Here is a 57671-nt window from a genome sequence, read left to right as displayed (position 1 = left end):
CAGCGTCACGCGAAACCGAGAAACTGGTTGCCGACCTGCAATCCGCTTTCCCGCAGTTGCCTTTAACTCGCGTAGTCGTGTCGGAGGCCGGCGCTTCGGTGTACTCCGCCTCTGAACTGGCCGCACAAGAATTCCCGGATATGGACGTCAGCCTGCGCGGTGCTGTTTCCATCGCCCGCCGCCTGCAAGATCCGCTGGCCGAGCTGGTCAAGATCGACCCCAAATCCATTGGTGTTGGCCAATACCAGCACGACGTGAACCAGCGCGAACTGGCTCGCAGCCTGGACGCCGTGGTCGAGGATTGTGTGAACGCCGTGGGTGTGGACGTCAACACCGCCTCTGCTCCCCTGCTGGCGCGCGTTTCCGGCCTGAACAACACGCTGGCCAAAAACATCGTCACTTGGCGTGACGAAAACGGTGCCTTCCAAAGCCGCAAGCAGTTGCGTGAGGTGCCGCGCTTTGGTGAAAAAGCCTTTGAACAGGCAGCGGGCTTTTTGCGTATTCCCGGTGCAGCCAACCCTCTGGATGCCTCGGCAGTTCACCCCGAAGCCTACCCGGTTGCCGCCCGCATTCTGGAGCGCCTGCAAACCGAAGCCAGCGATGTCATGGGTAAATCCGGCGCACTGAAAGGCTTGTCGCCTTCCGACTTCACGGATGAGCGCTTTGGTTTGCCCACCGTGCGTGATATTTTTAATGAAATTGAAAAGCCCGGTCGCGACCCTCGCCCTGAATTCACCACCGCCAAGTTCCAGGAAGGCATCAACTCCCTGAACGATTTGACGCCCGGCATGATTCTGGAAGGCGTGGTCACCAATGTGGCCAACTTTGGTGCCTTTGTGGACGTGGGTGTGCACCAGGACGGTCTGGTGCATATCTCGGCCCTGTCCGAGACTTTTGTCAAAGATCCGCGTGATGTGGTTCGCGTTGGGCAGACCGTTAAGGTTAAAGTCCAGGAAGTGGATGTAGCTCGTAAGCGTATCGGCTTGACCATGCGCCTGAACGACGACAGCGGCCCTGTGCGTGGTTCCAGCAACACCAGCAACGCACCCCAGCGCCGTTCCGGAAACAATCGCCCCAACCGGCAAGCTGAACCGGCACCGACAGGTGCTATGGCAGCCGCCTTTAGCAAACTTCGGAGATAAGCCATGACTGAGACCGAGCGCCTTTCCCAACTGACGCGTCTGCTCAATCTGCTGACCGGATTTGATCAGAAGGAACAGGATATTGCAGCCATCAGCCAGTCCGTGCTGACAGCCAGCGCCAGCCCGACAGCGATGGGTGAGGCGTATGGCAAGCACGCCCAGAACTTGATGGAACACGATCCGGATGGTGCTCTGATCCTGGCCATCAGCTACGAGCTGGACGACTATCTGGCTCTGGCCGATACCGTGGACGAACTGTGGGAAGAGATTCTGGCTGCCTTTGAAAGCCAGGATCTGCCCGCCTTTCCCTACGACGACATGCCTTTTCAGGACGTGGACGGCTTTTTCCAATGGGCGAACGAGCAGTTGCAGGAGTTTCACCCCTCCTACTGCCTGCTGGAATTTGCCCAAAGCTATGACGAGGAATTTCAGCTGATCGTGGTCAAACGCGAGAACCTGGAAGAAATTCTAAGTCTGTGTGAAAAACTGGATATTCCCGCTCAAGCAGCCGAATAAGGCCAGTAATCCCGGCCCAAACACACCAAGCCCTGCGTGAGCATTCATGCAGGGCTTGATGCTTTTGGCCCGCCTGAATGCCAAGCAGCTCAAAGCGCATTAGACTAGTCCCACCATCAACATCAGCAAGCGAGCCTCTTGTGCTCGCTTGGCTGCTTGGCCCAAACACGAACACCCACTTTGCCGGGACCGGCGCAAAGTCAGTTCCCGCGCGGCAAGGTCCAGAAGGAAAAACATGGAGAAAAAACACTGGTCGCAGGTCGAACTCCTGCACGAAACCGTATCCAATCCCAATATTCACGTACGCGGCACACACAGCTATTACAGCCATGCCTGGACAGACAGTTTTGAAGAAAGCGTAGTGCGTTACCTGTACGGGGACGAATACAGCCGCAAGGCCTGGACCTCGCAATGGCCGGTAGACCAGCTGCATATTGGCGACTACGTGTGCATCGGTGCCGAGGCTGTCATTCTGATGGGCGGCAATCACACACATCGCATGGACTGGTTCAGCCTGTACCCCTTCGTGGACAAGATTACGGAGGCTTACGTCGGTAAAGGCGACACCCATATTCACGATGGTGCCTGGATCGGCATGCGAGCCATGATCATGCCCGGCGTGGTCATTGGTGAAGGCGCCGTAATTGCCTCGGGTGCACTGGTCACCAAGAATGTGGCCCCGTATACGATTGTGGCAGGCAACCCGGCTGTGCCGGTGCGCAAGCGCTTTGAAGACGCAGCGATTGACCGGCTATTGGCCTTGAAGATTTACGACTGGCCGGAAGAGAAGTTCACGGCGTTGCGAGATGTGATCTGCGCAGAAGATATTGCAGCATTGGAGCAGGCCAGCCAGGACTGGGATCAGAAGTCCAAAGCCTAAGAGCGACTGGCCCAGGCTCAAGTCCAGGTCTTAAGTCCAAGTCTTAAGTCCAAATCCAGATTTCGGGCTCAGAATTCAGAGTTCACGTTCGGATCAGATCTGGTTTGGTTTGACCTGACCTGACCTGATTTCAAGAATGAATTCAAGGCCAAAGCCGATTACACGAGCAGGGTCAAGCCAAGCTCCAGCTTGATCTTCTGCACACGCTCGGTACAAGGAATAAAGAACAGCTCCAAAAGTGAGATAAGTCTCTCTTTTGGAGCTGCTCATTTTCAAGCAATCTCCAAGCTGAAGCGCTGCTGCTCAAAGAAGCTTGCGGCCTCCACTGCGGCATCAATCCTGAATAGCAGATCAATCCCACAGTAGACGAACCACTTAGTCGCGCATCGAATCCAAAGCGGCTGCAACGGCATCACGCAGATCTGCCGATACTCGTGCCACTTCTTCACCGGCACAATGGATTTGCAACTCCTGACCGTCCTGCTTGGCAACTTCGGCAAAAGCCGCAGTCTGCAGTGCCTTGATCGCCACACCAGCCTGTTTTGGGTCTGCGTAAGAGCGAGACAGAAACAGCTCTTGTCCGGCAGCATCTTGCAGGCGAAAACGGAAGGTGCCGTCTTCGTCGCGGAAGTTCACAAAACGAGCTTTACGAGCCTTGGCTTCAGTCTTGCTAACTGCCACGCTCAAGGGGTCACGCAGGCCCACGGCCGCCTTCAATTCATGGATGAAGGGGGTAGCGTAGGCACGAGCCTTGCGCGCGCCAACTTGCAGCAAATCCTCAATATCCTGGGGACGAGCCATCAAGGCTTCGTAGCGATCGCGCATGGGCGCAATCATGGCTTCCAGCAACTGATGCAAGGCATCCTTGGCCTCGCCCCAGGCCATGCCGTCGATCAACTGCTGACGGAAGGCTTGGGTCTGCTCGGGTGTCGCAAATGCCTTGTACAAGGCCGTCAGGTGCGAATCATCGGGATCTTTAGACTCGCCGGGACCTTTGGAGTCCGTCACGATGCGGGCAATGGCCGCCTTCAGTGCCTTGGCACCACCCTCGAACAGAGGAATCGTGTTGTCGTAGCTCTTGGACATCTTGCGGCCATCCAGACCGGGCAAGAGGGCCACGTCCTCTTCCACCTGTACTTCAGGCAATACAAACAGCTCCTTGCCACGGCCATACAGGTGGTTGAAGCTCTTGGCGATATCGCGTGCCATTTCCAGGTGCTGCACCTGATCCCGGCCCACGGGTACCTTGTGGGCATTGAACATCAGGATGTCAGCCGCCATCAGTACGGGGTAGCTGAACAGGCCCATGGTGACGCCATCATCAGGCTCTACACCCGCCGCTTCATTCTTGTCGACAGAAGCCTTGTAAGCGTGTGCACGGTTCATCAAGCCCTTGCCGGTTACGCAACCCAGCATCCAGGACAGCTCCGGAATTTCCGGAATATCGGATTGACGGTAGAACGTTACTTTTTCCACATCCAGGCCGCAGGCCAGCCAGGTAGCAGCAATCGCACGGCGCGAAATGGCTACGCGCTCCGGATCGTCACATTTGATCAGGGCGTGGTAGTCCGCCATGAAGAAAAATGCGTCGACATCGGCTTGCTGGCTAGCACGGATAGCAGGACGAATCGCCCCGGCATAATTACCCAAGTGTGGAATACCGGTCGTTGTAACGCCGGTCAGTACTCGTGTCGTCATGATAAAAAATACGCTTATAAAACTACGTGTCAGGGTTCAGGAATCAGACGCGTGGCCAGTGGCCGCGCCCAGCATCCTACAAAATAACTGCCTGGCGCCGTTCTGACTCCAGGTACTCCCGCGATTGCATTTCCATCAAACGCGAGACAGTACGGTGGAACTCATTGGCCATAGGGCCATCCACATACAATTCTTCTTCAGGCACCGCTGCGGACATGATGAACTTCACCTTGTGATCGTAAAAAACGTCGACCAGCCAGGTGAAGCGTCGCGCCGCAGAGGCATCACGCGCTGTCATGCGAGGCACATCAGACAAAATCACGGTCTGGAAGCGGTTCGCCAGTTCCAGATAGTCGTTTTGCGAACGTGGGCTGACGCACAGGGTCTCGAAATCAAACCAGACGGCTGAACCGGACAAGGCGACCGCTTTTACATCCCGGTTTTCAATACTGAGCACCGGCTCTTGAGGGGCCGTGTCCGACAAGGCCGTGAACATGGATTGCAGTTCTGCGGTGGTCTCCGGACCCAATGGCGTCAGATAGGTTTTCACCTGTTCCAGCGCACGGCGGCGGTAATCCACACCCGTATCCACGTTCATGATGTCCATGTTCTTCTGAATCAGCGCAATGGCGGGCAGAATGCGATCGCGGTGCAGGCCTTCCGGATACAGCGTGGAGGGCTCGTAGTTGGACGTCATCACAAAGGACGTGCCGCGCTCGAACAGACCCAGCAGCAGCTTGTACAAAATCATGGCATCGGCCACATCCGAGACGTGGAACTCGTCAAAACAGATCAGGCGATAACGCTTGGCGATACGTTTGGCGACCTCATCCAAGGGATCACTCATGCCTTTGACCTGATTCAGCTCTTTGTGCACGCCGCGCATGAACTCATGGAAGTGAATCCGAGTTTTGCGCTTGAGCGGCACCGTCAGGTAGAAGGCGTCCATCAGGAAGCTCTTGCCGCGCCCGACCCCACCCCACAGGTACACACCACGCGGCACCTCCGGGCGGGAGAACATACGACGCAAGGCGCTGGAGCGCATTTTGCGAAACTCTACCCACTCGTCGTAATAGCGTTGCAGCCGGTCTATAGCTTGCTCCTGTGCCTGGTCGGCACGGTAGCCTTTTTCCGCTAAAGCCTGATGGTAATACTCGCGAACATTCATATCACTGAAAATAAAAGAACCTGTCCAAGACAGGTAGTGGTCTGCCAGCATGCACTGCGATCCACAGCAGCACCGCTTTTGATGCAGGGTCTGAGCATACTGTGCGGTCAATTATCTCACGCATCGCAGCCGCTACGGACTGCTGTGATCAGCCTTTCGTGACGAAAAAAAGGGCGAGCCCGTGCCCGCCCTTTTCCAACAACACCCTGAAAGTCTATCAGAAGTTCAGAGCGCGTTTGTCCACTGCCAAGGCCGCTTCTTTCAGGGCTTCGGACAGGGTTGGGTGAGCATGGCAAATACGGGCGATATCTTCCGACGCGCCACGGAATTCCATGATTGCAACAGCTTCAGCCACCAGCTCGGAAGCCACAGGGCCCACAAAGTGCACGCCCAGAACTTCGTCCGTCTTGGCATCCGCCAGAACCTTCACAAAGCCGGTCGTGTCACCCAGTGCGCGGGCACGGCCGTTAGCCAGGAAGGGGAAGCTGCCAGCGCGGTAAGCACGGCCTTCGGTCTTCAGTTGCTGTTCGGTCTTGCCAACCCAGGCGATTTCGGGCGAGGTGTAAATAACCCAAGGCACGGTGTCGAAGTTGACGTGGGGTTGCTGACCAGCCAGACGCTCGGCCACAGCCACACCTTCCTCTTCGGCTTTGTGAGCCAGCATAGGACCACGCACCACATCACCCACAGCCCAGATACCTGGCAGGCTGGTGGCGCAATCGTCGTCCACAACCACAAAGCCGCGCTCGTCCAGTTTCAGACCGATGGTGTCTGCACCCAGACCGGCAGTGTTAGGCACACGGCCGATGGACACGATCAGCTTGTCGGCTTCCAGCTTGTGCTCGGCACCAGCGGCGTCCACGTAGTTGATGGTGACCTGTTTGGCGGACTTCTTGATTTCGCCAACTTTCACACCCACATTGATCTTCAGACCTTGCTTGGTGAAAGCCTTCAGGGCTTCCTTGGCAACGTCGCGATCCACCGCGGACAGGAACTCGGGAGCACCTTCCAGAATGGTCACTTCGGCACCCAGGCGACGCCATACGCTACCCAGTTCCAGACCAATCACACCGGCACCGATAACGGCCAGCTTCTTGGGAACCTTGGGCAGACGCAGTGCGCCGTCGTTGGACAGAATTTGCTCTTCGTCGAACTCGGCACCGGGCAAGGCACGAGCCGAGCTACCGGTAGCGATGATGACGTTCTTGGCAACCAGCTCTTCAGCGTTGGCACCGGCCACGTTCACCGACCAGCCGCCGTCAACCTTGGCGCCAAAGGAAGCGGTGCCGTGGAAGAAAGTGACCTTGTTCTTTTTGAACAGGTACAGGATGCCGTCGTTGTTCTGCTTGACGACCACGTCTTTGCGACCGATCAGCTTGTCCAGATTCAGCGATACGCCCTTGACGTCCACACCGTGATCAGCCAGATGCAGATTGGCGTGCTCGAAGTGCTCGGAAGATTGCAGCAAGGCCTTGGAAGGAATGCAACCAACGTTGGTGCAAGTACCGCCAGGAGCGGGTTTGCCTTCAGCGGTGGACCATGCGTCCACGCAAGCGACGCTCATACCCAGTTGAGCAGCACGGATGGCGGCGATGTAGCCACCAGGGCCTGCACCAATCACGACAACATCAAATTGCTTAGCCATAAAAAATCCCATAAATGTGAAAAGGCACGCTGGACCGCCCGGAAGTCAGACGGGAAAGTATCAGGTGGCGAACGCCAACCCCCAGGGCCTTAAACAAAGTCGGCCAAGGCTTAGAAGCAAGCACTTGGCCGTAAACATACTAGACCGAAACTACCGCGTGCTTAGACGTTCAACAGCAGACGCTGTGGATCTTCCAAGGCTTCCTTCATGGCCACCAGACCCAGAACGGCTTCGCGGCCGTCGATGATACGGTGGTCGTAGGACATGGCCAGGTAGTTCATGGGGCGAATCACGATCTGACCGTTTTCCACAACAGCGCGATCCTTGGTGGCGTGGATGCCCAGGATGGCGGACTGAGGTGGGTTGATGATGGGAGTGGACAGCATGGAGCCGAACACACCACCGTTGGAGATCGAGAAGGTACCGCCTGTCATTTCTTCCAGGGTCAGCTTGCCGTCGCGGGCACGGGCACCGAAGTCAGCGATTTGCTTTTCGATGTCAGCGATGGACATTTGATCAGCGTTACGCAGGATAGGCACCACCAGACCACGTGGGCTACCAACGGCCACACCGATGTCGAAGTAACCGTGGTAGATGATGTCTTTGCCATCAACCGAGGCGTTCAGTACGGGGTATTTCTTCAGGGCGGCAACAGCAGCCTTGACGAAGAAGGACATGAAGCCCAGTTTCACGCCGTGCTCTTTCTCGAACTGATCCTTGTACTTCTTGCGCAGATCCAGCACAGCTTGCATGTTGACTTCGTTGAACGTGGTCAGCATGGCGTTTTCGGACTGCGACTGCAGCAGACGCTCGGCGATGCGAGCGCGCAGACGGCTCATGGGCACGCGCTGCTCTGGACGGCCGTCCAGGGACAGGGTTGGAGGGGCAACAGGAGCGGCAGCAGGTTTAGCAGCAGCGGCGTTGGCTTCCAGAGCGTCACCCTTGGTGATGCGACCACCACGGCCGGAACCTTCCACGGAGCTGGCTTCCACACCCTTTTCAGCCAGGATCTTGGCAGCGGCAGGCGAAGCAACCGAAGAGGCGGCGGAGCTGGCAGCAGGAGCGGCAGCGGCTGGGGCAGCAGCAGGAGCGGCTTCTTGTGCAGCGGCGGCAGGAGCGGCAGCGCTGGCCTTGCCTTCGGAGTCAATACGGGCCAGCACGTCGCCGGAGGTAACGGTGCTGCCGTTGGCCTTGACGATTTCGCTCAGCACGCCCGAGGCAGGAGCGGGAACTTCCAGCACAACCTTGTCGGTTTCGACTTCGATCAGGATTTCATCAGCCTGGACCATTTCGCCAGGTTGTTTTTTCCACTCCAGCAAAGTGGCTTCGGAGATGGATTCAGAGAGTTGGGGAACCAGAACGTCGGTAATTGCCATGATTATATTTTCCGTATTTAAAATTTAGGGTGCGTTATTTGGTCAGCATGAAGCCTTTGCGAGCGCCGAAAGCCTGCTCCAGCAGCGCCTTGTGTTGTTCCTGGTGTTTGGCCAGGTAACCAACGGCAGGCGAAGCGGACGCGGCACGGCCGGCGTAACCCAGCTTCTGACCTTCGGTCATGTTCTCGTAGATGTGATGCTGAACGTAGAACCATGCACCTTGGTTTTGAGGTTCGTCCTGAACCCAGATAACTTCCTTGGCGTTGCTGTACTTGGCCAGCTCTGCCTGGAAGGCCTTGTGGGCAAACGGATACAACTGCTCCACACGGATAATGGCAATATCGTTGCGCTCCAGCTCTTTACGGTGGTTCACCAGATCGTAGTAAACCTTGCCCGAGCAAGCCAGAACACGTTTGACAGCGGCTGCATCAATCGCCTGATCGGTCTCGCCGATCACCGGCATGAAGTGACCCTCAGCCAGATCGCTCAGTGGCGAGGTAGCGTCTTTATTACGCAGCAAGGACTTGGGCGTCATGATGACCAAAGGCTTGCGGAAAGGACGGATCATCTGACGACGCAGCACGTGGAAGATCTGGGCGCCGTTGGTGGGCTGAACAACCTGGATATTGTTGTCAGCGCACAGTTGCAAGAAGCGCTCGATACGGGCCGAGGAGTGCTCCGGACCCTGACCTTCGTAGCCGTGTGGCAGCATCAGAGTCAGACCGCAATGACGGCCCCACTTGGCTTCACCCGACGTAATGAACTGGTCGATCACAACCTGGGCGCCGTTGGCGAAGTCGCCGAACTGAGCTTCCCAGATAGTCAAAATGTTGGGCTCTGCCGAAGCGTAACCGTATTCAAATGCCAGCACGGCTTCTTCGGACAGAACCGAGTCAATCACCGTGAAGTTGGCCTGCCCTTCGGAGACGTTCTGCAAAGGAATGTAGGTACCGTCGTTCCAGCGCTCACGTTTTTGATCGTGCAGCACAGCGTGACGGTGGGTAAACGTACCACGGCCCGAGTCCTGGCCGGTAATACGGATGGCGTAGCCGTTGTTCACCAGGGTTGCAAAGGCCAAGTGCTCGCCCATGCCCCAGTCCACCTGAGCTTCGCCACGTGCCATGGCACGACGGTCATTCAGCATGCGGTTGACCAGCGGGTGAACCGTAAAGCCTTCTGGCACGGTGGTCAGTTTTTCACCGATGCGTGTCAGTTCGGACATAGGCAAGGCGGTGTCAGCCTGGTCAGTCCATTTGGCGCCCAGGAAGGCAGACCAGTCGGTGGCGTACTTGTTCTTGTAGTCTGTCAGAACAGGTTCAACCGTGCGCTTGCCATCTTCCATCAGTTGACGGTAAGCCTTGACCAGATCTTCGGGTTCGTTCTCGGACAGAATGCCTTGAGCAACCAGCTTGTCGGCGTACAGTTTGCGCGTACCGTTGTGCTGACCAATCTTCTTGTACATCAGCGGCTGGGTCATCGAGGGAGTGTCTTGCTCGTTGTGGCCCAGTTTGCGGAAGCAAACAATATCAACTACCACGTCGTGCTTGAACTCGCGGCGGAAGTCCAGAGCCAGCTGAGTCACGAACACCACGGCTTCAGGATCGTCGCCATTGACGTGGAACACAGGGGCTTCAATCATCTTGACCACGTCCGTGCAATACAGCGTGGAGCGTGTATCGCGAGGATCAGAGGTGGTGAAACCGATCTGGTTGTTAATAACGATGTGCAGCGTACCACCGGTACCGTAGCCACGGGTCTGGGCCAGGTTCAGTGTTTCCATGACCACACCCTGACCGGCAAAAGCCGCGTCACCGTGAACCAGCACGGGCAGAACCTGGCTGCCGTCTTCGTCGCTACGACGATCCTGACGAGCACGGACCGACCCCTCGACCACTGGGTTAACAATTTCCAGGTGGGATGGGTTAAAGGCCAGAGACAGGTGAACCGGACCGCCACGAGTGGACAGGTCGCTGGAGAAACCGTTGTGGTACTTCACGTCGCCGTCGGTCAAGCCTTCAGCGTGACGGCCTTCAAACTCGGCAAACAGGTCACCGGGCATCTTGCCCATGATGTTGACCAGCATGTTCAGACGACCACGGTGAGCCATACCCACGATGATTTCCTGAACGCCGTTCTCGCCAGCGTGGTTGACCACTTCATCCATACAAGCGATGAAGCTCTCGCCACCTTCCAGGGAGAAGCGTTTCTGACCGACGTATTTGGTGTGCAGGAAGCGCTCCAGGCCTTCGGCCTCGGTCAGCTGCTGCAAGATGTTGCGTTTTTGGTCAACGTTGAAAGAACCTGTGCCATGCACCGACTCCAGGCGCTGCTGAATCCAGCGCTTGACGACCGGGTCGGAGATGTACATGAATTCTGCGCCCACCGAACGGGAGTACGTATCACGCAAGGCCTTGAGCATGTCGCGCAGCGTCATGGTGTCGGCTTTGGTGAAGTAAGTGTTGGTGGCGGAGTAGACCTGGTCCAGATCTGCTTCGGTCAAACCGTAGAAAGCAGGGTCCAGTTCAGGGATGCTGGGGCGTTCGGAGCGCTTCAGGGGATCCAGATCAGCAATGCGTGCACCCAGGGAGCGGTAAGCAGCAATCATGGACTGAATCGACACTTGCTTCATGGCAACTGTCAGGTCCGGTGCTTGGGCGCTGGTCAGGAAGGCATTGGCTTTGGCACGCTGAGCGAAGGACTCGACGATGGGAGCGTGAGCTTGATCGCGGGTGCTGTCGCGGCCGTCAGTCGCAGGCTGGTGCTGCAGCTGGTCGAAGTACTCGCGCCATTGGTCGGCGACGGAGCCTGGATTGTCGAGGTAGGACTCGTAGAGTTCTTCGACGTAAGGAGCATTGCTCCCGAACAAATAAGAGTTACTGAGCAGTTCTTTTTGCGATGACATTATTACGCTTCACCTATCCGAGTGTTTCACTCGTGTTGAGATGCAGGAAAACCTTCCGCGACACGGACCTCGCCGGTTAGCGGATAGCAGGAGCAGAAGGCAACGTAGGACGCCTTATACAAGCCGTATTGATCTAGTATAACGCCGCACACAAAAGGCGCAATTAATGACATCTAAAATGCTTGGCGACTGCGTCATACCGTTGGCATTAACAAACACATCGATCTATCACGAGGGCGAATTCTTACAAAAGAAGCGCTCCAAATCATGATTGACGCCCCTTGGCTGCCCCACATGAAGGAAAAATTCCGATATGCTAATCGGGTGCAGCAAGTACGCGCTTCGCGGGCCCCTTTTCCACCAAACCGAGCCCAGCCTGCCCTTGGTCACCTTGAGGCAGGCAACAAGCGTTGCCATGACATATGCTGCCTATAACAAATCAGCACCTACCTGGTGACTGTATTTCTTATAAATTAGATTCACTTTTACACTAGAAAATCCTATCAGGAGCTTTACCAAAATGGATGCCAACGCCGATCTGGCCAAACTTGCGCTGGACTATCACGCGTATCCCACTCCCGGGAAAATCTCGGTGGTCCCTACCAAGACCCTAGCCAATCAAGATGACCTCTCGCTAGCCTACTCCCCCGGCGTCGCATCTGCTTGCATGGCCATCCACGCCGAAGGCGAAGAAGCCGCCGCCAAGTACACCTCGCGCGCCAACCTGGTTGCCGTGGTTACCAACGGTACCGCCGTGCTGGGTCTGGGCAATATCGGCCCCTTGGCCGCCAAGCCCGTCATGGAAGGCAAAGGCTGCCTGTTCAAGAAATTCGCCGGCATCGACGTGTTCGATATCGAACTGAACGAAACCGATCCGGACAAGCTGGTCGACATCATTGCCGCACTGGAACCCACCCTGGGTGGTGTGAACCTGGAAGACATCAAGGCCCCCGAATGCTTCTACATCGAGAAGAAGCTGCGCGAGCGCATGAGCATTCCCGTGTTCCACGATGACCAGCACGGTACCGCCATCATCTCGTCCTCCGCGGTTCTGAACGGCCTGAAAGTCGTCAACAAGAACATCGCCGACATCAAGCTGGTTTGCTCGGGCGCTGGCGCTGCTGCCATTGCTTGCCTGGACTTGCTGGTTGCCCTGGGCGTGAAGCTGAGCAACATTTTCGTGGCCGACTCGCGCGGCATCATCTGGAAAGGTCGCGACGAGAACATGGAGCCCAACAAGGCTCGCTACGCTCAAGAAACCGACGCCCGCACCCTGGCTGATGCCATGGTTGGCGCTGACGTGTTCCTGGGTTGTTCCGCTCCTGGCGTCCTGTCCGCCGACATGGTCAAGACCATGGCCGACAAGCCCCTGATTCTGGCCCTGGCCAACCCCGAGCCTGAAATCCGTCCTGAAGTAGCCAAGGCTGCCCGCCCTGACTGCATCATCGCCACTGGCCGTTCGGACTACCCGAACCAGGTCAACAACGTGCTGTGCTTCCCCTTCATCTTCCGTGGTGCCCTGGACGTTGGCGCCAGCGTGATCAACGAAGAAATGAAGCTGGCTTGCGTGAAAGCCATTGCCGAGCTGGCCCAGGTCGAGCAAAGCGACGATATGGCCACTGCTTACGGCGGCGAGGATCTGCGTTTTGGTCCTGAGTACATCATCCCCAAACCGTTCGACTCCCGTCTGATTGTTCAGATCGCTCCTGCCGTGGCCCAAGCTGCGATGGACTCCGGCGTTGCCGCCCGTCCTATCGAAGACATGGACGCCTACCGTCAGAAGCTGATCGCCATGACCTACCACACCGGCCCGCTGATGCGTCCGTTGTACATGCAGGCCAAGGCTGCGCCCAAGCGCATCATTTACGCTGATGGCGAAGACGAGCGCGTATTGCGTGCCGTGCAAACCGTCGTGGACGAGAAGCTGGCCCAGCCTATTCTGGTGGGTCGCCCCAGCGTGATCGACATGCGCGTCAAGAAAGCTGGCCTGCGTCTGGAAGCGGGCAAGAACGTGCAAATCGTTGATCCTGAAGACGACGATCGCTTCACCGAGACCTGGACTGCCTACTACAAGCTCAAGGCACGTGAAGGCGTGACTCCAGACATCGCCAAAGCCATGATACGCAAGCACAACTCGCTGATCGGCGTGATGCTGCTGCAACGTGGTGATGCTGACGGCATGATCTGCGGCGTGGCCAGCAACTACGACAGCCAGCTGCACTATGTTGAGCAAGTCATTGGCCTGAAGAAAGAAGCCCAGACTTTCGCCGCCATGAACGTGCTGATGCTGCCTACACAAACTCTGTTTGTGTGCGACACCCACGTCAACGAGAACCCCACTGCCGAACAGATCGCCGACATGACGATCCAGGCCGCTGACGAAGTCAAACGCTTCGGTGTGGTGCCTCGTGTCGCACTCTTGTCGCACTCGAACTTTGGCAGCCGCCAGACCGAGTCGTCCCGCAAGATGGCCAAGGCTCGTCAGATCCTGGCTGAACGCGCTCCCGACCTGGAAGTGGACGGCGAAATGCACGCTGACTCCGCCCTGTCCGAGAAAATCCGCCTGAAAGCCTTCCCCGACAGCACGCTGCGCGGTTCGGCCAACCTGCTGATTACTCCTAACCTGGACGCCGGCAACATCACCTACAACATGCTGAAGATGACAGGCAGCAACGGTGTGGCCATGGGCCCCATCCTGCTGGGTGCGGCTCGCCCCATCCACATCCTGACCACCAGCGCTACGGTGCGTCGCATCATCAACATGACAGCCCTGGCTGTTGTGGATGCACAGCAAGAAGCCCAGCAAAACAGCTAATCCTGTTTAGCTGAATAAAAACCGGATGCAGCGTAAAGCGGCATCCGGTTTTTTATTTCATGATGACTTTGGCACCCAGTTTCGCTGAACAAAGCTGTCGCCTGATCCAACAGAGTATCGGTGCTCAGGATCCAGCTCATTTAGCCACAACGGACACAACACAGCCACGTATCCTCTCTCAGGGTTGGCGGGTGCCCGGAATCTTGTGCAAGTTCACTCCGTCAGCCGCGAAGTGTCCGAACCAGATGAGCAGACATCACACTCCAAGTGCGGCCTATTTTCGCACCCGCCCTGCTCGCACAGACAAAGGCCAACTGATTCGGCGACGCTGATCGGGATCACCCCACTGCTTGCGCAACTCCACTTCCACTGCGCTCAAGGGACTGGCGCCCAGCGCTTTTTCAGCCGCTTTCACAGCCGACCAGGTTCTGATGTATCCCAGGAGCTGCGGCAAACTCCAATCCACCTCCATGGCCAAAGGCGGCAAGCTCAGCTCCTGAAAAGGAAAGGCCAGGCTGCGATACCCCTCTTCCACATGACGGCGCTCCGGTGGCCAGTAAGCGCCGATGGTTTCATAGTAGAAATGCTGCATGACGCTATCCACTGCACCCTCCACATTCAAGACGCCATAGGTGATCAAAGCCAGCAAGGCATCGGGGCGAGCGATACGCTGAACCTCGGCATAGAAAGGCCCCAGATCCAGCCAATGAGCCGCTTGCGCGACGGTGATCAAATCCACGCTGTTATCAGCCAGACCGCTGTTGTCAGCCAAAGCCGTGCGATAGCTCACACCCTCTTGCGGCTGCGCCTGAGCAATCTGATCGGCGCTGCCATCCGTGGCAATCACTTCCTTGAATCGCTTGGCCAGCAACACAGAAAGCTGCCCAGTCCCGCAGGCACAATCCAGCGCCCTATCCTGTGCGGGACTCAGTTCAGCCAACACATCCGCCAGCTTTTGCGGATAACTGGGGCGGTAACTGGCATAGTCGGCTGCAACTTGGGAAAAGTGATCTTTGAACTGGGAGTCTGCCATCGCTTCACCTTTGTCTCTTGATATCAAGCCATATAGTAGTTTGCTAAACGCGGAGTCTGGAAACCAGCGTAAAAAAGAGACTATTTTTAAGCAGGCACATGAGGCATCCCTAGCCACTCGCTCACCGAGTGGCCGACTGACTGACTGACTGACTGACTGACTGACTGACTGACTGACTGACTGACCGACTGACCGACTGACCCAGCTCAAACAGGCCAACGAAGTTTGAACTTGCGATGACCCACACGTTGCGCATGATAGATCCCTGCATGCCCCGAGAACACATAGGCTGCTACACAAGCGATCGCCGCCAAAGGCCCCAGTTCTGCACCAAACAGCTCCATCGCCATCAGTGTGCACGCAATCGGTACATTGGCTGCGCCGGCAAAGACGGCCACAAAGCCCAAGCCCGTCATCATGGAAAAAGGCATGTGCAGCAAGGGAGCCAAAGCATTACCCAGAGTCGCCCCGATGTAGAACAAGGGCGTGACCTCCCCTCCTTTAAAACCGGAGCCTAAAGACAGGACAGTAAACCCCAGCTTGCCCAGAAAATCCCATGGCTGCATAGGCTCGTGGAAAGAGCGCACTATTTCCGGAACACCCAGGCCAATGTACTGGTAGGCATCCAACGCCCAGACAGCTATCGCCACCACCAGCCCGCCCCAGAAGGGTCGCATGGGTGCGTACTTGATGCTCTTTTTCATCCAGGCGGAAAGCTGGTGAGTCAGCATGGCGAACAACATGCCGATCAGGCCGAACAGAACCCCAGCGATCAACACAGCCAGCATGCTCCAGCTGTCTAGTGACACGACGTACTCAACGACGTAATGGGTATGCTGCACGCCCCAGATCAGGCCCACCTGGTCGGCAACAATCGCAGCGATCAGACAAGGAAACAAGGCGTTGTAGCGCATACGGCCTATCGCCAGCACTTCCATGCCAAACACGGCTCCGGCTAAAGGCGTGCCAAAGACAGATGAAAAGCCGGCACTCATACCTGCCATCAACAGAATGCGTCGATCCTCCCGGCCCAGGCGAAACACATGGGTTAGCTGGTCCGACAAGGCGGCACCCATTTGTACGGCGGTGCCCTCTCGGCCTACCGATGCACCGAACAAATGGGAAATCACGGTTCCGCCAAGCACCAAAGGCGCCATGCGCAAAGGCACCACTTTCTTGGGGTCGTGAATTTCCTCGATCAGCAGGTTATTACCTGCACTAACAGACTGCCCTACGCGTTCATACACCCAGCCTACGGCCAAGCCTGCCAGCGGCAGTAGCCAAATCAGCCAGGCATGCTGTATCCGCCAGGAGGTAGCCTGCTCGAGTGAAAAAAGGAAAAAAGCGGAAGCGCTGCCTGCCAGCACGGCAATCAGGCAAGCGAGCACCAACCATTTGCCGTAATAGGCCAGCAGGTTTAGCGAGAGTGAGGTTTTGAGTCTGTTCATGGGTTGTAAGCTCAATGGAATCGGGCTGACCACAAACAGAAGATGTAAACGCAGACGCCTACAGCCCCGACGGTGGTCAGGTCACTGTAGACGTCATCAGCTGCTTCAGAACGAAACGGCGGTTAAAGGAGGAACGTCATCTCCAGGAAGAAATTGTACAACGACTCCTTTAAGCCGCAAATAAACAGAGCAAAATTTTCAAGCCATGGCCGGTGTCATCTGACGGCCCCGGGACAGGCTCAAGCCCCCTATGGTCAGTGCCAGAAAGACTGCGGCAGCTATCCACCAGCCCATGGCACCAGTAATCAAGGCCTGGCCGATCAGGCCTGCCTGAATGACGTAATACACCATGGGTATCAAGGTCTTGCGAACAATCTCGCCCTCACGTCCCAACATGCCGACAACCGCACCGGCAGCCACCACGTTATGGACGCAAATCATATTGCCAGCTGCTCCACCTACCGCCTGCAATGCAACCACGATAGCGGACTGGTCCACACTCAAGCCAATTTGCTGAGCGGTAGAGAACTGGAAGTACGAAAACATCATGTTGCTGACAGTATTGGAGCCCGCAATAAATGCCCCCAGACTGCCCACCCAGGGTGAAACCGTAGGCCATGCCTGCCCAACCGCCGACGCGGCCCCTTGAGCCAGCACCAGCGGCATGCTGGCAATGGAACCGTCAGCCGCTGCCGAGTTGATAAACACCTGCACCATAGGCACGGCCAACAACAAAGCAGGAGCTGCGCTGCCCATGGTACGCAGCGATGCTTTCACACCGACGACATACTGCTGACTGTTCATGCGAAAAATCGCAATGCAGGCCAGTGAGACCAGAATCAAGATGGCCCCTGGCGAGAACAGCAACTGAGCCGACGTAGAAATACCAGTGCCCAAAATACCTTCCACCTTGATTGTGGCCGACGGCCCCGTCAACCAGGCTTTTACGGCAGGAACAGTACGAGTAAAGATCAAAAGTGCAACCACCAGCACATACGGAGAGAAAGCCCGCAATACCGAAAAGCGTTGCTGCGATTCCGTGTTATCCATCGCCACTGTGCCCAGCCAGTGGGACGGCCATTGACTGCGATCCGGGAAATCAAAGGTTTTGCGAGGTGCAAACCAGCCCTTTCGAGCTGCGCTCACCATAATTACCAGTCCGACCATCGAACCCAGCATGGAGGGGAACTCAGGGCCCAGGGTAATGGCAATCAGGTAGTACGGAACGGTAAAGGCCAAACCGGCAAACAAAGCAAACTTCCATGCCCCCAGTCCCTCGGCAAAGGAGCGGCGTTCACCGAAAAAGCGAGTCAACAAACCGCAGAGCAACAGTGGAATCACAAAGCCGGTCATGGCATGAATCAAGGCGACGTTCTCGACGATCTGCTGCAAATACTCAAGCGGCTGCAGGGGCGAAATGGCAGCTGCAACATCAACCTTGTTATCAATACCCGAACGCACTCCAACCAGCATGGGCGTACCAACCGCCCCGAAAGACACAGGCGTGGACTGGATAACCAACACAGCCATCACCGCGGCCATGGCAGGAAAGCCCAGAGCCAGCAGCAAGGGAGCCCCAACAGCGGAAGGCGTACCGAAACCCGACGAGCCCTCGATCAGGGAGCCGAACAACCAGGCAACAATAATGACCTGAATGCGACGATCCGGCGATACATCCATAAAGCCCTGGCGAATCGCACTTAATGCTCCGCCCACCTTGAGCGTATTCAAAAGCAGCACGGCACCAAATACAATGAACAGCAGGGTCAATGCGGTAACAATGCCGTTGATCGTGGCTGCAGCAATAACTTCGGCCTGGCTCCCCCATACAAATAAAGCGAGAATCGCCGTAACCAGATACGCGGCCCCCATCGATAGTTTGGCTGATCGCCCCATCACCACCATCAATAGAAAAACAACCAATAATGGCGTCAGAGCCAACAAGGTGTATAAAAGACTCATCCCGAATTCTCCTTTGTGTGACTGCACATATAGGAGGAAGAGGTTTTGTTGGTGAACAAAATGCGGCTAGGAGCCCGGCCCTGGGCAGCGCAACCACTTCCCGTTTTGTATTTTTGAGCATCATAGCGGTATTACCACCTTTGCATTACCAGCAGAAACCCTGACTAGTTTGGCGCCCCAAGGCCTTAATATGATTAAAAAACCAAGAAAGTGGTAATACCAAATTTAAAGAAGCGTCTTATATGACTATGAATCCCAGCACTCGCCTATCGGACCTGGTTGCTGAAAAAATCCGGCAACTTATACAGGATGAACAGTTGCAACCCGGTGACCGAATCCCGTCCGAGCGTCAATTGGCTGAACGGCTGGATGTGTCGCGTGTACCGATACGGGAGGCCTTGCGCTCGCTAAGCTCTGAAGGCTTGCTGGTTACCCGCCGTGGTGGGGGTACTTATGTTCAAGACAGCGAGTTGATCAACTGGCCAGCCCAGAGCATTGCGCCTCTGGAGGAGCTGATCAATGAAGACCCCTTGTATCGCTATGATGTCCTGGAGGCACGTCGGGCCTTGGAAGCCAGCACAGCCTGGCATGCGGCACAACGCGCAACAGATGCGGACAAAAAGCGCATTGAACAGTGTTTCCAAGTGATGGTTCGACATCAACAAAACCAGGATGCAGACCTGTCGGCACGTGCAGACGCCCAATTTCATCTGGCAATTGCCATGGCTTCTCATAATGTCGTGCTGGTACAACTGATGAATGGCTTGTTCCAGTTAGTGTTCTCTACAGTGAAAGAGAACCGGCGCGCCATGTTCGAGTTCGACAATGCACGGGAAGTGGAAATTTTGACCGAACAGCACGCAGGAGTCATGAAAGCTATTTTGGATGGTGATGCAGAACGGGCTCGCGAGCTGATCGGGCACCACCTGGATCATGTCCAGGCCAAAGTCCGATTTTCTGAAGAGAACAAAGCTCGTGAACAGCGGATTTTCCGCTTCAACAACCACCTGTCTCAGCCTTGAAGCCTAGCCTGTCAGGCATTGGAGCTGCTGCATGTTGACGTGCATATGGTGGTGACAATGCCAACAGCAATGCCAGCGACTCTGGCGATGCGGGCAGTGTTGGTCATCGCTGTGGCTGTAGCCATAACAATACAAAGATAACAGGCAAAAAAAAGTGCACCCAATGGTGCACTTGACCTTCCAGCTACTGCTTCATAACGCTACGGGCTACATGAAGACCCGGGGCACGCCCCAGGGATCGCAGCCCGAAAGCATTAACGTTGAGCAGGTACGTCGCGCTGAGTTGGGCCCACGTACAGCTGACGTGGACGGCCAATCTTGTAATCTGGATCGGACAGCATTTCGTTCCACTGAGCAATCCAGCCTACGGTACGAGCCAGGGCGAAGATAGCGGTGAACAAGGATGTTGGGATACCAATAGCGCGCTGAACGATACCCGAGTAGAAGTCTACGTTGGGGTACAGCTTGCGTTCGACGAAGTATGGATCTTCCAGAGCAATACGCTCCAGTTCCATGGCCAGCTTGAACAGAGGATCGTTCTCCAGGCCCAGGGCTTCCAGAACTTCCTTGCAGGTTTCTTGCATCAGCTTGGCGCGTGGGTCGTAGTTCTTGTAGACACGGTGACCAAAGCCCATCAGGCGCACGCCCGAGTTCTTGTCCTTGACCTTCTCCATGAACTCGCCAACCTTGTCGATGCCGCCGTTGGCTTGCAACTCTTCCAGCATGTTCAGGCACGCTTCGTTTGCACCACCGTGGGCAGGACCCCACAAGCAAGCAACACCCGCAGCGATCGCAGCGAAAGGATTGGTACCCGACGAACCGCACAGACGCACGGTGGAGGTGGAGGCGTTTTGTTCGTGATCTGCATGCAGGATGAAGATACGGTCCAGAGCGCGCTCAACCACTTCGTTGACCTTGTAGTCTTCGCAAGGGGTAGCGAACATCATGCGCAAGAAGTTGCCGGTGTAGGACAAATCATTCTTGGGATAGATGAAAGGCTGTCCCAAAGAATACTTGTACGCCATCGCAACCAGAGTAGGCAGCTTGGCGATCAAGCGGATAGCCGACACATGACGGTGATGAGGATTCGTGATGTCCGTGGAATCATGGTAGAACGCCGACAGGGCACCGACCAGGCCGGTCAGTATTGCCATGGGGTGAGCGTCCGGACGGAAGCCGCGCAGGAAGTGCTGCATCTGTTCCTGAACCATGGTGTGGTTCGTGACCAGGGAGTCAAATTCCTGCTTCTGATCTGCGTTGGGCAACTCGCCGTTCAGGATCAGGTAGCACACATCCATGAAATCGCACTTTTGTGCCAACTGGTCGATCGGGTAACCACGGTACATCAACTGGCCCTTGTCGCCGTCAATGTAGGTGATACCGGATTCGCAAGCCGCCGTTGCCATAAAGCCCGGGTCATAGGTAAACATACCTGTCTGACCGTAGAGCTTACGGATATCGATCACGTCCGGACCTACGGTGCCCTTGTGTACAGGGAACTCAACCGAAGGGCTACCGTCGGAGAAGGATAGCGTGGCTTTTTTATCTGACAATTCCATCACTTTTTTCCTCAATGGTTATAGCTTTCGCATAATGTCTACTAGTCGCTGAATGTCCGGTGTGGCGTACTGCCCTTCTGGCTCGGAGCGAGCCAGAAGGACATCCAGCAAAACTGTATCGTCCATTTCGAACAAGCGGGTCAGGGCCGAGACGTCCTGATCAGTCAGCTCGTTTTCGTATTGATCCAGAAAACGGGTGATCATCAAGTCGTTTTCAAGCAAGCCCCGGCGCGCACGCCAGCGCAGGCGCGCACGCTCCAATTCCGTCAATGTTCTCATCGGTACATACCCACCTTTTTAGATACTGCGACGCACCAGCATTTCTTTGATCTTGCCGATGGCATGCGACGGGTTCAGTCCTTTTGGACAGACGTCCGTGCAATTCATGATCGTGTGGCAGCGGAACAAGCGGTATGGATCTTCCAGATTGTCCAGACGCTCGCCCGTTGCTTCGTCACGCGAGTCGGCAATGAAACGATAGGCTTGCAACAAACCAGCAGGACCGACGAACTTGTCGGGGTTCCACCAGAACGATGGGCAAGAGGTCGAGCAGCAGGCGCACAGAATGCACTCGTACAGACCATCGAGCTCTTCACGGGCTTCGGGCGTTTGCAAACGCTCTTTCTCGGGAGGAGGAGCATCGTTGATCAGGAACGGCTTGACCGAATGGTACTGATCGAAGAAGTGGGTCATGTCCACGATCAGGTCACGGATAACCGGCAGACCTGGCAGTGGGCGCAGAACCACAGGCTCTTTCAAGTCGCGCATATTGGTGGTGCAGGCCAGACCGTTCTTGCCATTGATGTTCATGGCATCGGAACCGCACACACCTTCACGGCAGGAGCGACGCAGCGCCAGGCTGTCGTCCATGTCGTTTTTAATGCGCAGGATCGCATCGAGCAGCATCTTGTCGGTGGGCTCCAGCTCGACTTCGATCTTCTGCATGTAGGGACGCTCGTCCTTGTCAGGATCGTAGCGGTAGATTTCAAATTTGACCTTACGTTTTTGGCTCATGTCAGTATCCTGCTTAGAAAGTCCGGGCCTTGGGCGGAATCGTTTCGGCTGTCAGAGGCTTCATCTGGACAGGCTTGTACTCCAGACGGCTGCCTTCCGAGAACCACAAGGTGTGACGCAGCCAGTTTTCGTCGTCACGTTCTGGGTGGTCGTTCAGGGCATGAGCACCGCGACTTTCAGTACGATTGGCGGCCGACTTCGTCGTAGCGCGAGCCACTTCGATCATGTTGGCCACTTCCAGAGCTTCAATACGGGCGGTATTGAACACCTTGGACTTGTCTTTGAAGTAAATATCCTTGACTTCGGGAACCAGGGATTCGATCTGGTCGACACCCTTGTGCAGCAGATCCAGGGTACGGAACACACCGCAGTGAGCCTGCATGGCCACACGAATCTTGTTGCCCACGTCCTGTGCCTTTTCGCCCGATGTGCGGGATTCCAGACGGTTGACGCGGTCCAGCGAGTACTCGATGGAGGACTCGTTGATTTCCTGGTGAGCGTGCGTTTTCTCGGGGTGCGAATCCACAATGTGGTTGCCCGCAGCGCGACCGAACACGATCAGGTCCAGCAGGGAGTTCGTACCCAGACGGTTGGCACCGTGCACGGAAGTAGCGGCACATTCACCGATGGCGTACAGACCGTTGACGATCTTGTTCTCGCCCGTTGGCGTTTGAGTCACAACCTGACCGTAGTAGTTCGTGGGGATACCGCCCATCTGGTAGTGGATGGTTGGAACCACGGGGATCGGATCCTTGATCGGGTCCACGTTACCGAACTTGATCGCGATTTCGCGAATCGAAGGCAGACGTTTCTTGATGACGTCAGCGCCCAGGTGATCCAGTTTCAGAACCACGTAGCTGCCGTCGCCACAACCACGACCTTCCTTGATTTCCTGGTCCATGGAACGGGACACGAAGTCACGTGGGGCCAAGTCTTTCAGGGTGGGAGCATAACGCTCCATGAAGCGCTCGCCGTCTTTATTGAGCAAGATACCGCCTTCACCGCGCACGCCTTCGGTAATCAGCACGCCAGCACCGGCTACGCCAGTGGGGTGGAATTGCCAGAATTCCATGTCCTGCAAAGGCAGACCAGCACGAGCAGCCATACCCAGGCCGTCACCCGTGTTAATGAAGGCGTTGGTGGAAGCAGCCCAGATACGGCCAGCACCACCGGTAGCCAGCACCACGCGCTTGCCTTCCAGAACGTAGATTTCGCCGGTTTCCATTTCCAGAGCGGTTACGCCCAGAACGTCGCCCGCTTCGTTACGCAGCAGGTCCAGTGCCATCCATTCCACGAAGAACTGGGTGCGGGCTGCAACGTTACGCTGGTACAGGGTGTGCAACATGGCGTGGCCGGTACGGTCAGCAGCGGCACAGGCACGTTGAACAGGCTTTTCACCAAAGTTGGCAGTGTGACCACCAAATGGACGCTGGTAAATCGTACCGTCCTGGTTACGGTCAAACGGCATACCGAAGTGCTCGAGCTCGTACACAGCGTGTGGAGCTTCACGGCACATGAATTCGATGGCGTCCTGGTCGCCCAGCCAGTCCGAACCCTTAACGGTGTCGTACATGTGCCAGTACCAGTGATCCTCGCTCATGTTACCCAGGGAAGCACTGACGCCACCTTGAGCCGCCACGGTGTGGGAGCGGGTTGGGAACACCTTGCTGAGCACGGCCACGGACAAGCCAGCCTGAGCCAATTGCAGGGAACAACGCATACCGGCGCCACCGGCACCGACCACCACTACGTCAAACTGACGGCGGGGCAAAGATTTTGTGATGGAAGCCACGGTTTAGAGACTCCAGATAATTTTTGCAAAAAAGACGACACTGGCAACCAGCCACAGCAAGGTCAACACTTGCAGGAACAAGCGCAGACCAGCGGGCTTGACGTAGTCCATCCAGATGTCACGCACACCAATCCAGGCGTGCCAGGACAAAGACAGGAAGAACAAGGTTGCCAGCAACTGACCCAAAGGCAGGGAGCCGACCGTGAACGAGAACAGGCCGCGCCAGGTCTCGAAATTCAGTTCACTGCTAAACAGGATGCCGCCGATGATGACCAAGGTGTAGATGGCCATGATGACTGCGGTGACACGCTGTGCCAGAAAGTCCAAGGTACCGTAGTGGGCACCCACTACCAGGCGGTTTGCGCCAATGCGCTCACGATTTGCCATTACCACACCCCAAACAGTTTCAAACCAAACACAACGGTCAGCGCCAGGCTGACCCCGAACACCATACCGGCCGACTTCTTGGCGGACTCTTTGTCGTTACCCAGGTGCAGGTCCAGTGCCAGATAGCGGATGCCGGCACAGAAGTGGTGCAGGTAGCCCCAGATCAGGACCAGAAGGATCAGCTTACAGACAGGGTTGTCGACGTAGCTGCGCAAGGTCTCGAAGGACTCTGGAGAGCTGACGCTCAAAGAGAACAGTGGCAATAGAACGAGCGGCAGGCAAAGAAACAGCAATGCACCACTGACACGATGCAAAATCGACGATTTTGCAGCCAGGGGCAAGCGGTAGCTCAATATCTGCGGCACGCTGATATTGCGATACTGCGGACGCTGCTTGGGTGCGGTATCAGACATGATGGCCTCGAAGTAGATAAAAAAAAGTCATAAAATTTTTAACCTTGGTATTTTCACCTATTTGACACTACGGTGCAGTATCAAATACCGTATGCCGCCGAACTAGCTGAGCGTGTTTCGGTAATGGAAGCGCTCAGTCAGGTACAAGCCCCGGCGCAACTCCATCGGTCGATCACCATAGGTATAGGACACGCGTTCCACGTGCAGGAGCGGCGAACCGGCAGCGACCTGCAAGACCGAGGCGGCCTCTTCGGTGGCACTGACAGCACCAATCTTTTCATCGGCGCGTACCATGCTCACGCCGAATTTGCTCTCGAACCAGGCGTACATCGGGCCCTTGTTTTGCTCGACGGCTTCCAGGGTCAGACCCTTGAAGACGGAGCCAGGCAGCCAGATATCGTCATAAATGGTCGGGACCTGATCAAAGGACAGAACCCGGCGCAGGTTCACCACCATGTCGGAGGTGCGCAAATCCAGCAGCACGGCAACATCCGTAGGCGCTTTCATTCGACGCACATCCAGAATACGGCTCTGGGAAGCCACAGGCTTGCCATCATCCGGGGCCAGGCGCAGGAAACGAAAGCGCACACGAGCTTCGTGATGGGTGGCCACAAAGGTACCCTTGCCTTGACGACGGATCAGGAGGTTGTCGGCGGCCAGCTCATCAATGGCCTTGCGCACCGTGCCCTGGCTGACCTGAAAGCGGGCAGCCAGTTCCAGTTCACTGGGGATGGCTTCGCCGGGCTTCCACTCGCCACGATCCAGCCCCTGCAGCAACAAAGCCTTGATCTGTTGATACAGAGGGCTATAGGCCGCGCTAGGAGCGGATTTTTCGATTTCCTGGGTGCGTAGCGGCGGCACGTTATCAGACATGGGGCTCATAAAAAATGCGCGACAGATACAGCTTGGAACGCGCATTTGTTCATAAAATAGACAGTGCACTAATTTTCGCATGACCGGCCCCGAATGTCTAACGCTCTTATGTCTTATATAAGATATAAGACGTTTGACGCCGCTATCGTTTTGGTCTAGTCTGCGCAGTGAAAAAAGAGGCTTTTCCTCTTGCGAAAAACCGTTTTCCACGCCAGCCGCCCGGTCTGCAAAAGATTTAAACTGTGTTTTTCGTCACCGTCTTCAAACCCAAAAACGGAGTCTTACTCTCATGTCCAAACCCGCAATGCGCGTCGCCGTTACCGGCGCTGCTGGCCAGATTGGCTACGCCCTGCTGTTTCGCATCGCTTCTGGCGAAATGCTGGGCAAAGACCAGCCTGTAATCCTGCAGTTGCTGGAACTCGCCGACGAGAAAGCCCAAAAGGCCCTGAAGGGCGTCATGATGGAACTGGACGACTGCGCCTTCCCGCTGCTGCAAGGCATGTCCGCCCACAGCGATCCTGAAACCGCCTTCAAAGATGCTGATATCGCCCTGCTGGTCGGTGCCCGTCCTCGTGGCCCAGGCATGGAGCGTAAAGATCTGCTGGCCTTCAACGCCCAGATCTTCACAGCACAAGGCCGTGCCCTGAACAAAGTGGCCAGCCGTGACGTGAAAGTGCTGGTGGTCGGCAACCCTGCCAACACCAACGCCTACATTGCCATGAAGTCCGCTCCTGACCTGCCAGCGAAGAATTTCACCGCCATGCTGCGCCTGGACCACAACCGCGCCCTGTCGCAGTTGGCCACCAAGTCCGGCAAGGCTGTTGCTGACATCGAGAACCTGATCGTTTGGGGCAACCACTCGCCCACCATGTACCCAGATACCCGTTTCGCTACCGTGAACGGCGAGAAGATCGACGCGATCATCAACGATCAGGCCTGGAACCGCGAAACCTTCATCCCCACCGTGGGCAAACGTGGCGCCGCCATCATCGAAGCCCGTGGCCTGTCCTCGGCTGCTTCGGCTGCCAACGCCGCCATTGACCACGTGCGCGACTGGGTGCTGGGTTCGAACGGCAAATGGGTCACCATGGGTGTTCCTTCGGACGGCTCCTACGGCATTCCTGAAGGCATCATCTACGGCGTGCCTGTGACCACCGAAAACGGTGAGTACAAGCGTGTTGAAGGGCTGGAAATCGACGCCTTCTCGCGTGAGCGCATGGACCACACCCTGAACGAGCTGCTGGAAGAGCGTGACGGCGTGAAAGACCTGCTGGGCTAATTGACCCGCTAGTCTGCAAAATCCCCGCCTGATTGGCGGGGATTTTTTTGCCTGAGGGCTAGCCTGCCTGCATCAGAAGTCGTAACGCAGATTCAGGAATGCACTGCGTGGCGCACCGTAGTGGCCGTAGCTGCCGCCCATGCCCTGATAGTAAGTCTTGTCGAACAAGTTATTCACGTTCAGAGTCGCCGCAAATTTCTTGTTGAACTGATAGCGCGCCATCAAGTTCACCACCGCATAACTGTCCTGCTCCACGGTGCTGTTGTAGCGGCTAAAGCGTAAGGAGGTCTTGGAGTTCCAGTTGACACCCCCGCCTACCGTCAAGGCACTCCATTGGCCTGGTAAACGGTATGTCGTCCACAAGCGCAAGGTGTTCACGGGCAGCACTGTCAGCAACTGCTCGCCTTGTGCATCTTTGGTCTTGGAGTGGCTGAAACCGAAATGCACATTCCAATCCGGCGTGATCTCCCCAGCCAGTTCCAGGTCAATCCCCTTGGTCTTGGCGCCATCCACAGAACGAAAAGCCTGGGTATTCTGACCTGGCACCGTAAAGCCCGCGTCTTCCTCGGCCACATTATCTTTTTGGGACTGATAAAGGGCGATATTCGCGTTCAGACGACGATCCAGAAACTCGCCTTTCCAGCCAAGCTCCTGATTCTTGCCAATAATTGGATCCAGGACCTTGCCATTACGATCCTGCGCGGACTGAGGCTGGAAAATATCCGTGTAACTGGCATAGATGGTTTGCTCAGGCGTCAGGTCATAAACCAGGCCAACATAAGGCGTAATTTGGTCACGCTCACGCATGCCATAGGTCTGCAAGAACTTGTCAGTTGGGCTGGCGTAATAGTAGTCGTAGTCATAGCTGGAAACCCGCGCACCCACAATCAAATGCGTCCTTTCAAGCGGATTGAAACGCACCGCGGCATAAGCACCTGTCTGGCGAGACTTCACATTAAAAATCTCTCCTACCTGCCCCGTATTCGCAGGACGTTCCAGCTCGTTATTCCAGGTATAGAAATTGACTTTGGAAACGCCCACATCCCAGCCCGTATGCTTGTTTTCATAGTTCTGGAAATTGAATCCGGCAATGAAATCGTGTTGACGCCCGCCCAGCTCGAAAGGCCCTTGCAAGGTAACATCCACACCTTTCTGGCTTTGCGTAGCCCCTGCGCGATAGCGCAGCATTCCTGCACTGCCTGTTTCCTTATCCAGGAAAGAACGACCCGAGCCGACCTGGTAGGAGCCATTCAGATTATCCCGGTCCACATCCATGTAATTGGCCGCCACCTTGAACTGCCAATCATTGGGTAAATCCTGTTCCAGGTTCAGCGTGTAGTTGGTCGTTTTGAACTCGTCATACATCCACCGGGCACCCGTGCTGGTCGAGCGCGAGAAATCGGTTGCTTCACCATTGGTAAAGATCAAGGGTACGCCAGGCGCGCCCTTGGCCTTGTAGCGCTGATGATCCACGCTAAGGCGTAGCAAGGTGGTCTCTGTCAGGTCCGCCTCCAAAGCGCCATAGAACAGATCCTTGTCCTGCTTGTAGGCATCCATGAAGCTGTTGTTGTCCTGCTTGGCAAAAACCAGTCGCCCTCGCAGGTTGCCGCTTTCAGTCAGGGGCCCGGACACATCCGCTTCTGCCCGATAAAAATCCCAGGAGCCCGCCCCCAGCTGCACGTGGGCCTGGAACTCCTTCGTTGGGCGCTTACGTATCAAGTTCACCGTTCCGCTGGGGCTGCCCGCTCCCGTCATCAGACCGGTTGCCCCGCGCACCACCTCTACCCGGTCATACAGCGCCATATCCAGCAAGGTGCTGGGCATGGTGCGTGTCTGATTCACTTGCGTCGTGGTCACACCATCGAGCTGATAGGTATCAATGGCACTACCACGCGAATAAATATTGAAGCGCTGGCCACCGTCCTGCGCCATGGTCACACCCGGCGTCTGCCCCAGGACATCCGTCATCGTATTCAACTGCTGATCTTCCATCTGCTGACGGGTAATCACGCTGATGGATTGCGGCGTATCCTTGATCGACAAGTTCATCTTGGTTGCGGTGTTGGTCAGCGGCGTTGTGTAGGAGCCCGTGCCTTCCGTGGTCGGATCCAGGCTGGCCTTGACCTGAATAGGCGCCAGCTGTGTAGCCTCGCTCTGAGCAGGACGCCGCAGCGATACATTTTTTCCGGATCGCACAAACTCGATCCCGGTACCCGCCAGAAGGCGACGCAACCCTTCCTCGGGAGACAGGCTGCCTGTCAGCGCCGGAGCGCTATATCCCTGCACCACATCCTGGGAGAAGAAAATCTGCAAAGAGGCCTGCTCACCAAATTCCAATAGCGCCTTGCTCAATGACTGAGCCGGTATGTGGAACTGAATGCTTGCTGATTGAGCGACTGCAGCTTGAGGCAGCGTACCCAGCGCAAGCGCAATAGACATGGCCAAGGCCGACATGCTGAACTGCATGCTCGATAAGGGCGTGCGCGATGCCGCACGTAATGATGCCGTTTTCACAATCCTGCAAATTCCATAAATGAAGTTTCGCGTCTGACGCAGATATCCCTTTGGCCAAAGGTGTTTTCAGGGGACTGTGCGCAAATCGCAAATCCTCCCCCCTCATGTCTATAGACGAGCCAGCCCCGCAAACATCGGATGGGAAATGAGAATCATTTTCGAAACAAAGTGTAACAGCAGACGAGAACAGAAAGCTCACACCACGGCTCGCGCATTACAGGAAATTATTTGGCGACGATGCGCAGGCGCCCATCCGGGGCACGCACCACAAGCACCGGAGCGAAAACCGGCAGCATCTCAAGAAACGATTGGGGGTCATCCACACTGAAAATACCCGCGATCTGATGATCTCGTAGTGTCGGTGCATCCAGCACTACGGGACGATCCAGATAACGGTTGATCTCAGCAACAGCGCGGAACAAAGGCGTATTTTCAAAGACGATCTTGCCGCGTCGCCAAGCCAGCGTGCTGTCCAGGTCAGGCAGGTGCACCGGCCCCAAGCCCAACTCGTCCGACACAGCCAGCCCCTGCCCTTTTTCCAGAGCTCGTGACTGACGATTCCACCACGGCCCATTGAACACATTGACCGAGCCCGACTCCACACTGACTTGCGTGGTCTGAGCGTCGTAACGCACATTAAAGCGCGTACCTGTTACCACGATTCGGCTCTCGCCCGCCTCCACCACAAAAGGGCGGGATGGGTCATGTTGCACTGAGAAGAAGATCTCCCCTTCAAGCAGCTGAACCACACGCTTGCCTTCGTAAAGGCGCGCTGTTGCGCGTGCACCCGAGTTCAGCTCCAGCACGGAACCGTCCGGCAAGCTCATCTGCTTTTGCTCACCACGCTGGGCAAATAAGCTCATGGTCTGTTGCGGCGACTCCAACCAGCCACCACTCAGGGCCACGCTTCCTACCACGGCCGCGGTACACATGCCCGCCAGCCCCCAGGCAAAGCGTCGACGCGTCAGTGCAGGGACGGGCTTGGGAGCCTCGCGGCGCGATAGAATCTCGCTCCATTCTTCCTTGGGAATATGCAGGCTGGCATCCCAAATACGCTGCACATTGCGGTACTGCCGGTCATGCTCGGGATTCGCCTGTCGCCATTGCTCGAACGCACGCCAATCCTCCGACGAAGCATCGTCAGAATGCAAATAGGCAAACCATTGAGCGGCGAGCTCGTCCGGTTCTACCGAGGAGGAAGAAGCGTTCGGTGGTTTCATCACAGCACAACAAGAGAGCAAGCTGCACAACAAAGCAGCCGCATGGAAATATACCCCTTCATACCTATAGACGTTCGAGAAGGGGCAAGACCCGAACAATTTGTCGGTTCAAGAGGCATATTTCTGTAACTTTTTATTCAAATGGCGCAGCGTGCGGCTCATGTGCTTTTCGACGACCGAGCGGGAAATGCCCATGGCACTCGCGATCTCCGCATGCGTCCAGCCTTCAATGCGATGACGCACATAGACCTGCTGACACACCAAAGGCAACTCATTCAGAGCGCTTTTCAAGTCTGCCAGCATTTGCCGCGAGACCAACTCCGACTCCAACTCCGGGGCCTGCGGATGCTCATGCTCGTCCAGTTCGTGCAAAGGAGTGGTAGGCAAAATCGCCTGGCGGCGATAACGGTCAATAACGCCGTTGGCGGTGCTGCGCTTCAGATACGCGCGCGGATTGTCAACCGTAGCCGCAGCATTTTCCAATAAGCGCAGCGCTGCATCCTGCATAGCGTCTTCGCTATCTTCATGAGGTGCTTTCCGACGCCACGCCGCAACCAGCTCAATGTAATGAGCGAGCCACGTTTTCTTGGGCGCGGATGATCGGGGCATACGGAACAAGCTGCAAAAGAATGAAAGTCGACATAATAACAATGATTCTCATTCATAATGAGCTGACGTATCAATTTATCGTTTCCGAGCACAGGAGCGACCCGATAGCTACTCCGTTTTACGCAACTTCCGCCACAAGGTACTACGGCTAATCCCCAGCCGCTGTGCCGCCAAGGCGCGGTTGCCACCACACTCTTCCAGTACTTTGGCCAGATGCTCTTGTTCACTGCGCTCCTGCTGATCACGCAAGGCTGGCAAGGCGGGCTCGCTCACCACGGCCCGCAACTCAGGCGCAATATCTTCCAGCACCACAGCCTGATCGCCTTGCACTGTGCCCAGGACCATCAAACGTTCAATCAAGTTTTCCAGTTCGCGAATATTGCCCGGCCATGTGTAGTGGCGGCCTAGTTCAAGCAACTCCGCCATCCACTGCGGGTTGAGCGTGCTTGCACCACCCAGACGTTGGGCAACCTTGGCCAGTAAATGCTCCACCAACTCCGGCAAGTCCTGCGTGCGCAGACGCAAAGGCGGCAAACGCAGCACCAGGATGTTCAATCGATAAAACAGATCCTGGCGGAACACGCCTTCTTTAACCTGCGCGGCCAGATCGCGGTGAGTAGCCGCAATCACGCGCACATCTACCGGCGTTGGCTCAATCGCCCCGATACGCAGCACTTCTTTTTCTTGCAGCACACGCAGTAAACGGGTTTGTAGCGGCAAGGGCATTTCGCCGATCTCGTCCAGAAACAGGGTGCCGGTGTGGGCCGCTTCCACCAGCCCCACCTTGCCACCTCGACTGGAGCCGGTAAATGCCCCCTCCACATACCCGAACAGCTCGCTTTCCAACAGGCTGTCCGGGAAAGCCGCGCAGTTCACGGCCACAAAGGGTTGCGCGCGTCTGGCGCTGGCGCTGTGAATGCCCTGAGCCAGCAATTCCTTGCCTGTGCCGCTTTCACCAATAATCAAGGTTGTGGCTGTACTTTGAGCGCAAGCCTGGGCTTGAGCACGCAGCTTGCGCATGGGCGAGCTTTGCCCCACCAGATCAGATAGCTCGTAACGGGCATGACGCGATGCGGCTTGCTGACTGCGTGAACGCAAGCTGCGGTCCAGTCGTTGAATCGCTGCCGGGTCCTGGCAAAGCAGCACTGCCCCGCTCAAGCGCCCCTGCTCCAGAATCGGCATGCGGGTCACGATCGCGGTACGGCCACCTACTTGCTGCACCGTATCCAACTGCACTTCCAGACTGCGCAGCGTGCCAGCCAGATCCAGCTCGGGATACAAGGAACCCAAACGACGGCCAATCATGGCTTGAGCCGGTTGGCCCAACCAGGCTTCCATCGCCGGGTTCACGGTTTCAATCCGCTCGTCCCTGTCCACTGACACCACGCCGTCACGCAACTGCGCCAGAATCGTATTCAAGCGATCCCGGCGAGCAGCCTCAGCGCGAGCCACGCGAGCCAGTTCGATAGCGGATTCCAGAGCCTGTCGCACCGCTCCTTGTGAATACAGCAGCACGCCTTCCATCTGATTCTCGCGCGCCAGATCCACCACAAGACCGGGTGCCAGCACCCACTCCACGCCCAGCTCTTTCAAATCCTGGACACAGCTACGCGCATCAGCCTCGCTGCGATAGCTACGTAACTCCACAGGCAGATCAAAACGCTGCACGAACTCCATCAGCTCCAGCGGCATTTCGCCATAGGTCACCACCGCTTTGCGCTCTGCCTGTGCCGAGGCCAGACTGCCCATAATGTCGAAGCCACCGGGATGGACCAACACCACTGGCAAGTCCAGGTGTTCGCGCAAATAACTGCCGTTGGAACCGGCAGACACCAGCACGTCAATTTCGCCTGTTTGTCGCAAAACCTGCACGGCCTCCACGGCCTCGCCATAGGCTTTGTCCACAATCAGTATTTCGGCCTGGGCGCGAAACTGCGGCACCAGCTCTTCCAATAGAGAACGCAGTCCATGCAGGCCAAAAGCTACCAGACGCAGACGCGCAGGCGGGGAGGAAGGATAAGGCATATGGTTTCACCCGGGCTTCAATAATGCGACACTGTTTCAAATTACGTTTCAATATTGAAACACAAAACAGAAAAAGACAATATTCCTGGAAGGGAGCGACGACATCGCTCCACGCGAGAAATCCCCGCCTCCTCTGGGTTCAGGCTTTTCATCGCCCCCATATTTGAACTTGGCACAGCATTTGCTTTAGTAGAACCAACCCATCGCAGCACTACGCTGACGACATTTTTATATCTTGTGATCTGGAGCCCCAAATGAGCCAAAACCAACTGACATCGGCAGGCGCCCGTTTCCGCCAGGCCCTGCGTGAAGAACAGCCTTTGCAAATCATCGGCGCCATCAACGCCAACCACGCTTTGCTGGCCCAACGCGCCGGCTACCGCGCCATCTACTTGTCGGGTGGCGGTGTCGCGGCTGGCTCTTTGGGCTTGCCTGATCTGGGCATTAACACGCTGGACGACGTGCTGACCGACATTCGTCGCATTACCGATGTGTGCGATCTGCCTTTGATGGTGGACATTGATACCGGCTTTGGCGCTTCGGCCTTCAACATTGCCCGCACGATCAAAAGCCTGATCAAGTTCGGCGCTGCCGCTTGCCACATTGAAGATCAGGTTGGCGCCAAGCGTTGCGGTCACCGCCCCGGCAAAGAAATCGTCAGCACTGGTGAAATGGCCGACCGCGTGAAAGCCGCTGTTGACGCCCGTACCGATCCCGAGTTCTTCATCATGGCTCGTACAGACGCGATTGCCGTCGAAGGCGTGGACGCTGCTCTGGAACGTGCCCAGGCTTGCGTGGAAGCAGGTGCAGACGGCATTTTTGCTGAAGCTTGCTACGACCTGGACACCTACCGTCGCTTTACCGAAACGCTGGATGTCCCCGTGCTGGCCAACATTACCGAATTCGGCCAAACCCCATTGTTCACGGTGGAAGAGCTGGCTTCGGCCAATGTCGCCATGGTGCTCTACCCCCTGTCTGCCTTCCGCGCCATGAACAAGGCCGCCGAAACTGTCTACCAGGCGATCCGTCGTGACGGACATCAAAAAAATGTCATCGATTTGATGCAGACTCGTGAAGAACTGTACGATCGTATCGGCTACCATGCTTACGAGCAAAGCCTCGACAAGCTGTTCCAGAAAAACAAGAAGACCTGAGCCACCACAGGCTCCCGCCCGGCCCCTTGACTGGGCCGTCGCGCGGGTAAAACCCCATTCAGCAGCCAGCCTCGTGCTGGCTGCCCAGCAACCAGGAGACCTTTATGAGCAGTACTGAGAACACCCCTAGCACTGGCTTCAAGCCCAAGAAATCTGTTGCCCTGTCTGGCGTTGTTGCAGGCAATACCGCCTTGTGCACGGTCGGTCGCAGTGGCAATGATCTGCACTACCGCGGCTACGATATCTTGGACCTGGCCCAGGCTTGCGAATTTGAAGAAGTGGCTCATTTGCTGATCCACGGCAAATTGCCCAACCGCGACGAACTGCGCGCGTACAAACAAAAGCTCAAGCGTCTGCGTGGCCTGCCTCTGGCCCTGCAAACCGCGCTGGAAACCCTGCCTGCCCACAGCCACCCCATGGACGTGATGCGTACTGCCGTGTCGGTTCTGGGCTGCGTGCTGCCTGAAAAAGACGACCACAACCTGCCCGACGCACGCGACATCGCCGACCGTCTGATGGCTTGCCTGGGTTCGGCCCTGCTGTACTGGTACCACTACAGCCACAACGGCGAGATGATCGACGTACAGACCGACGACGACAGTATCGGCGCGCACTTCCTGCACCTGCTGCATGGTGAGAAGCCATCGGCCGAGTGGGAAAAAGCCATGCATGTCTCGCTGAACCTGTACGCCGAGCACGAGTTCAACGCCTCCACCTTTACCAGCCGCGTTATCGCCGGTACGGGTTCGGACTTCTACTCCGCGATTGCTGGTGCGATCGGCGCCCTGCGCGGTCCCAAGCACGGCGGTGCCAACGAAGTGGCTTTTGAAATCCAGAAGCGCTACGAGAACCCCGATCAGGCTGAAGAAGACATCCGCAAGCGCGTGGAAAACAAGGAAGTCATTATTGGCTTCGGTCACCCTGTCTACACCATCTCCGACCCACGCAACGAAGTGATCAAATCGGTGGCCAAAGAGCTGGCCGTAGCCGATGGCAACACCCGCATGTTCGACATTGCCGAACGTCTGGAAAGCGTGATGTGGGAAGTGAAGAAAATGTTCCCCAACCTGGACTGGTTCTCGGCCGTGTCCTACCACACCATGGGTGTGCCTACTGCCATGTTCACGCCTTTGTTCGTGATCGCGCGTACGGCTGGCTGGGCGGCTCACATCATTGAGCAGCGCGTGGACAACAAGATTATTCGTCCTACCGCCAACTACATTGGCCCTGAAAACCAGAGCTTTGTGCCTCTGGATCAGCGCCCATAAGTCACAGATCCTGGGCTATTATTTGCCTGTGATCTAACCCACACGGCCCCGCTGCATTGCGCACGCGGGGCCGTCTTGCTGGTGACTTCAATGCTCTCTGAATTTGTACGCTACGCCCTGCCGCTGGCCGGCACCTTGATGATTGCCTGTGCCTTGACCAGTCTGGTCTCCGGCGCTTATTTACTGCTTTTCAATCTGCGCCGCAGCAACCAGGTGTTGCGTCACCCTTATCTGGATCAGTACCCCTGGGAAAAACTCAGTTTTTCGCTGAAGGCAGGCGTACTGCTGGATTATTTTTTACGTCTGAATTTCCCCAAACGCCAAAACTCGCTGTTTGGCAATGCCAACCGGCTACTCAAGCACGTGCAACCCGATGATGTCCCCATGGGCATCAAATGGCCCCTGATGGGGCTGTGGGGCGGCTGCTTTCTGGGCATGATCGCCATGCTGGCTGTTTGGATTCTGATCGCCCTGCACTCCAACCCCACTTGAAGGAGTCTGCCATGACTACCGAGATCCACCACGACCCGCAAGCGCGTCTGTTTTACTGCGACATTGAAAACCGCCGCAGCGTGATCGAATACGAACTGGACGATGCTGTCATGAGCATCACCCACACCCGTGTGCCGCCCGAGCTGGAAGGCCGCGGCATTGCGGGGCAACTGACCCGCTTCGCATTGGAAACGGCAAAAAACCAACAGTGGAAAGTGCGCCCCGTTTGCAGCTATGCCGTGGTCTATTTCCGCCGCCACCCTGAATACGCCGACTTGCTGGCCTGAGCCCGGCAATATTCAGGTTCCCGTAAGTCTTATATAAGATATAAGACCATTGCTTCGCTGCGCGCTTCAAATTACAATTGGGGCAACACGCGATTTATTGCATTTTCATATCAACCATTTACCGATAGGCACCCGCACTATGCTGGACTCTTACCGCGAACATGTTGCCGAGCGCGCTGCTCTGGGCATTCCCCCGCTGCCTTTGTCGGCTCAGCAGACCGCCGAGCTGATCGAGCTCATCAAGAACCCACCTGCCGGTGAGGAAGCATTTCTGGTCGACCTGCTGACGCACCGCGTCCCCGCCGGTGTGGACGATGCTGCCAAAGTGAAAGCCTCCTACCTGGCCGCCATCGCGCTGGGCACAGAAACCTGTGCTTTGATCAGCCGCGAGCGTGCCACTGAGCTGCTGGGAACCATGCTGGGTGGCTACAACATCAGCCCGCTGATCGATCTGCTGGATTCGCCTGAACTGGGCCAGATCGCCGCCAACGGCCTGAAAAACACCCTGTTGATGTTTGACTCTTTCCACGATGTTCAGGAAAAAGCCGAAAAGGGCAATGCCTTTGCAAAAGAAGTGCTGCAAAGCTGGGCCGACGGCGAGTGGTTCACCAGCCGTCCTGAAGTTCCAGAAAGCCTGACCGTGACCGTTTTCAAAGTCACCGGCGAGACCAACACGGACGATCTGTCCCCCGCCCCTGACGCCTGGAGCCGCCCGGACATTCCGCTGCACGCTCTGGCCATGCTGAAGAACCCACGCCCAGGTATCGAACCTGAAGAGCCCGGCAAGAAAGGTCCTGTCAGCTTTATCGAATCCCTGAAAGAAAAGGGCCACCTGGTTGCCTACGTGGGCGACGTGGTCGGTACCGGTTCTTCGCGTAAATCGGCCACCAACTCCGTGTTGTGGTTCACCGGCGAAGACATTCCTTTCGTTCCCAACAAGCGCTTTGGTGGCGTGTGTCTGGGCAGCAAGATTGCTCCCATCTTCTACAACACCATGGAAGATGCCGGCGCTTTGCCTATCGAACTGGACGTTTCCAAAATGGAAATGGGCGACGTGGTGGAACTGCGTCCCTACGAAGGCAAGGCCTTCAAGAATGGCGAACTGATCTCCGAATTCCAGGTCAAGTCCGACGTCCTGTTTGACGAAGTGCGCGCCGGTGGCCGTATTCCCCTGATCATTGGCCGTGGCCTGACCACCCGTGCTCGCGAAGCACTGGGTCTGCCCCCAACCACCCTGTTCCGCCTGCCACAAAGCCCTGCCGACTCCGGTAAAGGCTTCTCCCTGGCCCAGAAGATGGTTGGCCGTGCTTGCGGTCTGCCTGAAGGCCAGGGCGTGCGTCCCGGTACCTACTGCGAACCACGCATGACTACCGTTGGCAGCCAGGACACGACTGGCCCAATGACTCGCGACGAACTGAAAGACCTGGCTTGCCTGGGCTTTTCGTCCGATCTGGTAATGCAGTCCTTCTGCCACACCGCCGCTTACCCCAAACCTGTTGACGTTAAAACTCACCACGAACTGCCTGCTTTCATCAGCACACGCGGTGGTGTTTCCCTGCGTCCAGGCGACGGTATCATCCACTCCTGGCTGAACCGCATGTTGTTGCCCGATACCGTGGGCACTGGCGGCGACTCGCACACCCGTTTCCCTATCGGCATCAGCTTCCCCGCTGGTTCCGGTCTGGTGGCCTTTGCCGCTGCTACCGGTGTGATGCCTCTGGACATGCCAGAATCCGTGCTGGTGCGCTTCAAGGGCGAAATGCAGCCCGGCGTCACCCTGCGTGACCTGGTTAACGCCATTCCTCTGTACGCCATCAAGCAAGGCTTGCTGACCGTCGAGAAAGCCGGCAAGAAGAACATCTTCTCCGGTCGCATTCTGGAAATCGAAGGTCTGCCCAACCTGAAGATCGAACAGGCTTTCGAGCTGTCCGACGCTTCGGCCGAGCGCTCCGCTGCTGCATGTACCGTGCGCCTGAGCAAAGAGCCCATCATCGAATACCTGAACAGCAACATCACGCTGCTCAAGTGGATGATTGCCAATGGCTACGAAGACGAGCGCACTATCTCCCGTCGTATCAAGGGCATGGAAGCCTGGCTGGCCAACCCGGAACTGCTGGAGCCCGATGCAGACGCTGAATACGCCGCTGTGATCGACATCGATCTGGCTGAAATCCACGAACCTATCGTGGCTTGCCCGAACGACCCAGACGACGTGAAGACGCTGTCCGACGTGTCCGGCACCGTGATCGACGAAGTGTTTATCGGTAGCTGCATGACCAACATCGGTCACTTCCGTGCCGCTTCCAAGCTGCTGGAAGGCAAGCGCGACATTCCAACCCGTCTGTGGGTCGCTCCTCCGACCAAGATGGACCAGCAACAGCTGAGCGAAGAAGGCCACTACGGCGTTCTGGGCGTAGCTGGTGCTCGTATGGAAATGCCCGGTTGCTCGCTGTGCATGGGTAACCAGGCACAGGTTCGCGAAGGCGCCACCGTCATGTCCACCAGCACCCGTAACTTCCCCAACCGTCTGGGCAAGAACACCAACGTGTTCCTGGGTTCGGCTGAACTGGCTGCCATCTGCTCGCGTCTGGGCCGCATCCCGACCCGCGAAGAGTACCTGGCCGACATGGGCGTTCTGCAAGCCAATAGCGAAGACATCTATCGCTACATGAACTTCGACCAGATCGAAGAGTTCAAGGAAATTGCTGACTCCGTAGGTCTGTAAGCCCTAGCGCTTGCAAAAAACGCCTTCGCCGCTTCATGCGGCGAAGGCGTTTTTCTTTGCCTGTTTGAAATGACTTCCCTCTCAAGAGGCCTGTAAAAAGCCTGTTCAGCACAGCCCACCCGTCGCTAAAGGTGCACACACTCACGCTTATCTGCCCACGGGTATACCCCTATCATCATTGTGGTTACTCCTTATGTACGGCCAGTGTTCGAATCGCATATAAAGCTGAAAGCAAACTGAAAGAAGACTGAAATAAAGCTGAAAACACATCAGATTGCTGCAGTTTGCTCTCGAACGCTTACAGCCACTTCGGAGACACACCTCATGAGAAACAGGATCAAAAAAAGCACCGCGCCTCAAGCACAAACTGGCGCATCCCGGCGCAAGTTCCTGAGCGGTGCTGCAGCCGGCACCGCGGCTGCAGCAACGATGGGCTTTCCTGCCATCGCTCGCGCGCAGGGTCCCATCAACTTCCGCTTCCAAAGCACTTGGCCCACCGTCGACATCTTCCACGAATTCGCTCTTGATTTCGCCAAGAAGATCAACGACATGACCGGTGGAGATCTGAAAATCGAAGTTTTGCCCGCAGGGGCTGTTGTACCGGCCTTTGGCCTGCTGGATGCCGTCTCCAAGGGAACGCTGGACGGGGGCCACGGCGTGCTGGGCTACAACTACGGCAAGCAGAACGCCCTGGCCTTGTTTTCGTCAGGACCGGCCTTCGGCATGGACGCCAATATGGTGCTGGCATGGCACAAATATGGCGGTGGCAAGGAGTTGCTGGCCAAGCTTTACGATGCCATCGGTGGCAATGTGGTCTCCTTCCTGACCGGCCCGATGCCCACGCAACCGTTCGGCTGGTTCAAGAAACCCATCACCAAGACTGAAGACCTCAAGGGTCTGAAGTTCCGCACCAATGGCCTGGCTATCGACCTGTTCACTGAAATGGGCGCGGCCGTCAATGCTTTGCCGGGCGGTGAAATTGTTCCGGCACTGGACCGCGGCCTGCTCGATGGTGCGGAGTTCAATAACGCCGCCTCGGACCGCGCTCTGGGCTTTCCGGACGTGTCCAAGGTCTGCATGTTGCAAAGCTTTCACCAGGCTTCAGAAACCTTCGAGATCATGTTCAACAAGGACAAGTACAACGCCTTGCCGACACAGCTGAAGGCCATCGTCGACAACGCCGTGGAGGCCGCATCGGCCGACATGTCCTGGAAGGCGGTGGACCGTTACTCGCAGGACTACCAACGCCTGCAAAAGGAAGACGGCGTCAAATTCTACAAAACGCCCGACACCATCCTGCAGCAACAACTGGTCGTGTGGGACCAGATCGTTGCCAAGAAGGCCGAGACCAACCCCCTTTTCAAGGAAATCGACGCATCGCAACGAGCGTTCGCGGCACGCGCCATGGCGTGGGACATGGACACCAACAATAACCGCCGTATGGCCTACAACCACTACTTCGGTCGCAAGGCCCCCCAAGCCAAAAGCTGACCCCTAACGGCAATTGCACTGCGTCATCCCGTCCAGCCGGATGTGGATGACGTCTCCTGCCCCACTCCAGGCCGGCCGCGCCCCAAGCCGCAGCCGACACGCATCAGACCCTTTCCGCGCTAGCAAGGTGAACCTACCATGCAGAAAATTCTGGTCTTTATCGACCGGTTCAATACGTGGATAGGCCAGTTGTTCGGCTGGCTAGTCCTGGCATTGACCCTGTTCGTTTCCTTCGAGGTCTTCTCTCGATACGTGCTCTCCAACCCGCACGCCTGGGCCTTTGACATGATGAACATGCTGTACGGTGGCCTGTTCATGATGGCCGGTGCCTACACGCTCTCCAAGAACGGCCATGTGCGCGGGGATGTGCTGTACGGCTTTTTTCCACCCCGTCTGCAGGCAGCCCTGGATCTGATCCTGTACATCCTGTTCTTCATCCCTGGTGTGGTCGCCATGTTCTGGGCCGGTTACTACTTCGCAGCCGAGTCCTGGGCCATCACGGAGCACTCCAATATCACGGCCAACGGACCGCCCATCTACCCGTTCAAGGCCATCATCCCGCTGGCCGGTTTCTGCCTTCTGCTGCAAAGCTTCGTGGAAATGGTGTACTGCGTACGCTGCCTGCGAGACGGGAAATGGCCTTCGCGCGACAAGGACGTTGAGGAAGTCGATGTCGACAAGCTCATGGATATGGTGGACGTCAAAAGCGATGACATTGAGAAACTGGATGCCTTTGTCACAGGCGACGGCAAGAAAGGGAGTCCAACATGAGAAAAGAAATCTGGTTCGGGCTCACCATACTGATCGGCATTGTCCTGAGCATTGCCATCTTCATGCCAGCGCCAGCAGACATGAGCAACGGCCATTTGGGCCTGCTCATGCTGGCCCTGATTGTCGTCACCATCATGCTGGGCTTTCCCACTGCCTTCACCCTGATGGGGATGGGGGTGATCTTTACCTGGCTGGCCTATCGCGACATGGGCACGCAGCAAGCAATCCAGCAGACCCTGGACCTGATGGTTCTGCGCACCTACGCCGTCATGACCAACGACGTGCTGATTGCGGTGCCTCTGTTCATCTTCATGGGTTACCTGGTTGAACGCGCCAACCTGATCCAGAGCCTGTTCCAGGGCATGCACCTGGCCATGGCACGAATTCCAGGTTCGCTGGCTGTAGCCACCATTGCCACCTGCGCCATCTTTGCGACAGCTACGGGCATTGTGGGTGCGGTAGTGACACTGATGGGCCTGCTGGCGATGCCCGCCATGCTGCGGGCGGGTTACAGCGTGCAGCTAACGGCTGGCTCCATTACCGCTGGGGGCTGCCTGGGCATTTTGCTGCCCCCCTCCGTACTCCTGATCCTGTACGGCGCCGTCGCGGGTGTCTCGGTCGTGAAACTGTATGCCGGGGCCTTTTTCCCCGGCCTGATGCTGGCTGTCCTGTACGTGGTGTACGTCATCATTCTGGCCAAGCTCAAGCCCAGTGTCGCGCCTCCGCTTTCCGCGGAAGACCGGATCGTGCCTCTGCCAGCCTTCGCACAAACCATCAAGGAGACCATTACAGACCGTGCTGTACCCGGCCTGATCAACGCCATGAAGGGGCCTCGCAACGTCGACGTGCCCATGAAGCTGCTGGTCAAGAATCTGGCCGTGGCCTTGCTGCCCGCTGTGATCTTCATCGCTGTCATGGGCTTTAGCTATCAGTCAGTCACTGCACCCAAAGTAGCCGAGCACTACGAGCTGCAGGAAATGGGCGGCGGTTTCAACAACTTCGACAGTGACTACAGTGGCGGTGGGCTGGCAGAACCTCCGGGTGCTGGCGGTTTATCCGAACCTGAAGGCAGCGAGCCACTCGTGGCGCTGGGTGCCAGCGAACCGGGCGCAGAAGCTCCCGCAGCTGCAGCAGAGGCAGCCGAAGAAACCACTACGGCAGAGCGCCAAGCCGCGCCAATGACATTCTGGATCTTTCTGATCGTGGGCAGTCTGGCCTTGTTGTGCTACTACGCCATGCTGAACTTCGCACGGCTGGAAATCTTCAAGATGCTGCTCAGTTCCTTCTTTCCGCTGACCATGCTGATCCTTGCCGTGCTGGGCAGTATTATCGTTGGCCTGTGCACTCCCACCGAGGCGGCGGCCTTGGGTGCCTTGGGCGGCATCCTGCTGGCCTTCGCCTATCGCCGCTTGAATTTCTCCATGGTGCGCGAATCGGTGTACCTCAGCGCCAAGACCAGTGCCATGGTCTGCTGGCTGTTCGTCGGTTCCAGTATTTTCTCGGCCGCCTTTGCCCTGCTGGGTGGTCAGGAACTGATCAATGGCTGGGTGCTGTCCATGGATCTGACACCCATTCAGTTCATGATCCTGGCGCAGATCGTTATTTTCCTGCTGGGTTGGCCGCTGGAATGGACAGAGATCATCATCATCTTCATGCCCATCTTCCTGCCACTGCTGGCGCACTATCAGATCGACCCTCTGTTCTTCGGCCTGCTCGTCGCCCTGAACCTGCAAACCGCATTCCTGTCACCACCGGTTGCCATGTCGGCTTTCTACCTGAAGGGCGTCTCGCCACCCCATGTCACCCTGAACCAGATTTTCCTGGGCATGATGCCCTTCATGGGCATCCAGATCCTGGCGATCATCATCCTGTACCTGTTCCCTGGCATCGGCCTGTGGCTACCTAGCGTGTTGTACTGATCGCAAACTGCCAACATCGGACCGGGCCCGGTGCCTCCCCCGCTATCACAGGGGAAGCACCGGGTGCATGGAGGCGGCCCCCCGCGTACATGCCTGATAAGGCACAAATTATCGCCAGCCTCTATTTTGCAAGCACCAGAACTCTACCAGCCATCCCCTAGGGGCTACCCTCATTCACACACCCCGGTCGTGGCAAAGGGTAAACTAGCTTGTCCCTCTCTCGGTTTTGTATGTCCATGTCGCAACTCAATTCCAAACTGCTCGCCCAACAACCCAAAGAAATCCAGCGTCTGATCAATTACACCGACGCACTGGTACGTTCCGGCTCGCAGATCGAAGATCGCTATTGGCAAGGGCTGACCGCTCAATTGCTGGACAAGCTCTATAGCGGGCGCCGCAATACAGCGGTTGAACAGACACTGGAACTGCTGGGCAGCCAGCAACAAAACCAGCATTACGAAATCCTGATGGAACTGGCCGAGTCCCACGCCGAGTGTCAGCAAATCGAGCATGACGGTGTGCTGTACGACGCCCTGCTGTTTTCGGCCCCGCTGACCGCCTGGACACGCTATCAACTGCCCCAGGGAGTATTGAAACCCCAGCAACACAAGGAACTGGAAGAGGCCTTGCGCGCCACGGTTCTGGCCGAAGGCACAATGTGCGCCCTGCTGCCCAATCTGGTCAATTACGACGAGATGCCGCAGACCTACCAGCAGGCTTACGCCTGGACGCGCAGCCTGACTGCGCAAGCTCTGGGCCGCAGCCAGGAGCCTGCTCCACTGAACAAACCCGAAGAAGCCAGCAGCCTGTTGGCCGACGCCCGCTTTCTGATTGGTGTCGTCATGGCTCCGGTCGGTCAGCCCCTGTTTCGCTGGCAGCAATCCAGCGACAATCTGCAAGCCGACCACCTGCGCTGGGTAGAGCAATGGGTGGAGCGTTACTCCGCCATCGTCACGCCGTTGTTTACCGGCTGCCAGCTGCAGTTTCTGGCTCCCAACGCTTATTACGTCAATAACCGCGAGTCGGACCGCGAGATTCGCCCACTGGCCCTGAAGGCCGGTATCACCTGGCTGCAAACAGCCGTGAAGCTCTCGCCCGACCATTTGCGTGCGGTCATCGTTGCTTGCGGTGAAGAACAAGTCGAAGAATATCGCGTGGGCTTTAGCACCATTTCCTCGCCCACTGTGATTTATGGCTGTATCTGGCCTGTGTTGAGCCAGGAAGAAGCCGAGTCCTCTTTCCACAGCGACGACCATATCGACATTCCGGACGTGATTGCCGCCCTGCTCAGCACCCTGGGTCTGGTCCAGATTCAGCGCCTGCCCGGCCTGCACTCCACCGAGACCTGCGACGATTGCAACGCGCCCTTCTTCCCGGACATCAACGGCGAGATGCAGCACCCGGAACTGCCGGACGAAATCGATCTGGACCCCGTACAGCTGCACTAAATTGAACACCGCTACTGCTTCCCAACCTGTATCCATAGACCTGTTTTGCCGTGTTATCGACAATCTGGGGGATATAGGCGTGTGCTGGCGGCTGGCCCGTCAGTTAGCTGCCAAACCCGAGGTCGCCCAGCTACGCCTGTGGGTAGATGATCTGCACAGCTTCAGCCGTATCCAGTCCGAAATTCAAAGCGAACGGCAAAGCCAGCAACTGCAGGGCGTAGATATTGAGCATTGGCACGACGCGCGCCAAGAATACCCCGCAGCACATCCCTTCGTGATCGAGGCCTTTGCCTGCGAACCGCCCGAAGCCATGACACGGCAACTGACGGCAGATAGCCATGTGTGGATCAATCTGGATTACCTGAGCGCCGAGCCCTGGGTACAGGGCTGCCACGGCCTGCCCTCCCCACAAGCCGGTGGTGCGAACAAATATTTCTTCTTTCCCGGTTTTGTCCCGCAAACAGGGGGGCTGCTGCGTGAAAGCGATCTGCTGGCCCGTCGCGACGCCTTTCAAAGGGACGATGCTGCCTACCAGGCCATGCTGAGTCGTCTGGGCGTGGCGCAGGAGCACATTCAAGCCCTGCTCCAGGGCGAGATGCAGCAAATGTTCCTGTTCTGCTATCCCGATGCGCCCGTGCTGGCCCTGCCCGAAGTGCTATCCACGCTAAAGCAGAAAACCCTGCTGCTGGTGCCCGAGTCTGTTGCCCAAGGTATCCCGGATCTGGAGCAAGGCCACTTGCACGTTCAGCGCATCCCCGCTGTGAATCAGGCCGATTTTGATGCCCTGCTCTGGCGTAGCGCGCTGAATATTGTGCGTGGCGAGGACTCCCTGGTACGCGCCATCTGGGCCGCTCAGCCCATGCTGTGGCAGCCTTACGTACAGGAAGAACAGGCCCATCTGGACAAGCTGCAAGCCTGGCTGGATACCGGCAATTTGCCCAAGCCGGTTCAAGCCCTGCATCTGGCCTGGAGCAGTGCCGATCAGGCCGGCGCCGCCACTGCCTTGAGCCGCTGCCTGGACCCCAAGGTGTTGCGTCTATGGCAACAAGAAGCCCGTACTTATAGTGAAAAACTGGCTGAACAAGCCGATTTGGCCAGCAGTTTGCTGAGTTTTTACACCCAAGTCGCCCGAAAACGCTAAAATAACGGATTACCTCTTAAAAGCTCCCTGACACTGCGTTTGGCGGAGCCTGTCCCATTCGGAGTTTTTTTAATGAAAACCGCACAAGAACTGCGCGTTGGTAACGTCGCGATGGTTAATGGCGACCCTCTGGTCGTTCAGAAAACGGAATACAACAAATCCGGTCGCAACTCCGCCGTTGTCAAATTGAAGTTCAAGAACCTGCTGACCGGCTCGAACAGCGAAGCCGTGCACAAAGCTGACGAAAAATTTGAAGTGGTTCAGCTGGAAAAGCGCGAATGCACTTACTCCTACTTTGCTGACCCCATGTACGTCTTCATGGACGAAGAGTACAACCAGTACGAAATCGAAGCTGAAAGCATGGGCGACGCCCTGGATTACCTGGAAGAAAACATGTCCGTTGAGGCCGTTTTCTACGAAGGCCGTGCTATTTCGGTTGAACTGCCCACCATCATCGTGCGCGAAATCACCTACACCGAACCTGCCGTGAAAGGCGATACCTCCGGTAAAGTGCTGAAGCCTGCCAAGATCAACACGGGCACCGAAATCAGCGTGCCTTTGTTCTGCAACATCGGTGACAAGATCGAAATCGACACCCGCACTGGCGAATACCGCAGCCGCGTGATGTAAGAAAGACGTCGTACCGTCCAGTGCGGTACGCGCAAAAAAAGGGGCTGTTTTTACAGCCCCTTTTTCCTGCCTGCTCGAATCACCACATCATCCTCAGGCCAGCAGGCCGGTATTCACAAAACCACCGTCCACACTGATGATCTGCCCGGTCATATAGGCTGTTTTTTCGGTATCCAGCAAAAAGCAGATCGCCTGCGCTACCTCACGCGGCGTGCCATAGCGATGCATAGGCACGGCAGATTTCCAGGTTTCCTGCACCTGCTCCGTGTGCACTTGCATGGCCAATGGCGTCATGATCGGGCCAGGACACACACAATTCACCCGTATGCCTTCCTGGGCCAGCTCATTGGCCATGACCTGCGTCAGGTTGATCAAACCCGCCTTGGTAATGCCATAGGCGGCGCGCCCACGATTACCCACCAGACCCGACACCGAGGAAATATGCACAATCGCGCCCTGCTTGTACTCGCGCATCAACAAGGCCGCTTCCCGGCTGATGCTGAAAGCCGCCAGCACATTGACCTCGAAGGTTGCCCGTAGCAAGGCAGAGTCCGTTTCCAGAAACGTCACATCACGTCCAAAGCCAGCCGAGTTCACCAGGCCGCCCACAGGACGTTGGGCGTGATAGCGCTTCAGCAAAGGAGCAATACGCGCTTCGTCGGTAATATCCAGCAGCTCGGCGGCCAGATGATCGCCGTAACGATTGAACTGCTCTGTCAAAGAGTCCAGTTTCTCGGCATTATTATCCAGAGCCAGCACATACGCGCCCTGCTCCAGCAACAACTCGACCGTTGCCAGCCCTATGCCCGACGCCGCCCCCGTCACTACCATCCAGGAATGTTGCATCAGGCTGCCTCCAGAACCATTTCAAAAGTCACCAGCACAGAGTTCACCTCCGGTTTCAAACGACCACGATGCACGCCATGCTGATAATCAATAATGATCACGTCCAGTTGCACTTGTTGCTCGGCGGGCAGGCTCAGGTCAATCCGCCCTTCCTCAATCAGCACCTCAGTGACGAAAGGTTCGACAACGATCTCAGGCTCCAGGATCGCCCCGACCAAACTCCCGACACCACCGCGGATGACGGCACGCGTCAGGCCCAGCTCCTGACAGATAGCCCGCAAGACAGCCGAGATATTCTGGTTCGGGGCCAAGGTCACAATCCAGCTTTTCGGGCTTTCAGGCTGAGCCTGGACTGACAAGTGCTCGGGTCTGGCGACAGGCGTGAACAAGCTGAAATTCGTTTCCGGGCAAGGCAGAGTCTCAAAGGCTGCGCCGCGGACATAGCTAATATCCAGCTCCGGCGAACCACCCAAAATCGTTTGGTCCGGGAGAATATGCCCGGCCTGCAACTGTCCTTCAGAGTCACGCCAGGCGGCATGACAGTGCAGCCATAACTGGCCATCTGGTTTGCGCCCCAGAGTCACACTGGCCTGCTCAATCTGAACCGGACCGGGGTGTGTATAAAGCTGGCTGTAGTACACCGAATGATCGGGCGAGGAAGACAGCGCCGGCATCACATAATGCAGGTCCGCAAACTGCCCGCCTTTGAAACGCCCGACCGCGCTGTACAGATCATGCGCCTCCCCCGCAAGGCGAAAGGCATCCAGCAAGGAATGCCCGGCCCGCAAGGTCTGGGTATGACTTTCCGTCTGGCAAGGGGCCAGCATATAAGGCTGAGCCCGCTGAACGCCAGGATGCTTGACCTCTCTTAGCATGGTGCCTCCTGTGCCAGCTGCGGCAAGCATTTCATCAGCTCATCTTTCACCATGCGCTTGGGCACCTTGCCGTAGCCGGACTTGGGCAGGGAATCCCAGAACTGGATGTACTTGGGCATCTTGTAGCGGGCGATGCGCTCGCTCAGCCAGCTGCGCAGCTCGGCCTCCGTCAAGGCGGCCCCTTCTTTCAAGACACACACTGCCACTCCGACTTCACCCCACTGACGATCCGGCACACCCACCACCGCCACTTCAGTAATTGCACCGTGCAGCAGGATGTATTCCTCGATCTCGCGCGGGTAAATGTTGGAGCCGCCCGAGATGTACATATCAGAAGCACGCCCGGTCAGGTACACATAGCCACGCTCGTCCATATGGCCGATATCGCCCGTGCGAAACCAGCCATTGCGGAAGGACTCGGCATTGGCCTTGGGATTGTTGTAGTAGCCCGCAAACACGGCTGGGCCAATTACGCAGACCTCGCCAGTTTCGCCATACGCCACTTCCCGACCTTGTTCGTCCTGAATGGACACCTGCATGCCCGCACGCTCGTAGCCACAACTGGCGGGATGGCTGATACGACCATCAGCATCTTGATGATCAAAAGACGGCAGCACGGTGATATTGCCCGTCACCTCGCCCAGGCCGTAGTACTGCACCAGCACCGGACCGAACTTCTCCAGCGCCAGACGCAAATCCGCCTCGTACATGGGTGCACCGGCATAGATCACATGACGCAGGCTGGAGTGATCGTACTGATCGATATGCGGGCACTCGGCCAGCAACTTCAAAATCGTCGGTACTGTGAACAAGGTGCTGAGCTTGTACTTTTCGATCAAGGCAAAGGCTTGTTCGGTACTGAAGCTGTCGCCCGGCAAGAGCACGGTTTTTGCGCCACGCAACACCAGATTCAACTGATGCACACCTGCACCATGCGACAAGGGAGCCAGCACCAGACCACCATCTTCGCTGCGTGTACCGGGCAAGAGATCAGCCAGATGATTGGTCAGGACAAAGGCCATTTGCCCGTGCGTCAACACAGCGGCCTTGGGCTTGCCCGTCGTACCGGAGGTAAACAGCAGCCAGCAAGGTGTGTTGGAAAACACATCGGCATTCGGCGTAACAGCACCCGCATGCTCCCTTAACAGATCCGCCACCAAGGGGCGAGAATCTGCAGGTGTGGGTGTACCGCGTAACCACAGCAAATCCATATCCGGAAAATGCTTGCTGGCGGTTTCCGCATGTTCAGGGAAGTCCGTCTGGCACAGGAATACCGTGCTGCCAGACACCTCCACCATATGCAGCAACTCTTCGGGCTTGACGCGGAAGTTGGTCGGCACCCAGATCGCCCCCAAACGGAAAGCGGCGAACATGGAGAGGAACATCTCATTGCTGTTTTTGGAGTGCACCAGAATCGCACTGCCAGCCTGCACGCCACGGGCTTTCAGGCCCGCCGCTAAAGCTGACACCTGGGCATCCAGCTCCTTCCAGCTCCAGCTTTCCTCACCCCAGATCAACGCGGGCTGATCCGGCAGACGACGCGCATTCTGGGTCAACAGGTGCGACAAGTTCATGGCCCGATTCGACATGGGCTGTACCACGGCATTTGTCATCATTTCAAGCGTTCCAGAATCGACACATAGTTAGCCACAGCCGCACCACCCATATTGAAGATGCCGGCCAGTTCCGCCTGCGGCAACTGCATGTCACCGGCTTCCTGAGCCAGCTGCATGGCGGCCATCACGTGCATGGAAACACCGGTTGCGCCCAGAGGGTGACCGCGAGCTTTCAGGCCACCGGAGACGTTCACCGGCAACTGACCATCCTTACGGGTGCGACCTTCCAGAATCACTTTCCAGCCCTCGCCACGCGGAGCCAGACCCATGGCTTCGTACTCCAGCATCTCGGCGGTAGTAAAACAGTCGTGGGTTTCCACCAGATCCAGATCCAGAATGCCGACACCAGCTTTGGACAGAGCCTGCTGCCAGGCACGATGCGCCCCTTCAAACGCAATCGGGTCGCGGCGCGACAGAGGCATGAAATCATTGACCTGCACTCGGGAGCGGAAGCGAATCGCGCGGCGCAAGGCACGGGCGGTTTCTTCATCTGCCAGAATCAGCGCGGCAGCCCCGTCGGACACCATGGAGCAGTCGGTGCGGCGCAGCGGGCCGGCCACCAGAGGGTTCTTTTCCGAAACCTGATCGCAGAACTCCAGGCCCAGATCACGGCGCACATGGGCGTAAGGATTGGCCAGGGCATTCACGTGATTCTTGGCGGCAATCTGCGCCAAAGAGTGGCTCTGGTCGCCATAACGATCAAAGTAAGCCTGGGTGATCTGACCAAAAATCCCCGCAAAGCCCAGCGGATTGTCCTCTTCCTTGCGATAGCAGCCGGAGCTGAGAATTTCAGGAATACGGCTAGGAGGCACGCCCGTCATTTTTTCCGCACCGACAGCAATACCAATGCGGGCACGGCCGCTTTCAATCGCATCCATCACGCTATGAATAGCGGCACTACCCGTGGCGCACGCATTTTCTACGTGCACGGCAGGTGTGAAACGCAGATCAGGCTGATGCAGGGACAGCAATCCGGCCTCAAACCCTTGGGGATTCAAGCCATTGTTATAGACACCCACGGCCGCAAAATCGATGTCGCTGGCCTGTATGCCGGCATGCGCAATCGAATCCCTGACCACGGCTTGAATCAATTCTTCAATGTCGATGTTATCCAGCTTTCCAAACGGGGTATGTGCCCATCCCACAATACATGCGTGTCCAGACATAGTTTTCCTTGAACGTAGAAATTTGATCAATGAATCGCTCGCCCCTGAAAAGCTGAAATAGCTGCTCAAGGGCCCGTAACTTGTTCCCCAATCCTCAGGGATTCGATGTACGCCTTCTCTTCCAACAAAAGCGCCACCAGCTCCTCATGTCGCTTGTTGCGCAAGCGGCTCTCTACACTGGCGATGGCCAGGGAAGCCGGCATGCCACTGGTGGGATGAGAAACGCAAACCGCCACCCCCCAGGAACCTTCAAAAATAAAACCACGGTTAAAGGCATAGCCTTGCTCACGCGTCTCGGCCACCAGATCCCACAGAATGTCGGTGCTCAACTGGGGGTACTGGCGCAGGCGCTCGGCATTGACCTCCAGGGCTTCGCCAATCTGCTCATCCGTCATGGCCGCCAGAAATGCAATCCCACTGGCGCCACAACCCAAGGGGTGACGATCCCCCGGCTGCAACACATGCGAGCGCAAGGGATGATGCCCTTCCTCGCGAGCCAGACAGACGGTTTCATAGCCGCGCTGCACGCTGAGCAGCGCGCTGTCACCCGACACCTTGGCAATACGCGCCAAGCTGCGTTCGGCAATGCGCTGAATGCCAAAACGATGCGCTGCCATCAACCCCAAGGAATACAGCTCGGGGCCGGGAAAATATTTGCGCGATACCGGGTCCTGCTCAATCAAGCCATTGCCCATCAAAGCCAATAACAGGCGACGGGTGGTGGGCTTGGTCAACTCGACCTTTTTCACGACATCACTCAAGCCTATGCCCTGGTTACGCAGGCCTACGACCACCTGCATGACTTGCACGGCCCTATCCAGGGTTTGGCTGGAAGAAATCGACTCTGGGCTCTCTTTGGAATCCATTTTCACACTCTTGATAATATAGGTCCGTATATTGGACCACTTAGTGATTCAGATTGGAATACGTGAACCGCCCTTTAGCGAAGTATTTTGGGCAGTATATTAAATATTTACGTAAATCCTGTAGGTAAAAATACTAGGTTGTCCTAATTTCAGGCCTGTCTTGTAATGCAGCAGGTCAGCTTACATAAATCTATAGGTCCATTAAATGGACCCCACAGGAGATTAAAAAATGAAGCGTCGCACATTTCTGAAAACAGTTGCTGCCAGCAGCACCCTGCCCTGGGCATTGAGCTTTTCCAAATCTGCTCAAGCTGCCGAATTCGAGTATCGCATTGCGCACAGCGTGCCCACCCATCACCCCTTACATGTCCGCATGGTTGAAGCCGCAGACCGCATTCGGGAACAAACGAATGGGCGCTTTGACCTGCGCATCTTCCCCTCGGACCAATTGGGTTCGCAGACCGATGTGATGAGCCAGATCCGCTCGGGCGCTATTGATTTCCTGTGCTTGTCCGGTGTGGTGCTCTCTACCCTGGTTCCCTCCAGCGCCATCAGCGGCCTGGGCTTTGCGTTCAAAGATTACGACCAGGTCTGGAAAGCCATGGATGGCGGTCTGGGCGAGTTCATTCGTGCCGAGATCGCCAAAACCCGCTCCCTGTTTGCCTTTGAACAAATCTGGGACAACGGCTATCGCCAGATCACCAGTTCGGGCCGCGCCGCCGCTACTCCGGCTGACATCAGCGGCATGAAGATTCGCGTTCCGCCCTCCTCCATGTGGACCTCGCTGTTCAGCTCCTTGGGTGCTGCTCCGGCCACCATCAACGCCAACGAGCTGTACTCCTCCTTGCAGACCAAGATTGTCGATGCCCAGGAAAACCCGCTGGCCGTGATTTCCACCCTGAAGCTGTACGAAGTGCAGCAGTACTGCGCCATGACCAACCATATGTGGGACGGTTTCTGGCTGCTGGCCAACCGCCGCAACTTCGACGGCCTGCCCGAGGATATTCAGGAAATTGTGCGCAAGAACCTGAACCAGAGCGCCGTACAGGAACGTGCCGACTTGCTGGCCCTATCCGAGCAATTGCAAAGCGATCTGGAAGGCAAAGGCATGCAATTCGTCCAGGCCGATACCGCCGCCTTCAAGCAGCGTCTGATTGATGCCGGTTTCTATGCCGAATGGAAGAAGAAGTTCCCGGCAACAGGCTGGGAGCAATTGGAATCCGTCGTCGGTAGTTTATAAGCCAGGGGCACAGCACAATGACAAATGACAGTCAGAACCTGCAGATACAGGAACAGCCACCGCTGTGGCAGAAATTTGAAACTTGCTTGTTTAAAGCGACGGCCTTTATCAGTGCGATTCTGCTGGCCTTAGTCATTGTTCTCTTGCTCTCGGGCGTGGTGTCGCGCTATGTATTGCACGCACCACTGACCTGGTCCGACGAGCTGGGCGGCATTCTCTTCCTGTGGCTGACCACCTTTGGGGCCGCCCTGGCGACGTATCGCTTTTCCCATATGCGCATGACCGCCGTGGTTTCGCGCCTGGGCAGTGAATGGGAGCCCTTCTTTACCGCTTTTGCTATCACCGCCACCACACTGTTCTTCGCCCTGATCCTGTATCCAGCGATTGATTTTGCGATGGAAGAGGCCTTCATCACCACCTCTGCCCTGGAAATCTCCAACGCCTGGCGTGCCTCGGCCTTGCCGGTCGGTTTCGGGCTGGCGCTGATCTTTGGTCTGGGCAAGATGGCGGAGGTGATACGCCAGCCTAAAGCCATTTGGGCTGTCTTGAGCGTATTGGCTCTGGCTTTAGTGGTCTGGCTGATCAAGCCCTACCTGCAAGGGCTGGGCTACCTGAACCTGGTGATCTTCTTTGTACTGATTGTGGGCGTCAGCGTACTGACCAGCGTACCTATTGCCTTTACCTTTGCCCTGGCCACACTGGGCTATCTGGCCCTGACCACCCGCGTTCCCGTCATGACCCTGGTTGGTCGCATGGACGAGGGCATGTCGCACCTGATGCTGCTGGCCATCCCCACCTTTATTTTCCTGGGCCTGCTGCTGGAGATGACCGGCATGGCACGCGCCATGGTGCAGTTTCTGGCCAGCCTGTTGGGTCATGTAAAAGGTGGCCTGTCTTATGTGCTGATTGGTGCCATGTATCTGGTGTCCGGCATCTCCGGCTCCAAAGCGGCTGATATGGCTGCCATCGCACCCGCGCTGTTCCCGGAAATGACCAAGCGCGGCGCCAAGGAAGGCGAACTGGTCGCCCTGCTATCCGCAACTGGCGCACAAACAGAAACCATCCCACCGTCTATTGTGCTGATCACCATCGGCTCAGTTGCCAGTGTTTCCATCGCCGCCCTGTTTACCGGCGGCATGTTGCCCGCCCTGGTGCTGGGCATCGGCCTGTGTGTGGTCGTAGGCTGGCGCAACCGCCACGAGGACCTCTCCAACATTCAGCGCACACCCGCCAAAGAAGCCCTGAAGCTTTTTCTGATCGCCCTGCCTGCACTGGCCCTGCCCTTCGTCATCCGCGCCGCCGTAGTAAAAGGCGTCGCCACGGCAACGGAAGTCTCCACCATTGGCATCGTCTACGCCATGATCGCGGGCCTGGTCATCTACCGCCAGTTCGATTGGCGCAAACTCTACCCCATGCTGGTGGATACCGCCGTTCTGTCAGGAGCCATCCTGATCATCATCGGTGCAGCCTCCGGCATGGCCTGGGCCTTGACCCAATCCGGCTTCTCCCGCGAGCTGGCCCAGTTCATGCAAACCCTGCCCGGAGGCCGCATGGGCTTCCTGATTGTGTCGGTGATCGCCTTCATCATCCTGGGCAGCCTGCTCGAAGGCATCCCCGCCATTGTGCTCTTTGGCCCGCTGCTGTTCCCCATCGCCCGAGTCATGGAAGTGCATGACGTGCACTACGCCATGATCGTGATTCTTTCCATGGGCCTGGGCCTGTTCGCACCACCCTTCGGCGTCGGTTACTACACCGCCTGTGCCATCGCCCGCGTCAACCCGGATGAAGGCATCCGACCGATCTGGGGCTACATGCTGGCCTTGCTGATTGGCCTGGTCTTCGTAGTTGCCCTCCCCTGGATTTCGATTGGTTTTCTGTAAGAGATATGGCTATGACACAGCAACATGACTCCGCCGTTTTTACGCAAAGCTTGCAAGGCAAAACCGTATTGGTTTTTGGGGCGGGCGCGCCTTTAGAGGATTGGAATAACGGGAAGGCGGCGGCGGTGGCTTATGCCAGGGCCGGGGCACAGGTGGTTTGCGTGGATAAGGATTTGGCAGCGGCGAAACGCAGCGCGGATCATATTCTTGGGGAGAGAGGGGAAGCGCTAGCTTTGGAGGCGGATGTTTGCAATACCGAGACGGTAGAGCGAACGGTAGCTCTAGCTATAGAGCATTTCGGAAAAATCAATGTCCTGCATAACAACGTAGGAATTGCACCTGCGGGTGGACCATTAGATATAGACGATGCTCTTTTTCAGCGGACGATGGATATTAATGTCGGCTCTATTCTTCGCACCACCCGCGCCGTATTGCCGCACTTTCTTAAACAAGGCTCGGGAGTGATTACTAATATATCTTCCCTGGCTTCAATCCGTTGGAGTGGCTACTCTTACTTCGCTTATTACGCGTCTAAGGCGGCGCTGAATCAGGCTACCGTTGCTACGGCATTGGAGTTTGCTGATAAAGGAATACGGGCGAATGCCATTTTGCCGGGGGTGATTGATACGCCACTGGTTTATCAGCAGATTGCGGCTCAATATGATTCGATTGAACATATCAAGGAGCAGCGGGCTAATGCGGTGCCGATGAAGAGGACGGGGACACCGTGGGATATTGCGAATGCAGCGGTGTTTTTAGCTTCGGATGCGGCGGGGTTTATTACAGGGGTTTGTCTGCCGGTGGATGGGGGGCATTCTTGTGCTATGCCGGGGATGAGGTGAACCAAAACCTGATGAGACTCAATCTATCTCACCTCATAAAACTAAAACCTTAACCGGTAAAACAGATTCCACAAAAAACCACGCCCAACCAGCAGTAGCCACTCAATGCGTGGCTCGATTAGTGCTAAGCAAATTTCCTAAAAACATCCGCAAATCAACTTATATTGCAAAGATGAGCACCTTATCAGCCATCATGCCGAACGACGCGACGTGAGGGTTTTAAATTGGGAAATCACTCTTCACCACCTACTCTTATTGCGCACAATTAAATACTTCAACATGTAACCCAACATCTAAACGTGGTGATCCCGATGTCAGACGATCAATTCAGCTCCGAGTATTCAGAAAATAGTTTTTGGGACAAGGTCAAAACATATGCCAAAACAGCTGGTGAGGGTGTTCTTGAGCCTGCGCTAAAAATGTATTATGCAGCCCTAGACGCAGATACACCCACTTGGGCTAAAACTACTATCATCGCGGGCTTGGATATTTCATTTCACCTGTGGATGCAGTACCAGATGTACTGCCAGTCGTGGGATACACAGACGACCTAGGTGTCCTTGTCGCAGCTGTAGCTGCAACAGCAGCTCACATTAAAGATGAGCACACCCATAAAGCTAAAGAAGTCCTATTGCGGTGGTTCTCCTAACAATCTCCGGAAAGCTTCTTTAGTTTTGAACCCACTCACAAAATCAGTGATGTAGTGTAGCCCTGCAGATCCAGGCCTCCCGGTAAGACGGGAAGAGCTTTCAGCTCTTCCCCTCAACACCTACCTACCTCACCCCAAACGCCTCTTCAAAAATCCCCATAATCGTCTTCTTATCCGTCTGAATCGGATTAGTTGCACCGCACACATCCTTGAGCGCGTTATCGGCCAGAACCGGGAAATCCTCTCGCTTCACGCCCAGTTCTTCCAGCGACTTCGGAATCCCCACAATATCCGCCAGCTTTTTAATCGCCGCGATAACATCCAGACCTTTCAGATCTGCATTGTTGTCCGATAGCAGCTTGCCGATTTCATTCAATCTCTCCCCCGCCACCTGCATATTGAAAGCCTGCACATGCGGCAGCAGCAGGGCATTACAGACACCGTGGGGCAGATCGTAGAAACCGCCTAGCTGGTGCGCCATGGCGTGGACATAGCCCAGTGACGCGTTATTGAATGCCATCCCTGCCAGGAACTGCGCATAGGCCATTTGTTCACGGGCTTTCTTATTATGTGGCTCGCGCACAGCAACGGGTAGGTATTTAGCGATCAGCTCTACCACTTTCACCGCACAGGCGTCGGTGATGGGGGTGGCGATTGTGGAAACGTAGGCTTCAACTGCGTGGGTCAGTGCATCCATGCCAGTAGCAGCAGTTAGCGATGCGGGCATGCCTTCCATCAGGTCGGAGTCGTTCACTGACAGGAACGGGGTGATGTGGCGGTCGATGATTGCCATTTTTACGTGGCGGGTTTCATCAGTAATGATGGTGAAGCGCGTCATTTCCGACGCTGTGCCTGCTGTGGTGTTGATAGCCAGCAGCGGCAATTGCGGCTTGGCGGACTTATCTACGCCTTCGTAGTCAGCGATCTTGCCGCCGTTGCTGGCGACCAGGGCTACGCCTTTGGCACAGTCATGCGACGAGCCACCGCCAAGGGACACGATCAGGTCTGCGCCGTGCGCTTTCAAGGCATCCAGGCCTGCATTGACGTTGCCGACCGTAGGATTAGGCTGCACC

At 56.5% G+C, this 57671-nt stretch carries 48 protein-coding genes and 1 riboswitch (2 of these 49 cut by a window edge); of the genes, 22 read left to right on the top strand and 26 right to left on the bottom strand.

All coding sequences use genetic code 11. The features are described 5' to 3' along the window. From ACLPGZ_RS08690 to ACLPGZ_RS08680, 3 genes are all read left to right on the top strand, one after another. Window positions 1–1142 carry the final stretch of a Tex family protein gene (locus ACLPGZ_RS08690; protein WP_060185728.1) on the top strand. Its footprint begins 1207 nt before the window's first position, so the window shows 1142 of its 2349 coding nt (coding positions 1208–2349); the start codon falls outside the window, past its left edge; the stop codon is at window positions 1140–1142. Window positions 1143–1145: 3 nt separating this feature from the next. Beyond that, entirely contained in the window at window positions 1146–1658 is a 513-nt protein-coding gene (locus ACLPGZ_RS08685) for a hypothetical protein (RefSeq protein WP_035270806.1), read from the top strand. Between the two features lie 235 nt (window positions 1659–1893). Further along, window positions 1894–2538 (top strand): CatB-related O-acetyltransferase, encoded by a 645-nt coding sequence (locus ACLPGZ_RS08680; protein WP_035270807.1) that lies wholly within the window; start codon window positions 1894–1896, stop codon window positions 2536–2538. Window positions 2539–2631: 93 nt separating this feature from the next. On the opposite strand, the gene ACLPGZ_RS08675 is transcribed toward ACLPGZ_RS08680, so the two are convergent. The 6 genes from ACLPGZ_RS08675 to ACLPGZ_RS08650 form a co-directional block, all read right to left on the bottom strand. After that, a complete protein-coding gene (locus ACLPGZ_RS08675; RefSeq protein WP_429641130.1) occupies window positions 2632–2808 on the bottom strand; it encodes a hypothetical protein in 177 nt (58 codons plus the stop codon). A gap of 105 nt (window positions 2809–2913) precedes the next feature. Beyond that, window positions 2914–4236, bottom strand: coding sequence for a tryptophan--tRNA ligase (locus ACLPGZ_RS08670; RefSeq protein ID WP_035270809.1), 1323 nt, complete (start codon window positions 4234–4236; stop codon window positions 2914–2916). Window positions 4237–4312: 76 nt separating this feature from the next. Further along, on the bottom strand, window positions 4313–5404 hold the full coding sequence (gene zapE, locus ACLPGZ_RS08665; RefSeq protein ID WP_083054387.1) for a cell division protein ZapE: 1092 nt from the start codon (window positions 5402–5404) through the stop codon (window positions 4313–4315). A gap of 217 nt (window positions 5405–5621) precedes the next feature. Next, window positions 5622–7049, bottom strand: coding sequence for a dihydrolipoyl dehydrogenase (gene lpdA / locus ACLPGZ_RS08660; protein ID WP_009457672.1), 1428 nt, complete (start codon window positions 7047–7049; stop codon window positions 5622–5624). Window positions 7050–7210: 161 nt separating this feature from the next. Continuing rightward, complete coding sequence (gene odhB, locus ACLPGZ_RS08655; protein ID WP_009457673.1) at window positions 7211–8425, bottom strand: 2-oxoglutarate dehydrogenase complex dihydrolipoyllysine-residue succinyltransferase; 1215 nt, start codon at window positions 8423–8425, stop codon at window positions 7211–7213. Window positions 8426–8459: 34 nt separating this feature from the next. Further along, complete coding sequence (locus tag ACLPGZ_RS08650; RefSeq protein WP_035270812.1) at window positions 8460–11327, bottom strand: 2-oxoglutarate dehydrogenase E1 component; 2868 nt, start codon at window positions 11325–11327, stop codon at window positions 8460–8462. A 520-nt stretch (window positions 11328–11847) separates the two neighbouring features. Here ACLPGZ_RS08650 and ACLPGZ_RS08645 point away from each other — a divergent pair. Next, entirely contained in the window at window positions 11848–14142 is a 2295-nt protein-coding gene (locus tag ACLPGZ_RS08645) for an NADP-dependent malic enzyme (protein WP_026484296.1), read from the top strand. 274 nt (window positions 14143–14416) lie between these two features. Here ACLPGZ_RS08645 and ACLPGZ_RS08640 read toward each other — a convergent pair whose 3' ends face one another. The 3 genes from ACLPGZ_RS08640 to ACLPGZ_RS08630 all read right to left on the bottom strand — a co-directional run bounded on the left by ACLPGZ_RS08640 (window position 14417) and on the right by ACLPGZ_RS08630 (window position 18585). Further along, complete coding sequence (locus ACLPGZ_RS08640) at window positions 14417–15175, bottom strand: class I SAM-dependent methyltransferase (protein WP_137431267.1); 759 nt, start codon at window positions 15173–15175, stop codon at window positions 14417–14419. A gap of 206 nt (window positions 15176–15381) precedes the next feature. Further along, window positions 15382–16623, bottom strand: a complete 1242-nt coding sequence (locus ACLPGZ_RS08635; RefSeq protein ID WP_137431268.1) for a voltage-gated chloride channel family protein — start codon at window positions 16621–16623, stop codon at window positions 15382–15384. Between the two features lie 80 nt (window positions 16624–16703). Further along, window positions 16704–16776, bottom strand: a riboswitch (Fluoride riboswitch). 45 nt (window positions 16777–16821) lie between these two features. Next, window positions 16822–18585, bottom strand: a complete 1764-nt coding sequence (locus ACLPGZ_RS08630) for an L-lactate permease (RefSeq protein ID WP_203144995.1) — start codon at window positions 18583–18585, stop codon at window positions 16822–16824. A gap of 242 nt (window positions 18586–18827) precedes the next feature. Between ACLPGZ_RS08630 and lldR the strand changes: the two genes are divergently transcribed. Then, window positions 18828–19607 carry a transcriptional regulator LldR gene (gene lldR / locus ACLPGZ_RS08625; RefSeq protein WP_026484289.1) on the top strand — a complete coding sequence of 260 codons (780 nt, stop codon included), beginning with the start codon at window positions 18828–18830 and terminating at the stop codon, window positions 19605–19607. Window positions 19608–19861: 254 nt separating this feature from the next. On the opposite strand, the gene gltA is transcribed toward lldR, so the two are convergent. From gltA to ACLPGZ_RS08590, 7 genes are all read right to left on the bottom strand, one after another. Continuing rightward, complete coding sequence (gene gltA / locus ACLPGZ_RS08620) at window positions 19862–21166, bottom strand: citrate synthase (RefSeq protein WP_022983549.1); 1305 nt, start codon at window positions 21164–21166, stop codon at window positions 19862–19864. Between the two features lie 18 nt (window positions 21167–21184). Next, window positions 21185–21445 (bottom strand): FAD assembly factor SdhE, encoded by a 261-nt coding sequence (locus ACLPGZ_RS08615; protein WP_003802528.1) that lies wholly within the window; start codon window positions 21443–21445, stop codon window positions 21185–21187. Between the two features lie 18 nt (window positions 21446–21463). Further along, window positions 21464–22180 carry a succinate dehydrogenase iron-sulfur subunit gene (locus tag ACLPGZ_RS08610; RefSeq protein ID WP_003802530.1) on the bottom strand — a complete coding sequence of 239 codons (717 nt, stop codon included), beginning with the start codon at window positions 22178–22180 and terminating at the stop codon, window positions 21464–21466. A 13-nt stretch (window positions 22181–22193) separates the two neighbouring features. Further along, window positions 22194–23972, bottom strand: coding sequence for a succinate dehydrogenase flavoprotein subunit (gene sdhA / locus ACLPGZ_RS08605; RefSeq protein ID WP_022983547.1), 1779 nt, complete (start codon window positions 23970–23972; stop codon window positions 22194–22196). Between the two features lie 3 nt (window positions 23973–23975). Further along, window positions 23976–24359, bottom strand: a complete 384-nt coding sequence (gene sdhD / locus ACLPGZ_RS08600; protein WP_003802535.1) for a succinate dehydrogenase, hydrophobic membrane anchor protein — start codon at window positions 24357–24359, stop codon at window positions 23976–23978. Next, on the bottom strand, window positions 24359–24772 hold the full coding sequence (sdhC, locus tag ACLPGZ_RS08595) for a succinate dehydrogenase, cytochrome b556 subunit (RefSeq protein ID WP_009457694.1): 414 nt from the start codon (window positions 24770–24772) through the stop codon (window positions 24359–24361). The genes sdhD and sdhC overlap by 1 nt, the downstream gene beginning before the upstream one ends. A 102-nt stretch (window positions 24773–24874) precedes the next feature. Further along, on the bottom strand, window positions 24875–25645 hold the full coding sequence (locus ACLPGZ_RS08590) for a GntR family transcriptional regulator (protein ID WP_009457695.1): 771 nt from the start codon (window positions 25643–25645) through the stop codon (window positions 24875–24877). Between the two features lie 289 nt (window positions 25646–25934). On the opposite strand from ACLPGZ_RS08590, the gene ACLPGZ_RS08585 reads away from it, so the two are divergent. Beyond that, window positions 25935–26924, top strand: coding sequence for a malate dehydrogenase (locus ACLPGZ_RS08585; RefSeq protein WP_022983546.1), 990 nt, complete (start codon window positions 25935–25937; stop codon window positions 26922–26924). Window positions 26925–26996: 72 nt separating this feature from the next. Here the strand turns inward: ACLPGZ_RS08585 and ACLPGZ_RS08580 are convergent, their stop codons facing one another. The 4 genes from ACLPGZ_RS08580 to prpR form a co-directional block, all read right to left on the bottom strand. Further along, the gene (locus ACLPGZ_RS08580) at window positions 26997–29363 is read right to left on the bottom strand and encodes a TonB-dependent siderophore receptor (protein WP_254002815.1); all 2367 of its coding nucleotides are present in this window, start codon (window positions 29361–29363) and stop codon (window positions 26997–26999) included. Between the two features lie 299 nt (window positions 29364–29662). Then, window positions 29663–30658, bottom strand: coding sequence for a FecR family protein (locus ACLPGZ_RS08575; RefSeq protein ID WP_083054010.1), 996 nt, complete (start codon window positions 30656–30658; stop codon window positions 29663–29665). Between the two features lie 108 nt (window positions 30659–30766). Then, window positions 30767–31267: a sigma-70 family RNA polymerase sigma factor gene (locus ACLPGZ_RS08570; RefSeq protein WP_035270828.1), complete on the bottom strand. Its 501-nt coding sequence runs from the start codon at window positions 31265–31267 to the stop codon at window positions 30767–30769. A gap of 108 nt (window positions 31268–31375) precedes the next feature. Beyond that, window positions 31376–33292: a propionate catabolism operon regulatory protein PrpR gene (gene prpR / locus ACLPGZ_RS08565; protein ID WP_268380575.1), complete on the bottom strand. Its 1917-nt coding sequence runs from the start codon at window positions 33290–33292 to the stop codon at window positions 31376–31378. A 254-nt stretch (window positions 33293–33546) separates the two neighbouring features. Here prpR and prpB point away from each other — a divergent pair, with 254 nt between their 5' ends. From prpB to efp, 11 genes are all read left to right on the top strand, one after another. Further along, window positions 33547–34446, top strand: a complete 900-nt coding sequence (gene prpB, locus ACLPGZ_RS08560) for a methylisocitrate lyase (protein ID WP_429641129.1) — start codon at window positions 33547–33549, stop codon at window positions 34444–34446. Between the two features lie 104 nt (window positions 34447–34550). Then, entirely contained in the window at window positions 34551–35714 is a 1164-nt protein-coding gene (gene prpC / locus ACLPGZ_RS08555; RefSeq protein WP_009457712.1) for a bifunctional 2-methylcitrate synthase/citrate synthase, read from the top strand. Between the two features lie 90 nt (window positions 35715–35804). Then, complete coding sequence (locus ACLPGZ_RS08550) at window positions 35805–36206, top strand: hypothetical protein (RefSeq protein ID WP_035270831.1); 402 nt, start codon at window positions 35805–35807, stop codon at window positions 36204–36206. 11 nt (window positions 36207–36217) lie between these two features. After that, window positions 36218–36493 (top strand): GNAT family N-acetyltransferase, encoded by a 276-nt coding sequence (locus ACLPGZ_RS08545; protein ID WP_009457716.1) that lies wholly within the window; start codon window positions 36218–36220, stop codon window positions 36491–36493. Between the two features lie 139 nt (window positions 36494–36632). Next, a complete protein-coding gene (acnB, locus tag ACLPGZ_RS08540; RefSeq protein WP_022983544.1) occupies window positions 36633–39218 on the top strand; it encodes a bifunctional aconitate hydratase 2/2-methylisocitrate dehydratase in 2586 nt (861 codons plus the stop codon). Window positions 39219–39542: 324 nt separating this feature from the next. Further along, window positions 39543–40709: a TRAP transporter substrate-binding protein gene (locus ACLPGZ_RS08535; protein ID WP_009457721.1), complete on the top strand. Its 1167-nt coding sequence runs from the start codon at window positions 39543–39545 to the stop codon at window positions 40707–40709. 138 nt (window positions 40710–40847) lie between these two features. Continuing rightward, window positions 40848–41480 (top strand): TRAP transporter small permease subunit, encoded by a 633-nt coding sequence (locus ACLPGZ_RS08530; RefSeq protein WP_009457722.1) that lies wholly within the window; start codon window positions 40848–40850, stop codon window positions 41478–41480. Then, a complete protein-coding gene (locus tag ACLPGZ_RS08525) occupies window positions 41477–43399 on the top strand; it encodes a TRAP transporter large permease (RefSeq protein ID WP_060185716.1) in 1923 nt (640 codons plus the stop codon). Before ACLPGZ_RS08530 ends, ACLPGZ_RS08525 begins: the two co-directional genes overlap by 4 nt. A 236-nt stretch (window positions 43400–43635) precedes the next feature. Further along, window positions 43636–44847, top strand: a complete 1212-nt coding sequence (locus ACLPGZ_RS08520) for a DUF2863 family protein (RefSeq protein WP_009457724.1) — start codon at window positions 43636–43638, stop codon at window positions 44845–44847. A 1-nt stretch (window position 44848) separates the two neighbouring features. Further along, window positions 44849–45988, top strand: a complete 1140-nt coding sequence (earP, locus tag ACLPGZ_RS08515; protein ID WP_302357086.1) for an elongation factor P maturation arginine rhamnosyltransferase EarP — start codon at window positions 44849–44851, stop codon at window positions 45986–45988. 72 nt (window positions 45989–46060) lie between these two features. Next, the gene (efp, locus tag ACLPGZ_RS08510; RefSeq protein WP_003802564.1) at window positions 46061–46618 is read left to right on the top strand and encodes an elongation factor P; all 558 of its coding nucleotides are present in this window, start codon (window positions 46061–46063) and stop codon (window positions 46616–46618) included. A 93-nt stretch (window positions 46619–46711) separates the two neighbouring features. Here the strand turns inward: efp and ACLPGZ_RS08505 are convergent, their stop codons facing one another. The 5 genes from ACLPGZ_RS08505 to ACLPGZ_RS08485 form a co-directional block, all read right to left on the bottom strand. Beyond that, entirely contained in the window at window positions 46712–47464 is a 753-nt protein-coding gene (locus tag ACLPGZ_RS08505; protein ID WP_429641128.1) for an SDR family NAD(P)-dependent oxidoreductase, read from the bottom strand. Then, on the bottom strand, window positions 47464–48339 hold the full coding sequence (locus ACLPGZ_RS08500) for a PPC domain-containing DNA-binding protein (RefSeq protein ID WP_052159331.1): 876 nt from the start codon (window positions 48337–48339) through the stop codon (window positions 47464–47466). Before ACLPGZ_RS08500 ends, ACLPGZ_RS08505 begins: the two co-directional genes overlap by 1 nt. After that, window positions 48333–49955, bottom strand: coding sequence for an acyl-CoA synthetase (locus ACLPGZ_RS08495; RefSeq protein ID WP_343212386.1), 1623 nt, complete (start codon window positions 49953–49955; stop codon window positions 48333–48335). Before ACLPGZ_RS08495 ends, ACLPGZ_RS08500 begins: the two co-directional genes overlap by 7 nt. Further along, the gene (locus ACLPGZ_RS08490; RefSeq protein ID WP_083054018.1) at window positions 49952–51121 is read right to left on the bottom strand and encodes an acetyl-CoA acetyltransferase; all 1170 of its coding nucleotides are present in this window, start codon (window positions 51119–51121) and stop codon (window positions 49952–49954) included. The genes ACLPGZ_RS08495 and ACLPGZ_RS08490 overlap by 4 nt, the downstream gene beginning before the upstream one ends. Before the next feature lie 65 nt (window positions 51122–51186). Further along, a complete protein-coding gene (locus tag ACLPGZ_RS08485) occupies window positions 51187–51987 on the bottom strand; it encodes an IclR family transcriptional regulator (RefSeq protein WP_203145001.1) in 801 nt (266 codons plus the stop codon). Between the two features lie 229 nt (window positions 51988–52216). Here ACLPGZ_RS08485 and ACLPGZ_RS08480 point away from each other — a divergent pair, with 229 nt between their 5' ends. The 5 genes from ACLPGZ_RS08480 (at window position 52217) to ACLPGZ_RS08460 (ending at window position 56598) form a co-directional block, all read left to right on the top strand. Continuing rightward, window positions 52217–53227, top strand: coding sequence for a TRAP transporter substrate-binding protein (locus ACLPGZ_RS08480; RefSeq protein WP_060185712.1), 1011 nt, complete (start codon window positions 52217–52219; stop codon window positions 53225–53227). A 17-nt stretch (window positions 53228–53244) separates the two neighbouring features. Further along, on the top strand, window positions 53245–55107 hold the full coding sequence (locus ACLPGZ_RS08475; protein WP_137431278.1) for a TRAP transporter large permease: 1863 nt from the start codon (window positions 53245–53247) through the stop codon (window positions 55105–55107). 11 nt (window positions 55108–55118) lie between these two features. After that, window positions 55119–55949 carry an SDR family NAD(P)-dependent oxidoreductase gene (locus ACLPGZ_RS08470; RefSeq protein ID WP_226348603.1) on the top strand — a complete coding sequence of 277 codons (831 nt, stop codon included), beginning with the start codon at window positions 55119–55121 and terminating at the stop codon, window positions 55947–55949. A gap of 311 nt (window positions 55950–56260) precedes the next feature. Further along, complete coding sequence (locus ACLPGZ_RS08465) at window positions 56261–56503, top strand: YkvA family protein (RefSeq protein ID WP_239055235.1); 243 nt, start codon at window positions 56261–56263, stop codon at window positions 56501–56503. Beyond that, complete coding sequence (locus ACLPGZ_RS08460; protein WP_428993899.1) at window positions 56452–56598, top strand: DUF1232 domain-containing protein; 147 nt, start codon at window positions 56452–56454, stop codon at window positions 56596–56598. The genes ACLPGZ_RS08465 and ACLPGZ_RS08460 overlap by 52 nt, the downstream gene beginning before the upstream one ends. Before the next feature lie 124 nt (window positions 56599–56722). Here ACLPGZ_RS08460 and ACLPGZ_RS08455 read toward each other — a convergent pair whose 3' ends face one another. After that, window positions 56723–57671, bottom strand: partial view of an iron-containing alcohol dehydrogenase gene (locus tag ACLPGZ_RS08455; RefSeq protein WP_239055234.1) — the 3' portion only. The gene runs 200 nt beyond the window's last position; the window shows 949 of its 1149 coding nt (coding positions 201–1149); the start codon falls outside the window, past its right edge; it ends in the stop codon at window positions 56723–56725.

It is taken from the genome of Alcaligenes sp. Me129 (assembly GCF_050487245.1).
Classification (GTDB): domain Bacteria; phylum Pseudomonadota; class Gammaproteobacteria; order Burkholderiales; family Burkholderiaceae_B; genus Alcaligenes; species Alcaligenes phenolicus.
The sequence above is the reverse complement of the archived record's forward strand: the minus strand, read 5'-3'. Positions and strand labels throughout refer to the sequence as shown.

Excerpts from the sequence above, each read along its gene's own strand:
- ACLPGZ_RS08685 (WP_035270806.1), top strand. The coding sequence starts at position 1,146 with ATGACTGAGACCGAGCGCCTTTCCCAACTGACGCGTCTGCTCAATCTG.
- ACLPGZ_RS08680 (WP_035270807.1), top strand. The coding sequence starts at position 1,894 with ATGGAGAAAAAACACTGGTCGCAGGTCGAACTCCTGCACGAAACCGTA.
- ACLPGZ_RS08675 (WP_429641130.1), bottom strand. The coding sequence starts at position 2,808 with ATGAGCAGCTCCAAAAGAGAGACTTATCTCACTTTTGGAGCTGTTCTT.
- ACLPGZ_RS08670 (WP_035270809.1), bottom strand. The coding sequence starts at position 4,236 with ATGACGACACGAGTACTGACCGGCGTTACAACGACCGGTATTCCACAC.
- zapE (WP_083054387.1), bottom strand. The coding sequence starts at position 5,404 with ATGAATGTTCGCGAGTATTACCATCAGGCTTTAGCGGAAAAAGGCTAC.
- lpdA (WP_009457672.1), bottom strand. The coding sequence starts at position 7,049 with ATGGCTAAGCAATTTGATGTTGTCGTGATTGGTGCAGGCCCTGGTGGC.
- odhB (WP_009457673.1), bottom strand. The coding sequence starts at position 8,425 with ATGGCAATTACCGACGTTCTGGTTCCCCAACTCTCTGAATCCATCTCC.
- ACLPGZ_RS08650 (WP_035270812.1), bottom strand. The coding sequence starts at position 11,327 with ATGTCATCGCAAAAAGAACTGCTCAGTAACTCTTATTTGTTCGGGAGC.
- ACLPGZ_RS08645 (WP_026484296.1), top strand. The coding sequence starts at position 11,848 with ATGGATGCCAACGCCGATCTGGCCAAACTTGCGCTGGACTATCACGCG.
- ACLPGZ_RS08640 (WP_137431267.1), bottom strand. The coding sequence starts at position 15,175 with ATGGCAGACTCCCAGTTCAAAGATCACTTTTCCCAAGTTGCAGCCGAC.
- ACLPGZ_RS08635 (WP_137431268.1), bottom strand. The coding sequence starts at position 16,623 with ATGAACAGACTCAAAACCTCACTCTCGCTAAACCTGCTGGCCTATTAC.
- ACLPGZ_RS08630 (WP_203144995.1), bottom strand. The coding sequence starts at position 18,585 with ATGAGTCTTTTATACACCTTGTTGGCTCTGACGCCATTATTGGTTGTT.
- lldR (WP_026484289.1), top strand. The coding sequence starts at position 18,828 with ATGACTATGAATCCCAGCACTCGCCTATCGGACCTGGTTGCTGAAAAA.
- gltA (WP_022983549.1), bottom strand. The coding sequence starts at position 21,166 with ATGGAATTGTCAGATAAAAAAGCCACGCTATCCTTCTCCGACGGTAGC.
- ACLPGZ_RS08615 (WP_003802528.1), bottom strand. The coding sequence starts at position 21,445 with ATGAGAACATTGACGGAATTGGAGCGTGCGCGCCTGCGCTGGCGTGCG.
- ACLPGZ_RS08610 (WP_003802530.1), bottom strand. The coding sequence starts at position 22,180 with ATGAGCCAAAAACGTAAGGTCAAATTTGAAATCTACCGCTACGATCCT.
- sdhD (WP_003802535.1), bottom strand. The coding sequence starts at position 24,359 with ATGGCAAATCGTGAGCGCATTGGCGCAAACCGCCTGGTAGTGGGTGCC.
- sdhC (WP_009457694.1), bottom strand. The coding sequence starts at position 24,772 with ATGTCTGATACCGCACCCAAGCAGCGTCCGCAGTATCGCAATATCAGC.
- ACLPGZ_RS08590 (WP_009457695.1), bottom strand. The coding sequence starts at position 25,645 with ATGTCTGATAACGTGCCGCCGCTACGCACCCAGGAAATCGAAAAATCC.
- ACLPGZ_RS08585 (WP_022983546.1), top strand. The coding sequence starts at position 25,935 with ATGTCCAAACCCGCAATGCGCGTCGCCGTTACCGGCGCTGCTGGCCAG.
- ACLPGZ_RS08580 (WP_254002815.1), bottom strand. The coding sequence starts at position 29,363 with ATGTCTATTGCGCTTGCGCTGGGTACGCTGCCTCAAGCTGCAGTCGCT.
- ACLPGZ_RS08575 (WP_083054010.1), bottom strand. The coding sequence starts at position 30,658 with ATGAAACCACCGAACGCTTCTTCCTCCTCGGTAGAACCGGACGAGCTC.
- ACLPGZ_RS08570 (WP_035270828.1), bottom strand. The coding sequence starts at position 31,267 with ATGCCCCGATCATCCGCGCCCAAGAAAACGTGGCTCGCTCATTACATT.
- prpR (WP_268380575.1), bottom strand. The coding sequence starts at position 33,292 with ATGCCTTATCCTTCCTCCCCGCCTGCGCGTCTGCGTCTGGTAGCTTTT.
- prpB (WP_429641129.1), top strand. The coding sequence starts at position 33,547 with ATGAGCCAAAACCAACTGACATCGGCAGGCGCCCGTTTCCGCCAGGCC.
- prpC (WP_009457712.1), top strand. The coding sequence starts at position 34,551 with ATGAGCAGTACTGAGAACACCCCTAGCACTGGCTTCAAGCCCAAGAAA.
- ACLPGZ_RS08550 (WP_035270831.1), top strand. The coding sequence starts at position 35,805 with ATGCTCTCTGAATTTGTACGCTACGCCCTGCCGCTGGCCGGCACCTTG.
- ACLPGZ_RS08545 (WP_009457716.1), top strand. The coding sequence starts at position 36,218 with ATGACTACCGAGATCCACCACGACCCGCAAGCGCGTCTGTTTTACTGC.
- acnB (WP_022983544.1), top strand. The coding sequence starts at position 36,633 with ATGCTGGACTCTTACCGCGAACATGTTGCCGAGCGCGCTGCTCTGGGC.
- ACLPGZ_RS08535 (WP_009457721.1), top strand. The coding sequence starts at position 39,543 with ATGAGAAACAGGATCAAAAAAAGCACCGCGCCTCAAGCACAAACTGGC.
- ACLPGZ_RS08530 (WP_009457722.1), top strand. The coding sequence starts at position 40,848 with ATGCAGAAAATTCTGGTCTTTATCGACCGGTTCAATACGTGGATAGGC.
- ACLPGZ_RS08525 (WP_060185716.1), top strand. The coding sequence starts at position 41,477 with ATGAGAAAAGAAATCTGGTTCGGGCTCACCATACTGATCGGCATTGTC.
- ACLPGZ_RS08520 (WP_009457724.1), top strand. The coding sequence starts at position 43,636 with ATGTCGCAACTCAATTCCAAACTGCTCGCCCAACAACCCAAAGAAATC.
- efp (WP_003802564.1), top strand. The coding sequence starts at position 46,061 with ATGAAAACCGCACAAGAACTGCGCGTTGGTAACGTCGCGATGGTTAAT.
- ACLPGZ_RS08505 (WP_429641128.1), bottom strand. The coding sequence starts at position 47,464 with ATGCAACATTCCTGGATGGTAGTGACGGGGGCGGCGTCGGGCATAGGG.
- ACLPGZ_RS08500 (WP_052159331.1), bottom strand. The coding sequence starts at position 48,339 with ATGCTAAGAGAGGTCAAGCATCCTGGCGTTCAGCGGGCTCAGCCTTAT.
- ACLPGZ_RS08495 (WP_343212386.1), bottom strand. The coding sequence starts at position 49,955 with ATGATGACAAATGCCGTGGTACAGCCCATGTCGAATCGGGCCATGAAC.
- ACLPGZ_RS08490 (WP_083054018.1), bottom strand. The coding sequence starts at position 51,121 with ATGTCTGGACACGCATGTATTGTGGGATGGGCACATACCCCGTTTGGA.
- ACLPGZ_RS08485 (WP_203145001.1), bottom strand. The coding sequence starts at position 51,987 with ATGGATTCCAAAGAGAGCCCAGAGTCGATTTCTTCCAGCCAAACCCTG.
- ACLPGZ_RS08480 (WP_060185712.1), top strand. The coding sequence starts at position 52,217 with ATGAAGCGTCGCACATTTCTGAAAACAGTTGCTGCCAGCAGCACCCTG.
- ACLPGZ_RS08475 (WP_137431278.1), top strand. The coding sequence starts at position 53,245 with ATGACAAATGACAGTCAGAACCTGCAGATACAGGAACAGCCACCGCTG.
- ACLPGZ_RS08470 (WP_226348603.1), top strand. The coding sequence starts at position 55,119 with ATGACACAGCAACATGACTCCGCCGTTTTTACGCAAAGCTTGCAAGGC.
- ACLPGZ_RS08465 (WP_239055235.1), top strand. The coding sequence starts at position 56,261 with ATGTCAGACGATCAATTCAGCTCCGAGTATTCAGAAAATAGTTTTTGG.